The organism is Altererythrobacter chaiwopuensis (assembly GCF_054957735.1).
The window spans coordinates 870,001-925,460 of record NZ_JBTXJF010000001.1 but is presented as its reverse complement, the minus strand read 5'-3'; the positions used below and the strand labels follow the sequence as shown (position 1 = coordinate 925,460).

Annotated in this window: 53 protein-coding genes, 3 tRNA genes, 2 rRNA genes and 1 pseudogene (2 of these 59 only partly in view); 28 read left to right on the top strand and 31 right to left on the bottom strand. The window is 61.8% G+C overall.

The window, feature by feature from the left end:
* Positions 1-439, bottom strand: partial view of a chorismate synthase gene (gene aroC, locus ACX3VQ_RS04570; RefSeq protein WP_462579758.1) — the start only. 644 nt of this gene lie to the left of the window's left edge; the window shows 439 of its 1,083 coding nt (coding positions 1-439); its start codon is at positions 437-439; its stop codon lies beyond the left edge, outside the window.
* Between the two features lie 367 nt (positions 440-806).
* Between aroC and ruvA the strand changes: the two genes are divergently transcribed.
* Positions 807-1,409, top strand: coding sequence for a Holliday junction branch migration protein RuvA (ruvA, locus tag ACX3VQ_RS04565; protein WP_462579757.1), 603 nt, complete (start codon positions 807-809; stop codon positions 1,407-1,409).
* Between the two features lie 219 nt (positions 1,410-1,628).
* A complete protein-coding gene (gene ruvB / locus ACX3VQ_RS04560; protein WP_462579756.1) occupies positions 1,629-2,672 on the top strand; it encodes a Holliday junction branch migration DNA helicase RuvB in 1,044 nt (347 codons plus the stop codon).
* A gap of 385 nt (positions 2,673-3,057) precedes the next feature.
* Here the strand turns inward: ruvB and ACX3VQ_RS04555 are convergent, their stop codons facing one another.
* From ACX3VQ_RS04555 to ACX3VQ_RS04545, 3 genes are all read right to left on the bottom strand, one after another.
* Positions 3,058-3,456, bottom strand: a complete 399-nt coding sequence (locus ACX3VQ_RS04555) for a rhodanese-like domain-containing protein (protein WP_462579754.1) — start codon at positions 3,454-3,456, stop codon at positions 3,058-3,060.
* Positions 3,446-6,118 (bottom strand): aconitate hydratase AcnA, encoded by a 2,673-nt coding sequence (acnA, locus tag ACX3VQ_RS04550; RefSeq protein ID WP_462579753.1) that lies wholly within the window; start codon positions 6,116-6,118, stop codon positions 3,446-3,448. Before acnA ends, ACX3VQ_RS04555 begins: the two co-directional genes overlap by 11 nt.
* A gap of 125 nt (positions 6,119-6,243) precedes the next feature.
* A complete protein-coding gene (locus ACX3VQ_RS04545) occupies positions 6,244-7,131 on the bottom strand; it encodes a DMT family transporter (protein ID WP_462579751.1) in 888 nt (295 codons plus the stop codon).
* Positions 7,132-7,324: 193 nt separating this feature from the next.
* Between ACX3VQ_RS04545 and ACX3VQ_RS04540 the strand changes: the two genes are divergently transcribed.
* A complete protein-coding gene (locus ACX3VQ_RS04540) occupies positions 7,325-8,692 on the top strand; it encodes a L,D-transpeptidase family protein (protein WP_462579750.1) in 1,368 nt (455 codons plus the stop codon).
* Positions 8,693-8,701: 9 nt separating this feature from the next.
* Here ACX3VQ_RS04540 and ACX3VQ_RS04535 read toward each other — a convergent pair.
* Positions 8,702-9,117, bottom strand: a pseudogene (locus ACX3VQ_RS04535) (isoaspartyl peptidase/L-asparaginase); the annotation flags it as partial.
* Between the two features lie 132 nt (positions 9,118-9,249).
* On the opposite strand from ACX3VQ_RS04535, the gene ACX3VQ_RS04530 reads away from it, so the two are divergent.
* Positions 9,250-9,780, top strand: coding sequence for an N-acetyltransferase family protein (locus tag ACX3VQ_RS04530; RefSeq protein WP_462579749.1), 531 nt, complete (start codon positions 9,250-9,252; stop codon positions 9,778-9,780).
* Complete coding sequence (locus ACX3VQ_RS04525) at positions 9,777-10,727, top strand: SDR family NAD(P)-dependent oxidoreductase (protein WP_462579748.1); 951 nt, start codon at positions 9,777-9,779, stop codon at positions 10,725-10,727. Before ACX3VQ_RS04530 ends, ACX3VQ_RS04525 begins: the two co-directional genes overlap by 4 nt.
* A gap of 75 nt (positions 10,728-10,802) precedes the next feature.
* On the opposite strand, the gene ACX3VQ_RS04520 is transcribed toward ACX3VQ_RS04525, so the two are convergent.
* From ACX3VQ_RS04520 to bufA2, 3 genes are all read right to left on the bottom strand, one after another.
* The gene (locus ACX3VQ_RS04520) at positions 10,803-11,597 is read right to left on the bottom strand and encodes an HvfC/BufC family peptide modification chaperone (RefSeq protein WP_462579746.1); all 795 of its coding nucleotides are present in this window, start codon (positions 11,595-11,597) and stop codon (positions 10,803-10,805) included.
* Entirely contained in the window at positions 11,594-12,433 is an 840-nt protein-coding gene (gene bufB, locus ACX3VQ_RS04515) for an MNIO family bufferin maturase (protein ID WP_462579745.1), read from the bottom strand. The genes ACX3VQ_RS04520 and bufB overlap by 4 nt, the downstream gene beginning before the upstream one ends.
* A 101-nt stretch (positions 12,434-12,534) precedes the next feature.
* Complete coding sequence (gene bufA2, locus ACX3VQ_RS04510; RefSeq protein ID WP_462571306.1) at positions 12,535-12,822, bottom strand: BufA2 family periplasmic bufferin-type metallophore; 288 nt, start codon at positions 12,820-12,822, stop codon at positions 12,535-12,537.
* A gap of 199 nt (positions 12,823-13,021) precedes the next feature.
* Here bufA2 and ACX3VQ_RS04505 point away from each other — a divergent pair, with 199 nt between their 5' ends.
* From ACX3VQ_RS04505 to ACX3VQ_RS04475, 7 genes are all read left to right on the top strand, one after another.
* Complete coding sequence (locus ACX3VQ_RS04505; RefSeq protein WP_462579744.1) at positions 13,022-13,306, top strand: BufA1 family periplasmic bufferin-type metallophore; 285 nt, start codon at positions 13,022-13,024, stop codon at positions 13,304-13,306.
* A gap of 32 nt (positions 13,307-13,338) precedes the next feature.
* Positions 13,339-13,803, top strand: coding sequence for a DoxX family protein (locus ACX3VQ_RS04500; protein WP_462579742.1), 465 nt, complete (start codon positions 13,339-13,341; stop codon positions 13,801-13,803).
* Entirely contained in the window at positions 13,800-14,327 is a 528-nt protein-coding gene (locus tag ACX3VQ_RS04495) for a sigma-70 family RNA polymerase sigma factor (RefSeq protein ID WP_462571310.1), read from the top strand. Before ACX3VQ_RS04500 ends, ACX3VQ_RS04495 begins: the two co-directional genes overlap by 4 nt.
* Positions 14,328-14,332: 5 nt before the next feature.
* On the top strand, positions 14,333-14,974 hold the full coding sequence (locus ACX3VQ_RS04490) for an NrsF family protein (RefSeq protein WP_462579740.1): 642 nt from the start codon (positions 14,333-14,335) through the stop codon (positions 14,972-14,974).
* Between the two features lie 76 nt (positions 14,975-15,050).
* The gene (ispG, locus tag ACX3VQ_RS04485) at positions 15,051-16,199 is read left to right on the top strand and encodes a flavodoxin/ferredoxin-dependent (E)-4-hydroxy-3-methylbut-2-enyl-diphosphate synthase (RefSeq protein WP_462571312.1); all 1,149 of its coding nucleotides are present in this window, start codon (positions 15,051-15,053) and stop codon (positions 16,197-16,199) included.
* A gap of 18 nt (positions 16,200-16,217) precedes the next feature.
* A complete protein-coding gene (locus tag ACX3VQ_RS04480) occupies positions 16,218-16,760 on the top strand; it encodes a manganese efflux pump MntP (protein ID WP_462579739.1) in 543 nt (180 codons plus the stop codon).
* A 72-nt stretch (positions 16,761-16,832) separates the two neighbouring features.
* On the top strand, positions 16,833-17,534 hold the full coding sequence (locus ACX3VQ_RS04475) for a murein L,D-transpeptidase catalytic domain-containing protein (RefSeq protein WP_462571314.1): 702 nt from the start codon (positions 16,833-16,835) through the stop codon (positions 17,532-17,534).
* 8 nt (positions 17,535-17,542) lie between these two features.
* Here the strand turns inward: ACX3VQ_RS04475 and bla are convergent, their stop codons facing one another.
* From bla to ACX3VQ_RS04435, 8 genes are all read right to left on the bottom strand, one after another.
* A complete protein-coding gene (gene bla, locus ACX3VQ_RS04470; RefSeq protein WP_462579737.1) occupies positions 17,543-18,460 on the bottom strand; it encodes a class A beta-lactamase in 918 nt (305 codons plus the stop codon).
* Entirely contained in the window at positions 18,457-19,380 is a 924-nt protein-coding gene (locus ACX3VQ_RS04465; protein WP_462579735.1) for an RDD family protein, read from the bottom strand. Before ACX3VQ_RS04465 ends, bla begins: the two co-directional genes overlap by 4 nt.
* Positions 19,377-20,444, bottom strand: a complete 1,068-nt coding sequence (locus ACX3VQ_RS04460; protein ID WP_462579734.1) for a stage II sporulation protein M — start codon at positions 20,442-20,444, stop codon at positions 19,377-19,379. The genes ACX3VQ_RS04465 and ACX3VQ_RS04460 overlap by 4 nt, the downstream gene beginning before the upstream one ends.
* Positions 20,441-21,775: a DUF58 domain-containing protein gene (locus ACX3VQ_RS04455; RefSeq protein ID WP_462579733.1), complete on the bottom strand. Its 1,335-nt coding sequence runs from the start codon at positions 21,773-21,775 to the stop codon at positions 20,441-20,443. The genes ACX3VQ_RS04460 and ACX3VQ_RS04455 overlap by 4 nt, the downstream gene beginning before the upstream one ends.
* Before the next feature lie 4 nt (positions 21,776-21,779).
* A complete protein-coding gene (locus ACX3VQ_RS04450) occupies positions 21,780-22,736 on the bottom strand; it encodes an AAA family ATPase (RefSeq protein ID WP_462580687.1) in 957 nt (318 codons plus the stop codon).
* A 29-nt stretch (positions 22,737-22,765) separates the two neighbouring features.
* Positions 22,766-24,025, bottom strand: a complete 1,260-nt coding sequence (locus ACX3VQ_RS04445) for a DUF4350 domain-containing protein (RefSeq protein WP_462579732.1) — start codon at positions 24,023-24,025, stop codon at positions 22,766-22,768.
* The gene (locus ACX3VQ_RS04440) at positions 24,022-24,687 is read right to left on the bottom strand and encodes a hypothetical protein (protein WP_462579730.1); all 666 of its coding nucleotides are present in this window, start codon (positions 24,685-24,687) and stop codon (positions 24,022-24,024) included. The genes ACX3VQ_RS04445 and ACX3VQ_RS04440 overlap by 4 nt, the downstream gene beginning before the upstream one ends.
* A gap of 79 nt (positions 24,688-24,766) precedes the next feature.
* Positions 24,767-25,660, bottom strand: coding sequence for a prephenate dehydratase (locus ACX3VQ_RS04435; protein ID WP_462579729.1), 894 nt, complete (start codon positions 25,658-25,660; stop codon positions 24,767-24,769).
* Between the two features lie 151 nt (positions 25,661-25,811).
* Here ACX3VQ_RS04435 and ACX3VQ_RS04430 point away from each other — a divergent pair, with 151 nt between their 5' ends.
* Positions 25,812-26,444 (top strand): c-type cytochrome, encoded by a 633-nt coding sequence (locus ACX3VQ_RS04430; RefSeq protein ID WP_462579728.1) that lies wholly within the window; start codon positions 25,812-25,814, stop codon positions 26,442-26,444.
* Between the two features lie 78 nt (positions 26,445-26,522).
* Here the strand turns inward: ACX3VQ_RS04430 and ACX3VQ_RS04425 are convergent, their stop codons facing one another.
* Both ACX3VQ_RS04425 and ACX3VQ_RS04420 read right to left on the bottom strand, forming a co-directional pair.
* Positions 26,523-27,191: an RlmE family RNA methyltransferase gene (locus tag ACX3VQ_RS04425; RefSeq protein ID WP_462579726.1), complete on the bottom strand. Its 669-nt coding sequence runs from the start codon at positions 27,189-27,191 to the stop codon at positions 26,523-26,525.
* Entirely contained in the window at positions 27,188-28,456 is a 1,269-nt protein-coding gene (locus ACX3VQ_RS04420; protein WP_462579725.1) for a Ppx/GppA phosphatase family protein, read from the bottom strand. The genes ACX3VQ_RS04425 and ACX3VQ_RS04420 overlap by 4 nt, the downstream gene beginning before the upstream one ends.
* A 171-nt stretch (positions 28,457-28,627) precedes the next feature.
* Here ACX3VQ_RS04420 and ACX3VQ_RS04415 point away from each other — a divergent pair.
* Positions 28,628-28,701, top strand: a tRNA-Gln gene (locus tag ACX3VQ_RS04415).
* Between the two features lie 47 nt (positions 28,702-28,748).
* Here ACX3VQ_RS04415 and ACX3VQ_RS04410 read toward each other — a convergent pair.
* Together ACX3VQ_RS04410 and ACX3VQ_RS04405 are read right to left on the bottom strand one after the other, a co-directional pair.
* On the bottom strand, positions 28,749-29,840 hold the full coding sequence (locus ACX3VQ_RS04410) for a hypothetical protein (RefSeq protein ID WP_462579724.1): 1,092 nt from the start codon (positions 29,838-29,840) through the stop codon (positions 28,749-28,751).
* 4 nt (positions 29,841-29,844) lie between these two features.
* The gene (locus ACX3VQ_RS04405; protein WP_462579723.1) at positions 29,845-30,918 is read right to left on the bottom strand and encodes a phosphotransferase family protein; all 1,074 of its coding nucleotides are present in this window, start codon (positions 30,916-30,918) and stop codon (positions 29,845-29,847) included.
* 139 nt (positions 30,919-31,057) lie between these two features.
* Between ACX3VQ_RS04405 and ACX3VQ_RS04400 the strand changes: the two genes are divergently transcribed.
* Positions 31,058-31,936: an LOG family protein gene (locus ACX3VQ_RS04400; RefSeq protein WP_462579722.1), complete on the top strand. Its 879-nt coding sequence runs from the start codon at positions 31,058-31,060 to the stop codon at positions 31,934-31,936.
* A 7-nt stretch (positions 31,937-31,943) separates the two neighbouring features.
* Here ACX3VQ_RS04400 and thiD read toward each other — a convergent pair whose 3' ends face one another.
* Genes thiD through glmM form a run of 3 tightly spaced genes read right to left on the bottom strand, consistent with a single transcriptional unit; the run spans position 31,944 to position 34,311 of the window.
* Entirely contained in the window at positions 31,944-32,753 is an 810-nt protein-coding gene (gene thiD, locus ACX3VQ_RS04395; protein ID WP_462579720.1) for a bifunctional hydroxymethylpyrimidine kinase/phosphomethylpyrimidine kinase, read from the bottom strand.
* On the bottom strand, positions 32,750-32,974 hold the full coding sequence (locus tag ACX3VQ_RS04390) for a DUF1272 domain-containing protein (protein ID WP_462579719.1): 225 nt from the start codon (positions 32,972-32,974) through the stop codon (positions 32,750-32,752). The genes thiD and ACX3VQ_RS04390 overlap by 4 nt, the downstream gene beginning before the upstream one ends.
* Positions 32,974-34,311, bottom strand: a complete 1,338-nt coding sequence (glmM, locus tag ACX3VQ_RS04385) for a phosphoglucosamine mutase (protein ID WP_462579717.1) — start codon at positions 34,309-34,311, stop codon at positions 32,974-32,976. Before glmM ends, ACX3VQ_RS04390 begins: the two co-directional genes overlap by 1 nt.
* Before the next feature lie 94 nt (positions 34,312-34,405).
* Here glmM and ACX3VQ_RS04380 point away from each other — a divergent pair, with 94 nt between their 5' ends.
* Both ACX3VQ_RS04380 and ACX3VQ_RS04375 read left to right on the top strand, forming a co-directional pair.
* Complete coding sequence (locus ACX3VQ_RS04380; RefSeq protein WP_462579715.1) at positions 34,406-35,659, top strand: dicarboxylate/amino acid:cation symporter; 1,254 nt, start codon at positions 34,406-34,408, stop codon at positions 35,657-35,659.
* Positions 35,660-35,773: 114 nt separating this feature from the next.
* Positions 35,774-36,385, top strand: coding sequence for a superoxide dismutase (locus ACX3VQ_RS04375; protein ID WP_462571333.1), 612 nt, complete (start codon positions 35,774-35,776; stop codon positions 36,383-36,385).
* 47 nt (positions 36,386-36,432) lie between these two features.
* On the opposite strand, the gene ACX3VQ_RS04370 is transcribed toward ACX3VQ_RS04375, so the two are convergent.
* A complete protein-coding gene (locus tag ACX3VQ_RS04370; RefSeq protein WP_462571334.1) occupies positions 36,433-37,041 on the bottom strand; it encodes a sigma-70 family RNA polymerase sigma factor in 609 nt (202 codons plus the stop codon).
* Entirely contained in the window at positions 37,041-37,238 is a 198-nt protein-coding gene (locus tag ACX3VQ_RS04365; RefSeq protein WP_462579713.1) for a NepR family anti-sigma factor, read from the bottom strand. Before ACX3VQ_RS04365 ends, ACX3VQ_RS04370 begins: the two co-directional genes overlap by 1 nt.
* A 131-nt stretch (positions 37,239-37,369) precedes the next feature.
* Here ACX3VQ_RS04365 and ACX3VQ_RS04360 point away from each other — a divergent pair, with 131 nt between their 5' ends.
* A complete protein-coding gene (locus ACX3VQ_RS04360) occupies positions 37,370-39,052 on the top strand; it encodes a CHASE domain-containing protein (protein ID WP_462571337.1) in 1,683 nt (560 codons plus the stop codon).
* Between the two features lie 5 nt (positions 39,053-39,057).
* Here ACX3VQ_RS04360 and ACX3VQ_RS04355 read toward each other — a convergent pair whose 3' ends face one another.
* Together ACX3VQ_RS04355 and ACX3VQ_RS04350 are read right to left on the bottom strand one after the other, a co-directional pair.
* Positions 39,058-39,849 carry a response regulator gene (locus ACX3VQ_RS04355; protein WP_462579712.1) on the bottom strand — a complete coding sequence of 264 codons (792 nt, stop codon included), beginning with the start codon at positions 39,847-39,849 and terminating at the stop codon, positions 39,058-39,060.
* Positions 39,850-40,147: 298 nt separating this feature from the next.
* Positions 40,148-41,308: an N-acetyltransferase gene (locus ACX3VQ_RS04350; RefSeq protein ID WP_462579711.1), complete on the bottom strand. Its 1,161-nt coding sequence runs from the start codon at positions 41,306-41,308 to the stop codon at positions 40,148-40,150.
* Between the two features lie 160 nt (positions 41,309-41,468).
* Between ACX3VQ_RS04350 and ACX3VQ_RS04345 the strand changes: the two genes are divergently transcribed.
* Positions 41,469-42,569, top strand: a complete 1,101-nt coding sequence (locus tag ACX3VQ_RS04345; protein ID WP_462580685.1) for a fatty acid desaturase family protein — start codon at positions 41,469-41,471, stop codon at positions 42,567-42,569.
* A gap of 46 nt (positions 42,570-42,615) precedes the next feature.
* Here ACX3VQ_RS04345 and ACX3VQ_RS04340 read toward each other — a convergent pair whose 3' ends face one another.
* Both ACX3VQ_RS04340 and ACX3VQ_RS04335 read right to left on the bottom strand, forming a co-directional pair.
* Positions 42,616-43,149: a YceD family protein gene (locus tag ACX3VQ_RS04340; RefSeq protein WP_462571342.1), complete on the bottom strand. Its 534-nt coding sequence runs from the start codon at positions 43,147-43,149 to the stop codon at positions 42,616-42,618.
* Entirely contained in the window at positions 43,146-43,676 is a 531-nt protein-coding gene (locus ACX3VQ_RS04335; protein ID WP_462579709.1) for a ubiquinol-cytochrome C chaperone family protein, read from the bottom strand. Before ACX3VQ_RS04335 ends, ACX3VQ_RS04340 begins: the two co-directional genes overlap by 4 nt.
* 183 nt (positions 43,677-43,859) lie before the next feature.
* Between ACX3VQ_RS04335 and ACX3VQ_RS04330 the strand changes: the two genes are divergently transcribed.
* The 5 genes from ACX3VQ_RS04330 (at position 43,860) to ACX3VQ_RS04310 (ending at position 49,629) form a co-directional block, all read left to right on the top strand.
* Positions 43,860-44,336: an outer membrane protein assembly factor BamE gene (locus ACX3VQ_RS04330; protein ID WP_462579708.1), complete on the top strand. Its 477-nt coding sequence runs from the start codon at positions 43,860-43,862 to the stop codon at positions 44,334-44,336.
* Positions 44,337-44,385: 49 nt separating this feature from the next.
* Positions 44,386-44,958, top strand: a complete 573-nt coding sequence (gene hslV / locus ACX3VQ_RS04325) for an ATP-dependent protease subunit HslV (protein ID WP_462579707.1) — start codon at positions 44,386-44,388, stop codon at positions 44,956-44,958.
* Positions 44,959-44,972: 14 nt separating this feature from the next.
* Positions 44,973-46,274 carry an ATP-dependent protease ATPase subunit HslU gene (hslU, locus tag ACX3VQ_RS04320; RefSeq protein WP_462571346.1) on the top strand — a complete coding sequence of 434 codons (1,302 nt, stop codon included), beginning with the start codon at positions 44,973-44,975 and terminating at the stop codon, positions 46,272-46,274.
* Positions 46,271-46,678 carry an ACT domain-containing protein gene (locus ACX3VQ_RS04315; protein WP_462579706.1) on the top strand — a complete coding sequence of 136 codons (408 nt, stop codon included), beginning with the start codon at positions 46,271-46,273 and terminating at the stop codon, positions 46,676-46,678. The genes hslU and ACX3VQ_RS04315 overlap by 4 nt, the downstream gene beginning before the upstream one ends.
* 101 nt (positions 46,679-46,779) lie before the next feature.
* Positions 46,780-49,629, top strand: coding sequence for a M16 family metallopeptidase (locus tag ACX3VQ_RS04310; protein WP_462579704.1), 2,850 nt, complete (start codon positions 46,780-46,782; stop codon positions 49,627-49,629).
* A 12-nt stretch (positions 49,630-49,641) separates the two neighbouring features.
* Here the strand turns inward: ACX3VQ_RS04310 and ACX3VQ_RS04305 are convergent, their stop codons facing one another.
* Together ACX3VQ_RS04305 and ACX3VQ_RS04300 are read right to left on the bottom strand one after the other, a co-directional pair.
* On the bottom strand, positions 49,642-51,459 hold the full coding sequence (locus tag ACX3VQ_RS04305; RefSeq protein WP_462579703.1) for an ABCB family ABC transporter ATP-binding protein/permease: 1,818 nt from the start codon (positions 51,457-51,459) through the stop codon (positions 49,642-49,644).
* Positions 51,460-51,522: 63 nt separating this feature from the next.
* Entirely contained in the window at positions 51,523-52,503 is a 981-nt protein-coding gene (locus ACX3VQ_RS04300; RefSeq protein WP_462571351.1) for an aspartyl protease family protein, read from the bottom strand.
* A 775-nt stretch (positions 52,504-53,278) separates the two neighbouring features.
* On the opposite strand from ACX3VQ_RS04300, the gene ACX3VQ_RS04295 reads away from it, so the two are divergent.
* The 4 genes from ACX3VQ_RS04295 to ACX3VQ_RS04280 all read left to right on the top strand — a co-directional run.
* Positions 53,279-54,767 (top strand): 16S ribosomal RNA (locus ACX3VQ_RS04295).
* Positions 54,768-54,951: 184 nt separating this feature from the next.
* A tRNA-Ile gene (locus ACX3VQ_RS04290) sits at positions 54,952-55,028 on the top strand.
* Positions 55,029-55,045: 17 nt separating this feature from the next.
* A tRNA-Ala gene (locus ACX3VQ_RS04285) sits at positions 55,046-55,121 on the top strand.
* A 284-nt stretch (positions 55,122-55,405) separates the two neighbouring features.
* Positions 55,406-55,460, top strand: a 23S ribosomal RNA gene (locus ACX3VQ_RS04280) (it continues 2,748 nt past the right edge of the window).
* Together the 16S and 23S rRNA genes with 2 tRNA genes alongside form the textbook arrangement of a ribosomal RNA operon.

Sequence of the window (55,460 nt, the reverse complement as noted above, 5' to 3'; positions counted from 1 at the left end):
CGGGGATGATCAGCCGCGCCACCGCGCCCGCCGCCACCCTTGCGGCGGTTTCGCGTGCAGAGGAACGCCCGCCGCCGCGATAGTCGCGGATGCCGTATTTCGCGTCATAAGCATAGTCGGCATGGCCGGGACGATAGGCCTTGGCGATCTCCGAATAATCTTTCGATCGCTGGTCGGTGTTCTCGATCATCAGCGAAATCGGCGTGCCGGTGGTCTGCCCTTCGAACACGCCCGAAAGGATGCGCACCAGGTCAGCCTCTTGCCGCTGCGTGGTGAACCGATTCTGCCCCGGCCTGCGCGCATCGAGGAAGGGCTGGATGTCGGTCTCGCTCAACGCGATGCGCGGAGGGCAGCCATCCACCACAGCGCCCAGCGCCGGGCCGTGGCTCTCGCCCCAGGTTGTAAAGCGCAGCACGCGTCCGAATGTGTTCCAGCTCATGGCGCCGTTTCATAGCGATTACTCCGTTCGTGTCGAGCGGGGGACGAATTTCCTACTTCGAACCGGTGTGGCAGGATTGCGCAATGCCCCACGTCTTGCGCCCGGACTGCCCCGTGTTCCCACGGCGGATGCACCTGCCTGTTTTTTATCTATTGGACCGTGTTCCATGTGTTCCATCCTGTGGGATTTCCTCTCGTGGATTTGGTTCTCACACCTCGTCATTGCGAGCAGCCGCACGGCTGCGCGGCAATCCATCGTCCGGCCCTGGATTGCTTCACTTCATTCGCAATGACGATAACTCTACCGATCCACTGGAAATTCGCCGGTCGTTACGCCAAGAACAGAACATGATCGCAAAGCGCGCCATATGATTGCGAAACTTCGGGGCCTGCTCGATGAAACTGGCACCGACTGGGCGGTGATCGACGTGCAGGGCGTGGGCTATCTCGTCCATTGTTCTGCCAGGACGCTCAGCGCGCTTGGCGAGCAGGGAGAGGCCTGCACGGTCTATACCGATCTTCAGGTTTCCGAGAACGACATGCGCCTGCTGGGCTTTGCAGATAGCGCAGAGCGTGACTGGTTCCGCTTGCTCACCAGCGTGCAGGGAGTGGGGAGCAAGATGGCGCTCAGCGTTCTTTCGGCGCTGTCGACGGGCGAACTGCGCGATGCCTGTGCGGGCGGCGATGCGGCAATGGTCGCGCGTGCGCAAGGCGTGGGGCCGAAACTCGCTGCGCGCATCGTCAACGAATTGAAGGATCGGGCGGGCGTGCTGCCGGGCGGCGGCGGAGCGGTAGGCGCAGTCGCGGCGCCGGTTGGCGGCGCTAGCGCCGATGCGGTTTCCGCGCTGGAAAACCTGGGCTTCAAGCCCGGCGTGGCGGCGCAGGCAGTCGCGCGCGCACAGGGCGAACTGGGCGAGGATGCAAGCGAAGCCGACCTCATCCGCGTGGCATTGAAGAAGGCGGCAGGGTGATGGTCAACCACTCTCGTCATTGCGAGCGTAGCGACGCACTCCAGATTCAGACCGCTGGATTGCCGCGGGGCTTCGCCCCTCGCAATGACGGTTTGGATTTGGCGCTGAAGGGGGCGGCGGGGTGATGGAGGCGGCTTATCCTTCCCGTCATGCTGAACCCGGTTGCGAAAGCACAGCTTCGCTTCCAGCATCCATCATGCGATTTGCCTGGATTTCTCGATGACCGATCCCATTCCCCTCCATGCGGCTGACCGCCAACCCGACGATCCCGATGCGGCGCTGCGGCCCAAATCGCTCGCCGAATTCATCGGGCAGGAGGCGGCGCGCGACAATCTGCGCGTGTTCATCGAGAGCGCCCGTTCGCGGGCAGAGGCGATGGACCACACGCTGTTCTTCGGCCCGCCGGGGCTGGGCAAGACCACGCTGGCGCAGATCGTGGCGAAGGAACTGGGCGTAGGCTTTCGCGCCACCAGCGGCCCGGTGATCGCCAAGGCGGGCGACCTTGCGGCCCTCCTCACCAATCTCGAACCGCATGACGTGCTGTTCATCGACGAGATCCACCGCCTCAATCCGGTGGTGGAGGAAATTCTCTATCCGGCAATGGAGGACCGTGCGCTCGACCTTATCATCGGCGAGGGGCCATCGGCGCGCAGCGTGCGGATCGACCTGCCGCCCTTCACACTGATCGGCGCGACCACGCGGCAGGGCCTGCTGACCACGCCTTTGCGCGATCGCTTCGGCATTCCGGTGCGGCTCAATTTCTACACCCATGCCGAGCTTGAGCTGGTGGTATCGCGCGGCGCGCGCCTCTTGGGCCTCGACATCGATGCACAGGGCGCGCGCGAGATTGCGCGGCGCAGCCGCGGCACCCCGCGCGTTGCAGGGCGTCTGCTGCGCCGGGTGCGCGACTTTGCCCATGTGGCAGGTGACGGGCTGGTGACACGCGCGATCGCCGATGATGCGCTGATCCGGCTGGAAATCGACCGGCTGGGCCTAGATGCGATGGACCGGCGCTATCTCGCCATGATCGCGACGACCTATAAAGGCGGCCCGGTGGGGGTCGAGACGCTGGCGGCGGGGCTCGCCGAACCGCGCGACACCGTTGAAGACGTCATCGAACCTTACCTGATCCAGCTTGGCCTGCTTGCCCGCACCGCGCGCGGGCGAGTGCTCAACGATGCCGGGTGGGAGCATCTCGAAATGCAGCCGCCAAAAGCCGCGCCCCCGGGCTCGCAAGTCGGCCTGTTCGAGGACGAGGGTTAATGCGAATCGGTTAATCCCTGCGGTCCTGGCGGTCCCGCAGTGGGACAGGGCATGCAGACTTGGCGCATTTATGCAGGTTTCAGGGGCCGATCGGGTTCCAGACATGGTTAATTGCATTGCCGCGACTCGGGCCGCCATGGTCCAACAGGATCAACCGGTTGGCCTGGTCCAATCGCAGGGCGGCTGCGGCTCTATTTTGGGGGGCGCCGCAGCCGCCCGGTACCCTCTTGTGACTGGCCCGCTCCACTGCGACCCGTGGAGCAGGTTAAGGCAAGCCCTGTGAGGAAGCGCTTAGTCTCCAGCTTCCGACATGGGGATTAAACCTGGTCAAAGGGCGGCTCGCGCATTGCGGTGCCGCCCATTCTTTTGCCGCTTTCCTGCTCGCTCAGGGCCGGGTTATGGGAAGCGCCGCGGCTTCCCATGCGTCAATTCCGCCTTCAAGATGTTTGACCTTTTTGCCGATGCGGTTTGAAAGTTGCTGTGCCGCCCGCGCGGAGCGGCGGCCGGAATGGCAATAGAATACGACTTCGCGCCCGTCCGAAAGATCAAGCATAGCCGGATCGAACTCACCGATGGGGATATGCTCGGCCCCCGCGATCATGCCCTCGGCCACTTCGTCGGCGCGGCGTACGTCGATCAGGCGAACCTTGCCCGCATCGATCGCGTCCGCAAGCTGGGCCGCCTCCACCGCCTGAACCTTGGACGGATCGACCGGCGCGGCGCAGGCGGCAAGCGCCAGCGCCGCCAGCGCCGTCAGCAGCAGCCTTGCGGCCCTAGGCAGCAAGCTTCCTGAGCACATAATGGAGGATGCCGCCATTGCGGTAATACTCCATCTCGTTGGCGGTATCGATCCGGGATTGCGCGGTGAAGGTGAAGCTGGTGCCATCGGCGCGGGTCACCTCCACTTCGACGTCCTGTTGCGGCGTCATGCTGGCAAGGCCCTTGATGGTGAAGCTGTCATCGCCGGTCAGGCCCAGCGTCTCGCGCGTGTCGCCATTCTTGAACTGCAGCGGGAGCACGCCCATGCCAACCAGATTCGACCGGTGGATCCGCTCGAAGCTTTCGACGATCACCGCGCGAACGCCCAGCAGGATAGTGCCCTTGGCGGCCCAGTCACGGCTGGAACCGGTGCCGTACTCCTTGCCGCCGATCACCACCAGCGGGGTGCCGTCGGCCTTGTGCTTCATCGCCGCGTCGTAAATGGCCATCTGCTCGCCATTGTAGCTGGTGAAGCCGCCTTCGACGCCCGGTACCATTTCATTCTTGATACGGATATTGGCAAAGGTGCCGCGCATCATCACTTCGTGGTTGCCGCGGCGCGATCCGTAGGAGTTGAAATCCGCCTTCGAAACCTGGTTTTCCATCAGATAGCTGCCGGCCGGGCTGTCTTCCTTGATCGAACCAGCGGGGCTGATGTGATCGGTGGTTACGCTGTCACCCAGGATCGCCAGGGGCCTGGCATCGCGGATATCGGTCACCGGGGCGGGGGTCATTTCCATGCCCTCGAAATAGGGCGGGTTGGCGACATAGGTCGAACCCGGGCGCCATTGGTAAGTGTCACTGGCTTCGACCTTGATCGCCTGCCAGTGCTCGTCGCCCAAGTAGACGTCGGCATAGCGTTTCTCGAACATTTCGCGGTCGATCGAGCTGGCGCGCAGATCAGCCACCTCCAGGTTCGACGGCCAGATGTCGGCCAGCATCACGTCGTTACCGTGCTGGTCCTGCCCGATCGGGGAGGTGGTGATGTCTTCGGTCACCGTGCCCAGAAGCGCATAGGCCACCACCAGCGGCGGTGAAGCGAGGAAGTTGGCGCGCACGTCGGGCGACACGCGGCCTTCGAAATTGCGGTTGCCCGACAGCACCGAGGCGGCGACAATGTCATTGCCATTGATTGCCTTGCTGATCGGCGGGGCGAGCGGGCCGGAATTGCCGATACAGGTGGTGCAGCCATAGCCGACCAGATCGAATCCGATCGCATCGAGATGGTTCTGCAGGCCGGATTTCACGAGATAGTCAGTCACCACCTGCGATCCCGGTGCGAGGCTGGTCTTGACCCAGGGCTTGGGCTTGAGGCCGCGCTCATTGGCCTTCTTGGCAACCAGGCCGGCGGCAATCATCACATCGGGATTCGAGGTGTTGGTGCAGCTGGTGATCGCGGCGATGACAACGTCGCCATCGCCGATGTCGTGATCCTTGCCTTCGACCGGTACGCGCGCGGGCGCGGACTTGCCATAGAGTTTGGAAAGGTCAGAATTGAACAGCTCGTCCACTTCGGGAAGGATGACCTTGTCCTGCGGGCGCTTGGGCCCGGCGAGCGAGGGCACAACTGCCGACATGTCGAGCGACAGCGTGCTGGAGAAGACCGGCTCGTTGGCCGGATCGAACCACATGCCCTGCTCCTTCGAATAGGCTTCGACCAGCGCGATCTGCTCTTCGCTCCGGCCAGTGAGGCGCAGGTAATCAAGCGTCTTGTCGTCCACGCCGAAGAAGCCGCAGGTTGCGCCATATTCGGGCGCCATATTGGCGATGGTCGCGCGGTCGGCCAGGCTGAGGTTGGACACGCCCGGGCCGTAGAATTCGACGAAGCGGCCGACCACGCCATGCGCACGCAGCATCTGCACGCAGGTGAGCACGAGGTCGGTCGCGGTCACGCCTTCGCCCAGCGCACCATCCAGCCGGAAGCCAGCGACTTCGGGGATCAGCATCGATACCGGCTGCCCTAGCATGGCCGCTTCGGCTTCGATGCCGCCCACACCCCAGCCCAGCACACCCAGGCCGTTGATCATGGTGGTGTGGCTGTCAGTGCCCACGCAAGTGTCGGGATAGGCAACGAGCTCGCCATTTTCGTCTTCGCTCGACCACACGCCCTTGCCGATGTGCTCAAGGTTCACCTGGTGGCAGATGCCGGTACCAGGGGGGACAGCGGAGAAGTTCTGGAAGCTCTTCGAGCCCCATTTGAGGAAGTCGTAACGCTCGGCATTGCGGGCATATTCCAGTTCGACGTTCTTTGCGAAGGCCTTGGGGTGTCCGAATTCGTCGACCATCACCGAATGGTCGATAACCAGGTTGACTGGCACCAGCGGATTGATCTTGGCGGTGTCGCCACCCAGTTTGGCGATCGCATCGCGCATCGCGGCCAGGTCAACCACGCAAGGCACGCCGGTGAAATCCTGCAACAGCACGCGCGCCGGACGGTACTGGATCTCGCTGCCGGTGACGGGGTTCTTCTGCCAGTCGGCGATGGCCTGGATATCGTCTGTGCCCACGGTAAAGCCGCCATCCTCGAACCGCAGCATGTTTTCCAGCAGCACCTTCATCGAGATCGGCAGGCGCGAAATGTCGCCGATCGTCTCAGAAGCCTTGGCAAATGAGTAATAGGCGTATTCCTTCCCGCCTACCTTCAGGGTTGAGCGAGTTGCGAGCGTGTCCTTGCCGATCTGGGTCATGCGATCGTCCTTTCTTAGAGATTTTGATCAGCCTCGCCTGGAGAGCCGGCGGGCCGGATATTTCTGCCGCGCACCTGCTCTACACGGCGCGTTTGGTCAAGGGGGCGCCGGGAGGTAAAATCCGCTTAGACAGCGCTTTGTTCCAGGCGGGCGCGGGTCGCGATCCAGCAGCCAATCACGATCAGCAGCGCTCCAGCGACCGTGCTGGCGGTCACCCGTTCGGCGAAGAACAGCCATCCAAACAGCGCCGCCCACAGGAAGCCGGTGTATTCGATCGGCACCAGGGCCTGGGCCTCGGCGCGGCGGTATGCCCAGGTAAGGAACAGCGCTGCGCCAACCGCCAGCACTGCGCTTGCGGAAATCTCCAGCCATACGCGCTGGCTGCCCGGCCATTGCAGCAACAGCGGGGTGCCCCCAAGCAGCACCAGGCCGGCGATGCCATTCTGGAAGGTGCTTGCCTCACTGGGGCTTGCCAGCAAGGCTTGCTGGCGTTGCAGCACCAGGCTCCAGGCATAAAGCATTGCCGACAGCAGCAGCGCGACAAGCCCGGTCATGGCCTCGTCGCTCATCCGCTCGCGCCCGATGCGCCCGCCAATGATCACGATAACTCCGGCAAGGCCCAGCAGCGCGGCGATGATGGCCTTGCGCTCGATCCTCTCGCCCAGCAGAACAGAGGCAAGATAAAGCGCCAGCAACGGGGCGATAAAGGACAGCGCGATCGCTTCGGCCAGTGGGAGGCGGGTAAGCGCGAAGAAGAAGGTCCAGCCCATGAAGGCGACCACCACGCCGCGCTTGAGATGCACCTTCAGCGCGTCGCGCCGGGGCCACCGGCGTGTCTGCCACCACCATACCGGGGCGATCATGCAAAAGCCGATCACGCAGCGCAGGAAATAGGCACTGTAGGCACCTACCGCCAGCGAGGCGCTTTTCATCACTGCATCCATGGCCGAAAACAGCGCGATGCCGGCCAGACAGGCGAGAAATGGCAGGATGGAATGGCGCGGCGAGCTCACCCTTGCGCTATAGGCACCAAGCTGCGCCGCATTCAAATCCTTCCTTAACTGACGAGCCAATTCAGGCGAGTGAAAGGCGCGGTGATTGATAGACGCTCGCACGTACAGTATTGTGCCCAGCACACCGGAATCGCGCCGTTAGCGGCGCTTAGGAGCTTGAATCGAAATGACATGTCGAGTGCGCGATTGGTTGATGGCATCGGCCGTACTAGTGCTGGCGGGCGGGGCTGCTTTCGCGCAAGAAAGCACGCCTGAGGCTTTGCTGGCGCAGGCTGCGCAGGATGAAGCGGACGAGCGCGCGCCCCAAAGCATGGAAGAAGCTTTTCCGCGCATGGTCTCCGATCCGGTGGTGCAGGGCGAATACGGGGCCGAGGTGGTCCCGCTGGTCCAGCCATGGACGCCGCAACAGGCATCGGCCCTGGCCATGGTCATGCGCGGGATCGAAGCGGAAGGATTGAACCGTTCCGATTATGAACTCGAAGGCCTGTTGGCGGAGATCGGCCGCGGAGCCTCGGATGCGTTGAATGAAATTGCCAGTCGCAATTTTGTGTGGCTGGTGGAGGACTTGCGCGACGGGCGCACGCCAATGTCGGCCCGCAAGCAGTGGTTCGTGATCGATCCCGACCGTGACCTCTACCGCAGCGGCGAATTGATGCGCGCGGCGCTGGAGAGCGGTGACATCGCGGGCACGCTGATGCAGCTCAACCCGAGCCATCCCGATTATGCCCGTCTGCGGCAGGCTTTGGCGGATACGCCGCAGGATGAGGTCGAGAAGCGCAAGCTTATCCGTGCCAATATGGACCGCTGGCGCTGGCTCGCCCGCGACCTGGGCAGCCAGTATCTGATCACCAATGTGCCCGAATACCAGCTGCGCCTGACTGTGAATGACAAGATTATCAGCACCTATCGCACCATCGTGGGCAAGCCGGGCCGCACCGCGACCCCTCAGCTGGCCGAAATGGTCGAAGGGGTGGTGTTCAACCCCACGTGGACCGTGCCGCAGTCGATCGTCGTCGGTGAAGGGCTGGGCCAGAAAGTGCTCAGCAACCCGGCCTGGGCGCGCGCCAATGGCTATAAGGCAACAAAGGGCGAAGGCGGCTGGATCACTGTGGTGCAGCAGCCTGGCCCGGGCAATTCGCTCGGCCGGATGAAGCTCGAAATGCCCAATGAGCACGCGATCTTTCTGCATGACACGCCTTCGCGGCATCTCTTCGCTACCGACGATCGCGCGCTCAGCCATGGCTGCATCAGAACCGAGCGGGCGCTGGAACTGGCGATCACCATGGCGATACTGGGCAAGGGGGCGAGCAAGGAGGAGGCGGTCGAGATCGCAACCTCGGGCGAATATACGCTGGTGCCGATCGAGAAGCGCTTGCCCGTCTATATCACCTATTTCACCATGGCGAGCGACATCGATGGCGAACTGGCGACCTTCAAGGATATTTATGAGCGCGATGCGCCGTTGCTTGCCAGCCTCGACCAGCCGCGGGTTCAGAATCGCGCGCGCACCAGCGACGAGGAAGTGATCGTGATCGAAAACGACCCTCGCGCTGCGGGCTGACCCTGGGCGTTATTCCTCAGCGAAAATCGCGACTTCATTGATGCCGCTGCTGGATGCACGGCGGCGATACATGCCCGATGTGTTGAAGCTGAACAGCGCGTCGCCTTCGGGCGTGACCAGGATGACACCGCCATCGCCGCCCAGTTCAGCCACTTCACTCATTACCGCATCGGCAATTGCCTGCGCATGTTGTTCTTCTCGCGCGCGGCGTGCTTCGCGGTCGCGCTGGCCTGTCAGTGAACGCAGCACACCGCGCACGCTGCGGCTCTCGCTTTCCTTGCCAATCCTAATCCGGGTGCAAATTTCGTGGGCTACCCCAACGCGGATAAAGAATTCGCCCCACCCGGTGGCGGAAATGGCGCAGCTGCGATTGTCGGCATAGGTCCCCGCCCCGCAATGAATGGCGATTGACCAGTCCTGCGCCAGGGCAGGTGAAGCGAACAGGATAGCAAAGGCAGCGAGCAGCGGTCTGAAAATCGTCATGCTGCCCATCCATCATAGGCTTGGCTGGGCGCCAGCGCTTAACAACCGAGGTGAGGCAGGATAAGAGCCGCGCAATGATCCTGCGGCCTGCCACCCTTGAGGACGTTCCCGAACTCGCAAGGCTCGGGCGCGAGAGCTTCTGCGCCAGTTTCGCGCATCTCTATCGGCCACAGGATCTCTCCGCCTTTCTCGAGCAGGTCTATTCGCAGCATTCTGTCGCGGAGGAGGTGACCGGCGCGGAATGCCGCCACGCGCTGGCGGAGGAGGGCGGGGAACTGGTGGGCTATTGCAAGCTGCGCTATCCCAGCTGTTTTACCGCCCGTTCCGACGCGCAGAACCCGATCGAGCTGGGGCAGCTCTATACGGCGCCCGGCCAAACCGGGCGAGGCATTGGCGCGGCGTTGATGGATTGGGCGCTCGATCACGCCCTCTCGCTGGTCTGCGACGCGATCCAGCTTTCTGTCTATGCTGAAAACTTCGGCGCACAGCGGTTCTATCAACGCTATGGTTTCGCCAAGATCGCGGATATCACCTTCACTGTCGGCGATCATGTCGACCCGGAATTCCTCTACGAATTACGCCTCGAAAGGAGCACAAGACCATGAGCCAGTTCAATGCACAATCGACCACCGACGAGGTGCTGGCAGGGCATGATCTTTCCGGCAATATCGTGTTCATCACGGGTGGGGCCTCGGGCCTGGGTCTGGAAACCGCGCGGGCAATGGCCGCGAAAGGCGCGCATGTCATCCTGGCGGCGCGCGACCAGGACAAGCTCGATCAGGCCAGGGAAGAGATCGAGCGCGAGGTGGAGGGGGCAATTGTCGAGACGATCGTGGTGGATCTCGCTGCGCTCGCCAGCGTGCGGAATTGCGGCAAGGAAGCGAACCAGCGTTTCGACAGGATCGACCTGCTGATCAACAATGCCGGGGTCATGGCGTGTCCGTTCAGCCATACCGCCGATGGGTTCGAGATGCAGTTCGGCACCAATCATCTGGGGCATTTCTTGCTCACAAAATACCTTCTGCCATTGGTCGAGAAAGGCGCTGGCAAGCGGATCGTCAACCTTTCGAGCCGGGGGCACCACATGGACAAGGTGCATCTCGACGATCCCAATTTCGAGCACCGCGAATACGAAAAATGGGCCAGTTACGGCCAGTCGAAAACCGCCAATGTGCTGTTCACGGTGGCGCTGGACGAACGCCTCAAGGGCAAGGGGATCGATGTGTTTGCGGTGCATCCGGGCGGGATCGTGACCAATCTTGGCCGCCATCTGACGGAGCAGGATCGCGCCGCACTGCTCGCTAGAGTGACAGAGGCGGACCAGAACTTCGCCTGGAAAACGGTAGAGCAGGGCGCGGCGACAACTTGCTGGGCGGCAAGTGCGCCCGAGCTTGCGGGCAAGGGCGGGGTTTATTGCGAGGACTGCCATGTCGCCGAAGTCGATGACACTTCCAGCGAACGCGGGGTACGCAGCTATGCACTCGATCCCGCCACGGCCGAACGGCTGTGGAGCCTGAGCGAGCGATTGGTGGGTGAAGACTTCGAGATCTAACGCCTGGTTGCAAACCCTGGCCCGCCGCGAAATCGCCCTCCGGCGCGGCGAGATTACAGACCGGTCATGATGCCATCAGGTTCTGAGCGCAGCAATCAGGCCTTCGTTGAGCCAGCGCCCGAGCAATGCGCCCGCGCGCATCGCTGCCTGCTGCGCCTCATCGGCCGTCGCCTCCTCGCCTGCCAGCATCATGCACATCTCGCCATAGGGCATGCCGCCCTGGAGCGCGGCAAAGGCACGTGCTTCCTCAACGCTTCCCATCATGAATGTCGCGCGTTCGCCTTCGCGCCAGACCAGCACCGATTGCGGTTCGGCCAGCGCAGTTGCCACATGCACCAGCTCGTCTTCGCCAAGCGCGTTCCAGATCGCCCGCATATTGTGCGAGACTTGGCGCGATGCGGCCCCCGGCAGGAATTCGAGCCGTAGATTGGTCCATTCCTCTTCCCCGAAGCCGCCCGTCTGCCAGGTAAACCCGTCAGCATCGAGCGATGCGACATCGGCCGAAGTGAATGCCTGAAACATGGCCCATTCCAGCCAGGCAAGCTCTGCCACTTCGGGGTCGTTGCGGAACAGCTCGGCGCAGGTTGCGTCAAACCCTGCGCCCGCATCGTCAAGCGTCCAGCTGGTTGGCGGATTGGTGATCACATGATGCGCGGCGGCGCGGCGAAAGGCATCCTCACCAACCCAGCGCTCGGTCTTTTCATAAGTGCTTTTGAGCGCCTCGATGAGCGAAGATCGATAGTTGCCGCGATAAACCTCGATCCCCGCTGCGTGGCGATCATTCCAGCCCTGCGGCAGCGGGGCCTCATCAAACAGCACTTGTGCCATGAAGGCGGCCTGCCGCTCGGCAAGGGATGGTGTATCGTTCATGCCGCAACACTCGGCCGGGCCGAGGCGGCAAGCTTGCGCGCCTGATCCAGCTCGTCAAGCAGCTCGCCCAGCGGCGGGATCTTGTCGTCGCGCTCGATCATGGTGGCGACCGGCTGCTCGATCTTCGCCATCGCACGGGCATAGAGCGCCCAGACTTCGTCACACACTTCGCGGTCATGCGTGTCGATGATGATCTGGCCAGGGGTATGCCCGGCAAGGTGAATTTGGCGCACGCGCTCCATCGGCAGACCGGCAATATAATCACCCGCGCTGAACCCGTGGTTGCGCGCGCTGACATAGATATTGTTGACGTCCAGCAGCAGGTAGCAACCTGTGCGGCGCGCCATCTCGCTGATGAATTCCCATTCGGTGAACTCGTCTTCGGGAAATGTCAGGTAACTTGAGGGATTTTCGAACAGCATCGCGCGCCCGAGATGATCCTGCGCGCGCTCGATATTGGCGCAGACCACGCCCAACGCTTCCTCGGTCAGCGGGAGCGGCAATAAATCGTGGCTGTTATGCGCGCTGGTGCGGGTCCAGCACAAATGGTCCGATACCCACAGCGGATTGATGCGGCGTTCGAGCCGCTTGAGCTTGTCGAGATATTGGCGATCGAGCCCGCTGGCAGAACCGATTGACATCGACACGCCGTGAATGATCACGGGATGTTTTTCGCGCACCTGTTCGAGAATTCGCAGCGGACGGCCGCCATCAAGCATGTAATTCTCGCTGATAACCTCGACGAAATCGACTGCCACGTCGCTATCAAGGAAATCGGCGTAATGCGTGCGGCGCAGGCCAAGCCCGAATCCGCCGAATGGTTCGATCTGATTCATATCCATTCAAGATACATCAAAAAGTGATGGCCCGGCACCCTACAGGGATTCAGGGGTTGGGATTGCGGGCGCCGGGCCATCTAGCCGGAGAGGCTAGCTGATCAGCCTAGATCGCCGATCGTGCCGCCCTTCGTCAGGCATTCGCCTGCCTTCATCTCCGTGAAGCCGTGGCCCTTGCATTCGTTCTGGCCCTTGCAGGCATTTTCGCTGGTAGCGCAGTCAGCCTGGCCCTTGCACGCATGCACACCATAACAATGCACCGCATCATCGGCGTTTAGCGCGCCGCCGCTGCTGCCAGCGGGGGGCTCTGCAGCGAAAGCGGCGACCGAGGAAAGCGCCATCGCGCCGGCAAGGGCTGCAAATGCGGTTTTGCGGGTTTCAATCTTCATCAAGCACTCCATTTCCCACCATGACCGGAACGGGGGTGTCCGTGTGTGGATACAAGTGAGTTCGTTTATTGAAGGCGGGAGGTTACTTGGGGGTTGGATTTTTTTGCTGTAACCAGATGCGAATAATCGCCGAACCAGCCGATAGTTGCGGCCTCAACAGCAGGTTCGCTTGCAACACTCGCATATCTGGAGAAGAATTATGACGACCAAATCAATCACCAATTTCGTAGGTTTCGCGATTGCCGCCGGCGTTGCCGCAGGCCTGGCCGCTACTCCGGCAGTGGCCCAGAAGCAGCCGATGGAAAAATGCTATGGCGTTGCCAAGGCTGGCAAGAATGATTGCGCCGCCGGGCCGGGCACGAGCTGCGCCGGAACTTCGACCCGCGATTACCAGGGCAATGCCTGGAAGATGGTGCCCAAGGGCAGCTGCACCGGCATTGAGACTCCCAAGGGCAAGGGTTCCTTGTCGCCTGTCGAACGTTGATTAAGCCGGTATCCGAACAGGAGAGTTGAAGTATGAGCAGCCTGGTCTCAATCTACGAACGCCTTGTGAAAATCGCTTCCGGTACGTTTGTCGAGGGGCTGGCGCTGCTCTTCACTCGTGTTGCGCTCGCCGGGATTTTCTGGCGATCCTACCAGACCAAGGTGGAAGAAGGCACCTGGCTCCAGACCAAAGATGTACAATACATGATCTTTGAGATGGAGTTTTCGGGCCTTCCTCTGCCGACCGATCTGGCCGTGCCAATGGCAACCTATGCGGAATTTGCTTTCCCCATATTGCTGGTTGCCGGCCTCGCCACGCGTTTTTCGGCGCTGGCGCTGATGATTATGGCGCTGGTCATCCAGGTGTTCGTTTTCCCCACCTCGGAGCACTTCTTTGGTTGGGCCATCGGCGTAATAGCCTTGGCAGCTATCCTGATCGTGCGCGGTGGCGGGGTGTTCTCTGCTGACGCCCTGATCGCCAAAGCGCGCGGAAAATGATAGCTGACGAAGCCACACTCGCCCGCCTCATGGCGGCGGCACAAAAAGGCGACAAGCCTGCCTATAATGTGCTGCTGTCAGAGGCGGGAATGTGGTTGGAGCGTTATTTCCGTCGGCGCGTTCCTCCCCACCAGCTCGACGATCTGGTGCAGGACGTGCTGATGGCGCTGCACGCAAAGCGCAACACTTATGATAGGTCGCGTCCCTTTCTGCCGTGGCTGGCCGCGATCGCCCGCTATCGCTGGGTCGATCATCTGCGCAAGGTCTACAAGCATGAAAGCGATCTGCTGGAAGACAATGACGCCTATGTCGACAGTGACGAGGACGTGATCGAAGCGCGGGTCAGCCTGGAGCGGCTGTTCGTGCACTTGCCTTCCAGCCAGGCCGAGGCAATCGAGCTGGTCAAGATCGAAGGACTTTCGATCCACGAAGCCTCCCAAAAGACTGGCCAGAGCGAAAGCCTGGTCAAAGTCAATATCCATCGCGGACTCAAGAAATTGTCCGCACTCGTTGAGAAAGCATAAGAGCGATGAACAAGTATCGCGATAATCTGATTTCCGGACTGACCAAGGAATTGGCGCCGGTTCGCACATTTGCGATGCGTGACGGGGCCGCACTGGTAGCGGCGGCTTCGGTGGTTACGCTGGCCGCAGTCATGCTGGTCGAAGGCTTGGGCGCGCGAGTGTTCCAGGGCCAGGCTGCGCCTTTCTTCTGGATCACCAATGGATTGCTCCTGCTGCTGGGGCTTGCAAGCGCCGGTGCCGCCATCGCGCTGGCTTCGCCAGGCGTGGGCAGTCGTCACGATGCGCCCAAATGGGCGGCTGCGATGCTTGGCGTGCTGCCGCTCGCGGCACTGATCAGTGTGTTTTCGCGCGTCGGCACAGGCGAGATAGTGTTCGATCTTTCGGCGCTTCACTGCTTTGTCGCATCGCTGGCATCGGCATTGTTTACCGGCGGCGCTCTGATCCTTTGGCTCAGGCGCGGGGCACCAGTATCACTGGAAACGGCTGGCTGGTTTACCGGGATCGCCGCAGGGGCATTGGGCACGTTGATCTATGGCCTTTCCTGCCCGATCGACAGCCTGACCCATATGGGCATCTGGCACGTCGCGCCGGTTGCCGTAGCGGCGCTGATCGGGCGTCTGGCCGTGCCCAGCCTCATCCGCTGGTAGATATCGGCAGGGGCTGCTCCGTGAAAGGGAGCAGCCCGTCATTGCTCCTTCATCGGCGCATGGCTATATCCCCGCCATGTCCTCAGTCAGACCTTGGCGCGACATCATGCGTCGCAAAAGCCGCCAGATCATGGTCGGCAATGTTCCTGTAGGCGGCGATGCGCCGATTACGGTGCAGACCATGACCAATACCCCCACCGAAGATGCCGTGGCGACGATCGACCAGATCCGCCGGTGCGAGGAGGCGGGCGCGGACATAATTCGCGTTTCCTGCCCCACCGAAGAGGCAACCGCAGCTTTCAGCAAGATCACCAGGGCGGCGCGGGTACCGATCGTCGCGGACATCCATTTCCATTACAAGCGCGCGCTTGAGGCGGCAGACGCAGGCGCGGCATGCCTCAGGATCAACCCGGGCAACATAGGTTCGTCGCAGCGCGTTGCCGAAGTCGTCCGCGCGGCCAAGGCCAATGGCTGCGCCATCCGCATCGGCGTCAATGCCGGCAGTCTCGAGAAGGATCTGCTCGAGAAATATGGCGAGCCCTGCCCCGAAGCGCTGATCGAAAGCGCGCTCGATCACATTAAGCTGCTGCAGGACCATGACTTCCACGAATATAAGGTGGCGGTGAAGGCCAGTGACGTTTTCCTGGCCGTGGCGGCCTATCATGGCCTGGCTGAGACGGTCGACTGTCCGTTGCACCTGGGTATTACCGAAGCGGGCGGGCTGATCGGCGGCACGGTGAAAAGCTCGATCGGGATCGGATCGCTGCTTTGGGCCGGGATCGGAGATACAATCCGGGTCAGCCTTTCGGCGGAGCCGGAGCAGGAAGTGAAGGTCGGTTTCGAAATTCTCAAATCGCTCGGGCTGCGGACCCGCGGCGTTCGGGTGGTCTCTTGCCCCAGCTGTTCGCGCCAGGGTTTCGATGTGATCCGCACAGTGGAAGCGCTGGAAAAGCGGCTCGAACACATCAAAACGCCGATGAGCCTTTCGGTGCTCGGCTGCGTGGTCAACGGCCCCGGAGAAGCGCGCGAAACCGATATCGGCCTTACCGGGGGCGGCAAGGGCAAGCACATGGTCTATCTGCGCGGAGTTACCGACCACCATGTTGCGAGCGAGGACATGCTCGACCATATCGTGTCGCTGGTGGAAGCCAAGGCGGCAGAGATCGAAGCGGGAGAAGCGGCGGCATTCGATCCTCATGCCGCGCATGCAGTCGCCGCCGAATAGCCAGGCAAGAAGGCAGCAATGATCGCCGCCCTGATCCTGGCGCTTGCGCTGGCCATGGATGCTTTCGCTGTGGCGCTGACACAAGGCGCACGATTTCGCCCCCATGCACTTGGCGCGGTGCAAATCGCACTTGCATTCGGCGTAGCGCAGGGCGTGATGCCGCTGATCGGCTGGGTGATCGGCGCCTTTGCCTTGCAGTTTGTTGCGGCTTGGGATCACTGGATCGCCTTTGCCCTGCTCGCCTTTCTCGGCCTGCGCATGATCTTTGCAGGCGAGCATCAGGACGAAGCCTTGAAGCTTTCCGGCGCGGCGTTGTTCATGGCCTCCATTGCGACCAGCGTGGACGCGCTGGCGGCGGGCATTACCTTGCCCACGCTGGATATCGCGCCGCTGCCCGCCGCCGCGCTGATCGCAGCTGTGACCTTCGCGCTTTCGCTGGTCGGCGTCGTCCTGGGTCGCCGCGCGGGTGACCGCTTCGGGCGTACTGCCGAGATTGCGGGCGGCGTGATCCTGATTGCGCTGGGGTGCAAGATCCTGGTTGAGCACACCGGAATCGTGTGAAAATGCGTGCTCTCACCCGCGCAAAAATTGTCTGTTCACCAGATAGCCAGAATTGCGCTATAGTGTGATGCGATGAACAGGCGCGATCTCGTCAAGTCTGGACTTGCTGCGGGTGCGGCACTTGCCGTCCCTGCGCGCGCTTTTGCCATGCCGCAAAAGGGATCAGCCCGCGATCGTGAACTGTTCGAATTGGCCAAGCGCGAGCTTGACCGCGCTGGCGATGCGATCTGGAAACGCGACATTGTGGGTATTGCCGATTTCGGCCTCCATTCGGCCGAGCGCCGGTTCCACTTCGTCAATCTCGAGCGCGAGGAAGTGCAAAGCTACCATGTCAGCCACGGCACTGGCTCCGACCCCGAGCATGACGGTTTCCTGAAGCGTTATTCCAATACTGAAGGTTCGAACGCGACCAGCCGCGGCGCCTATGTCACCTGGGAATGGTATGTCGGGCGCTATGGCACTTCAGTCCGGCTGGGCGGGATCGATCCGACCAATGAAGCAGCCTTTCGCCGTGCGATCGTGATGCACCGCGCCAATTATGCCGAGCCGGAACATATTGATCGCTGGGGACGGTTGGGCCGTTCCAACGGCTGCTTCGCCATGGGCGAGGAACAGTTCCGCATCGCGCTCATGAATCTTTCGGGCGGGCGGTTGCTGTTCGCTGACAGCCTGGGCCTTGCCAATGAAGGCGAAAGGCTTGCTGTCAATGAAATAGAATTGCTGCAACCCGTCCGTCCACTTGCAAGCCAGCGCTACAATCCGGCGATCTATTGAGCCGCTGGCTACTGAGCGCGGGATAGGGCAAATTCGGCCAGCACACCGCCGACCTGCGCCAGCACTGCCTCAGCAGCAGGGTCCATCTCGTTATGTGTTCGTGCTGCACGGTAGTACGTAGCAAAAGTGTAGCGCGCGCCGCCCGGCACATGGGCAAAGCCGATGTCGACGTAGATCGCGTCCGCGCCGGGCCAAATCGACGTGCCGGTCTTGTCGCCGCTTTGCCAATCCTGCGGCAAGCTTGCCCGCACGCGGCGCGCTCCGGTGCGGGTTTCGCTCATCCACTGCATCAACAAGGCGGCGTTTGCGGGGTTCAACACGTCGCCATGCAGGATTTGTTCCAGCGTACGCGCCATCGCCAGCGGGCTGGTGGTGTCGCGCACTTCACCGGGGGGGACTTGGTTCAGATCAGGCTCGTAGCGGTCAAGCCGGCTGACCGGATCGCCCAGCGTGCGCCAGAATTCGGTCAAGGCCTGGGGTCCGCCCAGCCGCTTGAGCAGGATATTGGCCGCGGCGTTGTCGCCCAAGGTCTGGGTCGCCCTGGCAAGCTCGAGCAGCGTGGCCCCTTCTTCCAGCCTGCGTTTGGTGAAGGGCGAAACGGACATCAGCTCCTGCGCGGACCAGCGCACATGCTCGCCCGCCTCGATCTTGCCAGCTTCGTCGTGATGGAGCAGCATGGCCGCGAGCGATAGCTTGAATGATGAGCAGTGTGCGAACAGCTCATCTCCGCGATGGGCCAGCGTTCGCCCGCTGCCGCTCTCATACAGCGCCACACCCAGCGTGCCGCCAGCCGCTGCCTCGATGATCCGTAAGCGGGCCGCCAGTCTGCCGCTCGGCGAGGTATCGATCGGCACGCAGGCCGCCGCACCGAGCGAGGCAAGCCCAGCCAGCGCACTACGCCGGGAAATCGGGAAAAGCCGGGTCATGAGTATTTATCCCTTTTGCGTTTGCCAAAGCGCATATCGCCTTCCAGCTTGGCCCTGAGTTGGGCGTAGAATGCCGTAAGGAAAGCGCGTTCGTCACCCGACCCTGGCTCCCAGCCGATTTTGCGGCAAATCGCGGCATGGACTGCAGCGAGAGCATTTTCCTCGCCACCGCGCAAGACGCGCTCGAGCGTCTGCAATTCCTCCTCGCCATAGACCGAAAGCTCGGCCTCGCCGAAGCTGTAGCGTGCGCCGGTCACCTGGCTGGTGCCATCCGCAGCACTCTGGGTCGAAAGCGTTTGCGCGAGATTCGCACGCGGGGTTTCCACTACCCAGGTTCCCGCAATAATATCGCCCGCGCGCATGGCGTCACGGTTGAAGAAGGGGAAACCCATGAAGATAAGGAACCATATCATGCCCGCGATCCCCGCGCTGCCCATGGCGCCAGTGGGGGCGACCTGCAGGAACACCAGCGGCAGGAACAGCTCGATGTCGCGCAGCAGGTTGCGCGCGATCACCGCTTCTGCTCTCAGCTGCCCGCCATCGCGTGCGGCAACCCTGATCCCTACGATCCGCTTGCCCGGCGTCGCCCCGCGCGGACCCAGTTCAAAGCCGAGGAAATAGCCATAGCGCGCCAGGAAGCTGAACAGGATCAGGATCACGCCGATCAGTTCCGCCGCGCCGCCGATCTCATCTTCGATACCAGCCATGAGCTGTTCGATCAGGTCGCCCAGTGTCCAGAACAGCACCAGGGTAATGGCCAGCATCCCGGCTGCGATAATCACGAAATCGAGCACCAGCGCACCCACCCGCGCTCCGCGCGAAGCAATCGTGAGCGGCAAGGCAATGCCTTCGGGCGTCAGCATGTAACGCTGCCGCTTGGCCAGCGTGGCCGGTACAAAGCCGGTGCGATGACTGTTCATGCTTCGCTCTGTCCCGTGCCGCGCGGGCGATAAGCGAAGAAATAGGCCAGCCACAGTGCCAGCATTGTGGCGCCGATGAGCAAGCGGTCCGTGCTCGCTGCGAGGAGCTGCCGCGGGAAGGCTTCGAGGAAGGCAGCGACAACCATCATCAGCACGACGCCGACCATCACCACTGCGGCGCGGCGCCCGCTTTCCTGCGCGGCAACAAGCACTGAACGCTCACCCGGAAAGGCCATCGACCGACCGATGTGCAGGCCGGCGGCTCCCGCCAGCAGGATCGCGAACAGCTCGGTCGTGCCGTGCACGCTCAGCCAGGCGAGGAAGTTGAAAGTCAGGTCCTGGCTCGCGAATACCCACAGCATTGCGCCCATCAGGGCCATGTTGTGCAGCAGCAGCATCAGAGAGGGGATACCAAAGGCAAAACCCAATGCGAAGGCCAGGATCGCCACGCCCGCATTGTTGCTGAATAGCGAGGCGGCAAAAATCGAAAGCCCGTCGGCGCCGTTTTCGGTGGCCAAAGTATCGAGCAATTGCTCGCGGCTGGCCCCTGGCACGCGCCCGCCCGCCATTGCGCCCGGTACCAGCGCGTAGAACCACTCGCTATCGCGCGCGACCAGCAGCCAACCGACCACGCCGCCCGCTACCATCACCGCCAGCGCAATACACAGGTCGAGCCAGATTTCGCGCACCGCGCGGCTCCACCCGCCCTTCAGGAACCCGCGCAGCCAGCCCCACAACCCGGTTTGCGGGCCATAGACCTGGAACCAGGCGCGTTGCACCAGCGCCTTGAGATAACCCAGAGTTGCCGCGTCGAGAGAAGTCTCGCGCGCCACGGCCAGGCTTGAGGCGGCGGTGCGATAGAGAGTCGGCAGAGCCAGCAAGTCGGCATCGTTCACCCGCCGGATCGAGCCCTTCTCCATCCGCGCAACGATTTCTTCGAGTCGCCGCCAATCGGTTTCGCGCTCGAGCCGGAAGCGGTCCGAACGCAGCGCTGCGCTGGCCGCGTCGGGCGGTGCCTCGATTTCGCCTGGAGCGAACCATTTGGCGATACCTGGCGGCTTCATCCGATCGCCTCGTGCCGTTTCACTTCGAAATAACGATCGATCAGTTGCGGGCCGATCTTGCGCCACGGCGCTTCGATCACGTCAATGCCGAGCTGCCGCAAGCGTTCGAGCACCAGCGCGCGCTGGCGCGCCAGCGTGTCGGCGGTAACGCTGCGAGCCAACGTGGTGAGATCGGTAGGCGCAGCCTCGACGAATGCCTCGATCTCGCTATCGGCGATGGTCACGAACAGCACCAGATGGTGACGCACCAGCCGCCCCAGGCTCTCCACCATCAGCTCGGCAGCGGTGGGATCGGTGAAGTCGGAGAACAGCACGATCATCGAACGACGTTTGAGCTTGCCGGTCAGATGCGCCATGGCCAGCGTGAAATTGGGCTCTGCGGAATGGTAATCGAGACTGGCAGCGGCGCGCTGCAAGCGCGGGAACGCGCGGGTCTCCGCGATGAAGGGGGTCATCGGACCCGGCCGCTGGGCAAAGCCGAACAGCGCCACCCGGTCACCGCCCTTGAGCGCGACATAAGCGCAGGTGAGCGCGGCTGAAACCGCCCGATCGATGCGCGGTAGGCCGTCAACCGGCTCGCACATTGCCTGGCCGCAATCGAAGGCGAAGACGATCTGGTTGTTGCGTTCAGCTTCGTTTTCGCGGGCATAGAGCCTGGTGTGCCGGGCGCTCGCCTTCCAGTCGATCCAGCGCCGATCCATGCCGGGTTGGTATTCGCTCAGCGCTTCGAACTGGCTGCCTTCGCCGCGCAGGCGGCGGGCGATCAGGCCATGCTGGGCATTGCGCAGGAAAGTTTGCAGGTCGCGGCTGCGCACCGGACTGAGATCGGGCCAGATGCGCACTTCCTGGTCGAGTTCGCGCTGCGTCTGGCGTGCGCCAAGGCCGAGCGGCCCGACCCAGCGTATCCAGCCCCGGAACAGCCTGCCGGTGCCGCGCCGCACCGGCACCGCGGAATGGGCCCCGGCAAAACTCCCCGTTTCATCTCCGGGTCCAAGGCGCACCTCGGCGCGCCCGCCGTCCCCGAGCCGGGGATCGAACGCCAGCGCGGCCTCGATCCGCTGCGGCATGGCGGCGCTGGCAAAACTTCCCGAGATAATCATCTCGAGCGGCTCGCCCACTTCGGTATCGGCGGGCACTGTAATATCCCAATCCACAAGGCGGCCCGCCATCCAGCCGTCGAGCAATACCAGGACCAGCAATGCCCCTGCCGCAATCGGCGCAACCACCCAGGCACCGGGCGTGCTCGCTGCTATCACCAGTGCCACAGGCGCCAGCGCGGCGGCCAGCCAGGCCGCGCGCTCGGTGGGCACAAAGGGGAGCACCAGCGGCATCGGATCAGCGCGGAGCCTCGGTCGCCTCGACCAGTTCGGCCACCAGCGCTTCGACTTCGCGTCCTTCGATTTCGGCTGCAGGGCTAAGGCTCAACCGGTGGCGCAGCGTCGCCACGGCCAGCGCCTTTACGTCATCGGGGATGACATAATCGCGCCCTTCCAGCGCAGCCCGCGCCCGTGCTGCATTGGCCAGCAGCACCGCCGCGCGCGGGCTTGCACCCACTGCCAGTTCGGCATGCTCGCGCGTCGCGCGCACCAGCCGCACGACATAATCGATCACCTCCTGCGCCGCGGTTACCCGCTTGATCACCCCGGCAACCCGGGCGAGCTGGCTGGCATCGGCTACCGCGCTCACCCCCAGATCGGCAGGGCGCGGCGGCCCCTGATGCTGGCCAAAGCGCGCCACGATCGCGGCTTCCTCTTCCGCTTCGGGATAGGGCACCAGCAGTTTGAACAGGAACCGGTCAAGCTGGGCTTCGGGCAAGGGATAGACACCCTGGTTCTCGATCGGGTTCTGCGTTGCGATCACCATGAAGTGATCGGTCAGCGCATGGGTTTCGCCGTCCAGCGTCACGCGCCGTTCCTGCATCGCTTCGAGCAAGGCAGCCTGGGTTTTGGGCGGGGTGCGGTTGATCTCGTCAGCTAGCAACAGGTCACAGAAGATCGGCCCGCGGGTAAGGGTGAACTGGCTGGTCTGGAAGTTGAACAGGTTGGAGCCCAGAATATCGCCCGGCAGCAGGTCAGGGGTGAACTGGATGCGCCCGAAATCGAGCCCCAATGTCGCGGCAAAGCTTTGTGCCAGCAGCGTTTTGGCAGTGCCCGGTGGCCCCTCAAGCAGTACGTGTCCCTGGCTGACCATGGCGATCAGCAAGTGATCGATCAGACCACTCTGGCCGATAATCACCTTGCTCACTTCGCGCCTGATCGAATTCGCAAGATCGCGCAGTTCCTCAGGCTGCATCGGGCCAAGCCGGGTCCGGGATGCATCGCTCATCTGGTCAATTTCCTTTCAAGCTCGTGCAAATGCTCGGCCGCACCGAGAATTTCAGATGGTTTGCGCGCGTGCCGCAGGGCCTCAGCACGCGATGAAAACGGTTCCTCTTCCGGCAGGGTGCGCTTCAGCGCCACATCGATTGCCTCAGGGGTCGCATGCATCAATCCCAGGCGGCGTGCCAGCCGCCTCGCTGTCAGGTCGGCATAGGGCGCGGTCAGCAGCCTCAGGCGCCGCGCGCGCAGCACCAGCCGTGCGCCGCTGGTGACCAGGCGGCTCTTGCCGAAAGCATCGGCCAGCGCTTCGGCCCGCGCCGGCCCGAAGCGCTGAAAAGCGCGCCAGCCAACTACGAACAAAGCCACGATCAGGCACAGTGTCGCGGCCAGGAAAGGCGGGCGGAAAGCGAGCGTCAGCAGGTTTTGCGCCGATCCCAGCCCGTTGAGCGTGAGATCGAAGGTGACAGACATATCATCATCATATCCGGCCTCGCGCACCAGCGCGAGCGCCAGCGCCGCGCGCCGGGGATCGGCCAGCCCGTAATTGTTCATCAAATCGGGCTCGGTCACGAAGACGACCCATTGCGCCTCGGCGTAATAGTCGCTGTCCTGTTCGCCCAGCACAAGATGCGCAAGCGAATGGCCGGCATCATCAGCTACCCAGGCCTCGTGTAGTTTGCTGGGTTGGGCATAGATCACCGCGCTTGCAGGCAGGCTGCCGGTGAGGTCGAAACCGCTCCAACCTGCTCGCTTGCCGCCATCGAGTTGTTCCTCCTTCAATTCCACCGCGAAGGGCGCGGGCAAATCTCCGGCCCATTCTGGCGCGCTGGAAAACACCAGCCGCACCCAGCCATCCCTGATCTTGCCTTCCAGCTGCTCGCGCAGCCTGCCCCTGAAACCTGTCACGCCCCATTTGGGCAGGATCACAATCGTTGGTCCCAGATCGCGCCGCTGATCCAGGATCTGGCCGATTTCCTCGGCATCGGCGTTCATCGGCGGCGTCAGCACGAGCAAGTCATAGGTTTCGAAGGCAGCCGGGCTGCGCGACTGCGTTACTGCATAGCCTTGCGCCTCGAGCAGCTGCACCAGCCCGGCATAGCCGTTGAGTCCCTTGGACGCGGCGTGCGCGCCGCCATCGCCATTCCGGTTGCCCGTATCGCCCGCGCCGATGAAATAGACCAGAGCGAGGAACGACAGCGCACCGGTAAGCACGATAGCCAGCACCGCGCGCGGCGAAAAGGGTGAGGTGCCCGGCTGGCTCATGCGGTGATGCCTTCAAGCCGGACATGCGCGAACTCGGCATAGGCTTCTCGGGCGGCGTCCCAGTCTTCCTGTTCGAGCGAGCGCAGCGCAAACAGGCTGCGCTCGACCCGTTCCGAAATGGTCTGGAAAGCGTGCCGCGCAGCATCGGGCAGCGTCGGCAGGTGCGCCAGTTCGCGCGCGGTCGAGGATGGTGGAACCCAGTCGGGCCGAGCAGTGGCGATCTGGTTCACGCTGCGCAGCAGCAACAAGTGGGTCGCCTCGTCATAGCGGCCTTCCGATGCCAACCGATCGGCATCTTCCAGCAAGGCGATAGCCGCACTCTGGTCAGGGCGCCATTCTGATTCTGCCGCATCCTGAGAGGAGACACGTTTGCGGCGGGCAAGCGGATCGAAAATACGCCAGAGGACAAACAACAGTGCCGCGATCATGATCGCCAGCAGAGCCCAGCGCAGCATTGGCCAGACATTGCCCAGCGCGCCGCCCAGCGAATCCCCGATCAGATTGCCCAGCCATTCGAAAAAACGCTGCAACATGCCGGGTTCGCGCGGTGCCTGTTCGGGCAGGTTGACCGGTTCGAACTGGATCGCAGGGTCGGCGCGCAATTCTTCCCAGCCTGCGAGCGCTGCGCCACCCGTTGAAACCTGATTTGCTGCAACCGCCATGAACTCCATTGGTGGCACGCAGGCGGGCGCGGCGCAAGCGGCTCCCTGAAAAGCTGTTTAAGTGTTATCAGGCATGGGCTTAACCCCGCTTGCGCGCCTGACGGTAAGTCCCCAGAATGGTCAGCTCCTTGCTGTGGAAAGCGAGCTCTTCCAGCGCGCGGTCAACGGCTGGATCGCCAGGGGCACCGATGATGTCAGCATAGAACATGGTGGCTGAGAAACTGGTGCCGGTCTGATAGCTTTCCAGCTTGGTCATGTTGACGCCATTGGTAGCGAAACCGCCCATCGCCTTATACAGCGCGGCAGGGATGTTCTTCACTTCGAACACGAAGGTGGTGATCGTATCTTCGCCGCTAAGCGTGGCGGGATCGAGCGCCTCGCGCGCGCAGATCACGAAGCGCGTCATATTGTCTGGCGAATCCTGCACATGCTGTTCGGCGATTTCCAGCCCGTAAAGCTCGGCAGCTATCGGTGGCGAAATCGCTGCCAGCGAAGGATCTCCCTTTTCGGCAACAAAGGCAGCGGCGCCTGCCGTATCGGCATAGCTCATCGGCACGATCCCGCGCTCACGCAGGAACTTGCGCGATTGGCCCAGCGCCTGCGGGTGACTGTAGGCGGCGGTGAACGGCCCTTTGCCCAAGCCCATCAGCGCGTGATCGATCGGCATGAAATATTCACCCACGATCTTCAGCCCGCTTTCGGGCAGCAGGAAGTGGATATCAGCCACGCGCCCATGCTGCGAATTCTCGATCGGGATGATCGCGCAGCCCGCCTTGCCCGCTTTCACTGTGTCGAGCGCGTCCTCGAAACTGAAACAGGGCAGCGGCAGATATTCCGGACAAGCCTCTTTCGCGGCGCGGTGCGAATTGGCCCCGGGCGAGCCCTGGAACGCGATTGCGCGCTCTGGCGCGGCCTGCGCCGATTCGCGCATCGTCTGGACCATCGCAAGGGCCGGGGCAGGAAAACTGTGCATGGCCAAGGCGACTATCGCCCGTAAACCCCTGCTGCAAGCCAATTGCGCGGCTTGCAACAGATAGTGCCTTGATCGGTCTTGCTAAGCCGTGCGCTGCCGACTAGAGCGGCGGGCGAATTCACCAGGGATATTTCGCGGATCTGCTTTCATCATGGACGATCGTTTCAACACTGCCGCCGGCTGGGTGCTTTTCGCCGGTATCATCGCGCTGGGCCTGTCGGTCCTCAGTGGCAAGTATTTCCACGCGGACAAGCCTGAGCGGCCTGAAAAAATTGGCTACCAGATCGAAGGCGTTGAGGCAGAAGGCGCGGGCGCAGAGGCAGCGCCGGATCTTGGCACGCTGATTGCAGCTGCGACGCCTGAAGCCGGGGCCAAGGTCTTTGCCAAATGCGCAGCCTGCCACACGATCGAGCAGGGCGGGGCGAACGGTATCGGCCCCAACCTCTGGGGTGTGATGGGAACCGGGATCGGCCAGCATGTCGCCGGTTTCGCCTACAGCCCGGCGCTCTCCGGCCATGGTGGCAACTGGACCTGGGAAAACATGGATGCCTGGCTCACCAACCCGCGTGGTTTCGCAGACGGAACCAAGATGAGCTTCGCCGGCCTGCCCAAGCCCGAAGATCGCGCCGCGGTCATGGTCTATATGGAAAGCATGGGCGGTGCCCCCGCAAGGCCCGAACCTGTCGTAGCGGAAGAGGCGCCTGCCGAGGAGGCTGCTGCCGAGGGAGAAGGCGAAGCAGCGGCTGAAGAAGCCCCCGCAGAGGGAACGGAAGCCGAAGCCTGAGCTGTCGCCAGCGCATGCAACATGAATTTCGGGGCTGTGCGATCTGATCGCGCGGCCCCTTTTTATTGCAGCAGGCCGCTAGTCGCGGTGGCCCTTGAAGCTCTGTGCCACCACATACCATTCGGATGAGCCCTTGCGGCTTGCGGGCGGCTTGGCATGCTTCACCGATTTGAAGTGTGATTTGAGCAGCCTCAGCAGCTCGTCATCGGTGCCTCCGGCCAGCACCTTCGCCACGAAGGCGCCGCCTTGGGCAAGATTCTCGACTGCAAACCAGGCGCCTGCCTCGACCAGCCCCATGGTGCGCAAATGATCGGTCTGCTTGTGGCCAACGGTGTTCGCCGCCATGTCCGACAGGATCAGATCGGCCTTGCCGCCAAGCGCCTCTTCCAGCGCGGCAGGGGCGCCATCGTCCATGAAATCCATCTCGAAGATGGTCACGCCTTCGATCGGTTCGGTCGGCAGCAGGTCGATCCCCACCACCGTGGCTTTCGGAGCTAGCTTGCGCACCACCTGGCTCCAGCCGCCTGGCGCAATGCCCAGGTCGACAATGCGCTTGGCGCCGCGGATCAGGCTGAATTTCTCGTCCAGCTCGATCAGCTTGTAGGCTGCGCGACTGCGATAGCCTTCTGCCTTGGCCTGTTTGACATAAGGATCGTTGAGCTGGCGCTCAAGCCAGCGGGTCGATGATGCGGTGCGCCCGCGGGCGCTCTTGACCCGCTTGTCAGGATTGCGACCGGAGCGGCTCATTTGGCACGATTCAGCGAAGGATCGCGTGCGGGCCATGCCGGACGGTTCTCATGCAGTGGATGCGGGTGAGCCAGTTCACGCGCCATCAGGCTGCGCAATATGCCTTCGCGGATTCCGCGATCGGCCACGCCCAGGCGGGTAGCGGGCCAGATGTCGAGGATCGAATCCAGGATGGCGCAACCAGCCACCACCAGTTCGGCACGGTCGCGCCCGATGCAGGGAACTTCGCTGCGTTCCTGCGGAGAGAGCGCGGACAGTTGGGCTGTAATTCCGCGCATGGATTGAGCGGGCACGATCAACCCATCAACCGCATTGCGATCGTATTGCGGCAGCTTGAGATGCAGGCTGGCCAGTGTGGTCACCGTTCCGCTGGTGCCCAGCAGGCGCAGCTTTTTCGCCTTTGCAGCAGGCGCGATACGCTCGGCAAAATCGGCAAAGCTGTCGCGCACAACGCGGCGCATTTCGGCATAGCGTGCGGCGCGTTCATGCGGATCGCCCTCGACCTTGCCAACGGTGTCGGTAAGCGAAACCACGCCCCATGGCACGCTCAGCCAATCACGCATTTCGGGCACACCGCCGCCCTGTTCGAGCAGCACCAGTTCGGTCGAGCCCCCGCCGATGTCGAATATGATTGCAGGCCCGGTGCCAGGTTCGAGCAGGATCTGGCAGCCGAGCACCGCCAGGCGCGCTTCCTCTTCTGCGCTGATGATGTCTAGCGCGATGCCGGTTTCCTCGCGCACGCGGGCGATAAAATCGGCTCCGTTGGCGGCGCGGCGGCAGGCTTCAGTGGCGACCGAGCGTGCCAGATGGACATTGCGGCGGCGCAGCTTCTCAGCACACACGGTGAGTGCCTGCAAGGTGCGGTCCATCGCTGCATCGCTGAGCTTGCCGGCTTTGGCCAAACCTTCACCCAGCTTCACCACACGGCTGAAGGCGTCGATTACGGTAAAGCCGTCTCCCGAAGGACGGGCGATCAGCAGGCGGCAGTTGTTGGTGCCAAGGTCGATTGCCGCATAGGCCTGCCCCGGGCGCGGGCCTGATATGTTGAACGGCTTCTTGGGCTGGCCTCGATTCGCACGATTTTCAGCGAGATCGCTATTCGCAGGCTTCGCTGCTACCATGCCGCGCGCATTGGCCCCGCGCGGGGGGCGTTTATCCTTGGGCTTGGCGGGGCGCTTGTAGCGAAAATCGGCTACCTTGCCGGACTTACCGCCCCTTTTTGGGCCTGCCCTGTTTTTTCCGTCCGGCGGAGAAGAATCCGCCATATTAAATACTTTCTTTCCTCCCGCCGCATGTAGCGCACGGGGACCTGCCCCTTAGCTAGCGTGTGGACGCGCGCTGGGCAAGCGCGCACACAGGCTGGGCCTTGACCTGAGCGCTGGCGGAAACTAGATGCCCTGCGCTCTCAACCGGTCAATTCGGGCCGGAGGGGCGATTGCCCCGTCGTCTAATGGTAAGACTACGGACTCTGACTCCGTCAATTGAGGTTCGAATCCTCACGGGGCATCCAAACCTTTCGATCCGGCTGTGCATTGATGGGCGGGCCGTTTTGCCCGCCTAGTCCGGTTGCGCGTCGTTAACGCCTTTGAGCCCCAGCGGGCTGAATGGGCCGATGATCAGCTGTTCGAATACGCCGATCCCCTGGTCATCAGGCGTGTTCGCCCTGGTTAAGATCTGCACATGCAGGTTTTCAGGAGCGAGCGGATCGAGCCCGGCAAGATCGATATCCTCACGTTCGACCCTCAGCGGGCCGTGATGCATGCCGTGACCCCATTCGGGGTGGGTATAGCCCAGCCCCTTCATCTGGAAGCGTGTGAGCGGTTCGAACGTAATCTGTTCGGGCGCCCCCCTGACCGCCAGCGACAGGGTGCCGCCACCCGGCCAGCGCGTGCCGGGCGCGAGCCGGGTGCGCATCGACCCGACCCCTTCGGCAATCTCGCCCGCGCTCGCACCATCGCCCGCCCAGGCTGCGCGAGTATTCCAGGCTTCGCCATGTGCGTCATTATTGACGTGGAAGAACAGGCTGCCACCTGCAAAATTGATTGGCGTCCATTGCCAGAAGAAGCTGGGGATCGGGGCGCCGGGCATGGGTTGCATGTCGCGCGCGCCCACCGGCCTTATGCCCCAACTGCGGTCGCGCGTGCCCATTGTGCCGGGCGCCATGTCCTCGCGCGCACCGTCGAGCGAAATCCATCCCTCGTAATGCCCGTTCTGCGTCATGCGGGTATAGTCCATGAAAGCGCGTGGGCCGATGCGGTGGGTGAAACGCGGCTCCTCAATCGGGAAAGCTCGCCCGGTGAAGGTGAACTCGCCCGCGATCCCATGGGTTTCGTCAATCGTCACCTTGAGGCGTTGCAGCGGCTCGATCACCTCGATCGCGATCGGGCCAACGCGCATTGACATGCGCTCCACGCCAAGTTCACAGCTGGCGTGAAGGCAATATTGGGTGCCGCCGCGGACGAAGCTGAAGTGCGCGTCTGCCACATCGAGGTGGGGATAGACGCCAAATGCCAGCGCGAAGAAGCCGCTGCCATCGGGGGTGTAGCCATTGAAGAAATAACGGTCGTAGAAATTGCGATCCGTTCCCGAATAGGCGACCGGTTCCGGGGTCTGGTGCAACGGAAAGTCATCACCTTTGCTCAGCGCCATTGTCTTATCCTTCCTCAAGCAGCCGCATGCTGTCATGTTCGAGCGCCAATGCACAGGCACCGCGCGCCATCGACAGGAAATTGGCATCACCGCGCTCGGTGCGTTCGACAAATGCGGCACTGAACACCGCCGTCGATACACCATGCAGAGCGCCAATCACATAGTCGCGCCAGATATCCTCGCGTGTCAGCTTCACCCCGCGACGGGTCATCTCGGCACAATAGAGATCGAGCAACTCACACTCGTGCTTCCGGCGCAATTCGTCGCCGATTCCGCAGCCGAGGAAATAGCCGATGTCGGTCAGCGGATTGCCGATGCCAACTGTCTGCCAGTCAAGCACGGCGATCGGCTCAGCGCCTGCGCCAATCCCGAACAGCATGTTGTCGAGCCGGAAATCTCCGTGCACCAGGCCAATGCGCGTATGTTCGCGCGATAGCCAGGCGTCGCTGGCAGCGAGCGCTTCGCACAGCGCCATGAACTCGGGTTCCAGCGTATCGGCATAACGCTCGGCAAACAAAGCCTGTGCCTGCGGATATAGCGTGCGAACCTGGGCAGTGGCATTCGGATCCGGTTGCAGCCAGCCCAGCTCAAGGATTGCCGGATTGTTCCACGATGGCGCATGGATGCCGGCCGCCTGCATGATCGCATGGCGGGCATCCTCCACGCTGCATCCGGCAAGCTGGTTGCCCCCGCGCTGCGGCGCCAGGTCTTCGAACAGGAGGATGAAGGCTCCTCCATCCTCGCTTACTTCGGCGCAATAGGTGGCCGGCACGCGCACATCGAGCTGCGGCGCGACTTCGCGGTAAAAGCGTACTTCCCTGGTATAAAGGCCCAGCATGGCCGCCGTGCCGCGGCTGGTGGGGTTTTCGGCTGGAAATTTGCCTGCAACGCTGGCCGGCCCGCTTGCTGAGCCATCGTAGCTGAGGTGGAAGCGCGCACTGTCTCCCACTTGCCCGGTGCCGATCGGCTCCCAGCGAAGCCCCGTTACCGCACCGCCTGAAACCACTCCGGCATCGCGCAATTGTGCGGTCAGCCATTCGGTTGTCACCTCACCGGGATGCGACGGGAATCCCACCATGCTCATTCTCCCTCGGCCCCGACCTTATGTAGCGTCATTGGGGTGAGCAACGCTACTTTTTGAGGTTTTCGCAATAGGTTGCAGGCCGCCTGCCGATCTTCGCTTGCGGACATGGGTGGCACGCCTTAGGCCAATAAGCATGGACAAGAAAAACAAAGAACACGAGCTGGTGGACCATAAGTTCTACCATGCAGAACAGGAAGCCCCCTTCCGCGATCACACAGAAGATCCCGGCACGCCGCAAACCCGCCATCCAACCTACCGGCTGGCATTTGCCGATGGCGAGTTCCTGCTGCGCGATGAATTGCGCCCGGTACGTTTCCAGCTTGAGCTGCTCAAGCCGGAGATGTTGCTGGAAGAGGCCGGTGTCGGTTCAACCCTGGTGATGTATGGTTCGGCGCGCATACCTTCGCCCGAGGAAGCCGATAGGCTGGTTGAAGAGGCGGATGAAGTGCGCAAGCCGATCGCGCAGAAGCTGGCCGACAAGGCGAAATACTACACCGAAGCCTACAAGCTGGCGCGGCAGGTGAGCGAGCTGGCGATTATCGAGAATGGCAAGCGGCAATTCGTGATCTGCTCAGGCGGTGGCCCTTCAATCATGGAGGCCGCAAATCGCGGGGCCAGCGAAGCAGGGGCCGAATCGATCGGGCTCAATATTTCGCTGCCGCACGAACAATATCCCAATACCTATGTCACACCCAGCCTCAGCTTCCAGTTCCACTATTTCGCGCTGCGCAAGATGCACTTCCTGCTGCGAGCGCGCGCGGTGGCGGTGTTTCCCGGCGGATTTGGAACGCTCGATGAATTCCTCGAGCTGCTTACACTGATTCAAACTGGCAAGATGAAGCCGATTCCTGTGCTGCTGTTCGGCAAGGAGTTCTGGAGCCGGGTGATCAATTTCGACGCTCTGGTAGAGGAAGGCACGATCAACCGCGAAGACCTGGACCTGTTTCATTGGTGCGAGAGCGCAGATGAGGCCTGGTGCCACATTTCCGAATTCTACGATCTGGAATGTTGATTCGGGGCTAGCTGCCGCGCACTGCCTGGTGCCCCAGCGGCCCGTTGCCCTCACCGAATCCTGGCGCAGCTTCGATCGCGCGGTAGACGAAATTGCGCGCCAGCGTGATCGCGTGCTCCAGCGGTTGCCCATGGCCCAGAAAGGTCGCGATCGCGGCCGAGAGCGTGCAGCCGGTGCCATGCGTATGGCGTGTCTCAATTCGTCTGTGGCTGTATTGCAGCGCCTTGCCATCGGGCGCGACCAGCATGTCGATCACCTGGCTCGTATCGGTATGCCCCCCCTTGGCCAGCACATGCGCGCCATAGGCCTGGGCAAGCTGGGCTGCGGCGCTTTCCATCAACCCCGTGTCGCGCAGTTCGCGTTCGGCCATATGCTCAAGTTCGGGCAAATTCGGAGTGATCAGCGTGGCCCGGCTGAACAGCATGTCTTCGATTGCGGCCATGGCATCGGGTGCGATCAGCGGTGAACCGGAAGTTGCGATCATCACTGGGTCGAGCACAATGGGGACTTCGCTCGGCAGCGCATCCAGCGCTGCCGCAACATGTTTGATAATGTCACGATCGTGCAGCATCCCGATCTTGACCGCATCGACACCGATATCCTCAACACATGACGCGATTTGCTGCGCTACGAAGGCGCCGCTCATGGGCACGATCGCCTGAACGCCCACGGTGTTTTGCGCAGTGGCGGCGGTGATCGCCGTCATCGCATAGCCGCCCAGCATGGTAATGGTCTTGATATCGGCCTGGATCCCCGCACCGCCAGACGAATCCGAACCGGCGATGCTGAGGATGCGGGGAGGGGGGCTGGTAGTCATCCCTTGAATTTGCGCTCAGTCGAAGGCGGGAACTTCTGGTGCAGCTTCTTGGCGCGGGTGGGCCGGTCCATCAATTCGCCGCCGCAATTGGGGCAGGTATCGTCCAGCGTCTCGGCACAGGTGGCACAGAAAGTGCACTCAAAGCTACAGATGAAGGCACCCGGCACCTCGGCCGGCAGGTCGCCGCCGCAACGCTCGCAATCGGGCCGCATCTCAAGCATCACCCAGCCTCCTGCACTGCGGCGCAAATGCGTTCGACGATGGTCTTGACCTGAGCTGCGTCGTCGCCCTCGGCCATCACGCGGATAACCGGTTCGGTGCCTGAAGGCCGGATGACGAGCCGTCCCTTGCCCTCCAGCTCTGCCTCGGCCGCTGCAATCACCGCCTTGACCGAAGCGTGCTCTAGCGGCGCGCCGCCACTGAAGCGTACATTCTGGAGCAACTGCGGTACCGGATCGAACAGGTGCAGCAGCTCACTGGCCGGTTTGCCCGAGCGCACCAGTCCTGCCAGCACGCGCAGAGCCGCAACCGTGCCGTCACCGGTGGTCGCATGATCCAGCAGGATCATGTGGCCCGATTGCTCGCCGCCAAGGTTGAAGCCGCCTTCCTTCATTCGTTCGAGCACATAGCGATCCCCTACCTTGGTCCGCTCAAGCGTGAGCCCCAGCCCGGCAAGGTAACGCTCGAGCCCGAGGTTCGACATTACCGTGGCAACCACCCCGCCGCCCGTGAGCGTGCCCTTTTCAAGCATGCGGGTGGCGATCAGCGCCATCAGCTGGTCGCCATCAACCTTGGCGCCTTTCTCATCGACCACGATCAGCCGGTCGGCATCGCCATCGAGCGCAATGCCGACATCCGCGCCTTCTTCAAGCACCCTGGCCTGCAGGGCCTCGATCGCGGTCGAGCCGACCCCGGCGTTGATATTGAGCCCGTTGGGGCTGACGCCGATTGCGACAACATCGGCGCCCAGCTCCCAGATCGCGGTGGGGGCAACCTGGTACGCCGCGCCATGCGCGCAATCGATCACCACCTTCAGGCCATCGAAGCGGATGTCGGACGCGACCGATTGCTTGACCGCGTGGATATAGCGCCCCTGCGCATCGTCGACCCGGCGCGCGCGCCCGATCCGCGCCGGCTCGGCCAGCCTGGGCTCGGCCTCGATCAACGCCTCGATCGCCATTTCGTCTGTATCGGACAGCTTGAACCCGTCAGGCCCGAACAGCTTGATGCCGTTGTCCTCATAGGGATTATGGCTGGCGGAAATCATCACGCCCATGTCGGCGCGCATTTCGCGCGTCAGCATGGCAATGGCAGGCGTGGGCAGCGGGCCGGTGAGTATCACATCCATCCCTACGCTGGTGAACCCGGCCACCAATGCATTTTCCATCATATAGCCCGACAGGCGCGTGTCCTTGCCGATCACCACACGGTGCCTGTGGTCACCGCGTGCGAAATGGGCACCGGCGGCCTGACCCACGCGCATCGCCATGGCGGCGGTCATCACCCCTTCGTTGGTGCGCCCCCTGATCCCGTCTGTACCGAAGAACTTGCGTCCCATCTCTCGTGCTGTCTCCGCCTGGTTTGCGCGCTGCAGATTGCCAGCCGCTTGTGGCGCGGTTATCGCGCGAAGGGAAGGGCATGAAAGGCAGAAATTGACCGCGACACAGACAGGCCGCTTCGAACTGGCGACGATCCACCTGCCGGTGGGATGGACCTTTGCCGGGCTTGTTGCCGGCTTGCTTGCCGGAATGGCCCTGTCTGAAGGGTCGCTTATCGGCCCATTGCTCGAATGGACCAGCCCGGTCGGTAGCCTTTGGCTGCGCGCGCTCCAGATGACGATCATCCCGCTCGTGGCCGCCTTGCTGGTGCTGGGGATTGCGCAGCTGGTGTCGGCGGCGAGCGCGGGTGCGGCAGCGCGGCGCATGTTGCTGCTGGTATTCGGCGTGCTCATCGCAAGCGGGGCGATTGCGGCAATCATGATGCCGCTGCTGCTGGAAATTGCGCCGATCCCGGCTTCGGCCACTGCCTTTCTCGCCGAAACGCCGCAACAGGCGCAGTCTGTGCCCGAGCTGGCCGATTTTGTCGCGTCGCTGATCGCGCCCAATGTCATCGCCGCTGCAGCGGAAACGGCCATGCTGCCGCTGACGATATTCTTTGCCCTGTTCGCGGTTGCGATCACCCGGCTTCCGGCGGAGCAATCAGCGACCTTGCTGGGATTTTTTCATGCGCTTGCCAATGCCATGCTGATGATCATCGGCTGGGTGCTGTGGCTGGCACCTGCGGGCGTATTCGCGTTGGCGCTGGGCGTGGCGGCGCGCGCAGGGGGCGGGGCCTTTGCGGCGCTGGGCCATTACATTTTGGTTGTGAGCGCGATGGGCGGCTTCGTGCTGGTCGGTGGATATCTGGTGGCCTGGCTGCTTGGCGGGATCAGCCCGTGGAGGTTTGCCCGCGCCATCCTGCCTTCGCAGGCGGTGGCTGTTTCCACCCAGAGCTCGCTTGCCAGCCTTCCCGCCATGCTCGACAGCTCGGCGCGGTTGGGGCTGCGCCAGAGCATTGCCGAATTCGTATTGCCGCTGGCGGTGGCGATCTTTCGCGCCACCAGCCCGGCAATGAATATGGCAGTGGCGATCTATGTCGCGCAGCTGGCTGGAATTGCCTTGACGCCAACCTTGCTGATCGCGGGGATCGGGGTGGCGCTGATCATCAGCATTGGTTCAGTCAGCCTGCCCGGATCGATAAGCTTCGTCGTTTCGATCGGCCCGATCGCCATCGCCATGGGCGTGCCGATCGAGCCGCTGGCGTTGCTGGTCGCGGTTGAGATGTTGCCTGACATCATGCGCACTCTCGCCAATGTCACGATGAACGTCGCCGTGGCGAGCGTGGTGGATCGTGTGAAACACGATTGAGCCAAGGCAGTTCACGGTCGGTTGCAATCTTTGCAAGTTAAAACGTGCAACCCTGCTCTCATCTGTGCGTTCATTAGGTGAACTCTTTCAAATTTCGCCAGAAACGGAGCAACTATGTCTTTCAAGCTTATCCCCCTACCGTTTGATTCAAGCGCGCTTGAACCGGCCATTTCGGCCGAGACCCTGTCCTACCATTATGACAAGCACCACAAAGCCTATGTCGACAAGACCAATGCCGCGATCGAAGGCACGATGCATATGGGCAAGCCGCTGGAAGAGATCATCGCTGCGGCGCGCGGTTCCGAAGAAGGCCTGTTCAACAACGCCGCGCAAAGCTGGAATCACGCCTTTTACTGGCATTCGCTCAGCCCGGATGGCGGTGAGCCATCCAAAGAGTTGATTGCAAAGATCGATGAGGCGTTTGGTTCGCTCGATGGCCTGAAAGAGCAGTTGAAAACGCGCGGTGCAGGACATTTCGGCAGCGGCTGGATCTGGCTGGCGGAGAAGGATGGCCGGCTCTCGATCAAGGAAACCCATGATGGCGACACGCTGGCGGACGGTGACTTCAACCCACTGCTGACGATCGACGTGTGGGAGCACGCCTATTATCTCGATCACCAGAACAAGCGCCCGGCCTATCTTGACGCGGTGATCGACGGGAAGCTCAACTGGATCTTTGCGTCGGAAAATCTCTCGCGCGGTTCGATCTGGACCTATCCCGAATAGGCGCGGGCCAAATCAATATACTGCGACCGCCAGGAATTGGCCTGGCGCTAGTTTTCGGCGATTGCTTTCTGCCGGGCGGCGAGTTCATCAAGTTCCTCAAGGATCGCGCGATGCGCGCCTGTATCCTTGCTTGACCTGTGCGGGATAGAACCATCTTCCATCATCGCATTGAGCGTGGCGCGCGCGCGCCCAACGCGGCTCTTGATGGTTCCAATCGCACAATCACAAATATTGGCGGCCTCTTCGTAAGAGAATCCGCCCGCACCCACGAGCAGCAGCGCCTCGCGACGTTCGGGAGGCAGGGTTTGCAGCGCACGGTGCAAATCGGCCAGATGAATCGGATCTTCCTGCCCGGCGGGGGCAGTGAGAATGCGTTCGGCCACCGTTTCGTCATAATCGCCGCGGAATCGGTTTCGGCGCATGTCGGTGAGGTAGGCGTTGCGCAGGATCACGAATGTCCATGCGCGCATTGACGTGCCGGGTTCAAAGCGCTCTTGCGCGGCCCATGCTTTCAGCATGGTTTCCTGAACCAGGTCGTCGGCCATATCGGGCCGCCCGCATAATCCGCGCGCAAAAGCGCGAAGATGCGGGATGACCGCCGTCAGCTCACGCTTGAAATCCGCTATCTCTGTGGCACTGCGCTGGTCCCTTGCCATCAGGATGATCCGTTCGCGGATGGGTCATCAAGCCTGTTCAGCAAATCCTTGAAGCTATCTGGCAAAGGTTCATCGACGACCGAATCGTAAAGCGCGCGCAGCCCGTCAGCCCAATCGGGTCTGCGATGCTTGCAGGCAGCGCCACGCGCGCCACCCTTGGGCGGCGTCTTTTCCGGATTGTGCTTGTCTGCTGCCATCGCGTGCCTGTGCTCTGTTGCCTTTGCCCCATTGGCTCGCACCCCTATGTGTCGGTAGTGCGGCACTGGAAGGGGAACGAGAGTCGCTCTCTATGGTTCCCTTCCTGATCGGAGGATAATGCAAATTTGTGATGCGTGATAGCGATGAGACAGCAACGGAACGGCTGCGGCGCGCGCGCGCCATGCGCTGGCTGGCGCGCTATCCGCGTGCTGCTCCGCTTGCTATCTTCTTTGCAATTGCCATGATCACCGGCTTCAGCGTGGTCGCCATCGAGGCGGGCGAGGACCAGCGTGACCGTGCGATCATGCGCGAGGTTGCGCTGTCGGTTGCTTCTGCGCTTGACCGCCGCGGAAGCGTGGCGGTGGCTTATCTGCGCGCCGGTTCGGCCTTGTTCTCGACCAAGGATGAAGTGCCGCTGTCATTGTTTCGCCGATTTGCTGGCGAACTCAGGCTGCATGCTGACGATCGCGGATCGGAAGGGATCGGCTGGGCTGAAGTTGTACCGCTTGAACGGCTTGCGGCTTTCGAAGCCGAAGCCAGCGCAGAGCTTGGCGCGCCATTCAGGGTACGGCGGGCACCGGGCGCGACTGGCGACATTGTGGTGCCGGTTACCTTTCTAAAGCCTGATACGCCGCGCAGCCGACAGGCAATCGGCTTTGACCTTTATTCCGAACCGGTACGCCGCGCCGCAATGGATGAAGCAGCGCGCCTTGTTCGCCCGACTGCCACCGGTAAACTGGTGCTGGCACAAGAGAGAGATGATGAAGCAGCCGGTTTCCTGATCTTTATGCCGGTGTTCGAAACAACCCCGCAAGGCCGACGGCTAAAGGGCTTCATCTATAGCCCTTTTGATGCGCAGTATTTCCTTAGTTCGGCGATGGACATTTCGGCTCACCGCCACATGGGAGTGCGCCTGTATGACGGACCTGCGGAACCTGCCAACCTCCTTGCCAATCATGCCCCGCAGGTGACATCCGGCAAGGTGATGGTCCAGCAGGTCAGCATCGGGAATCATCCGTTACTGATCGAGATCGAATCCGCCCGCACGGGCAGCCTTTCGCCGCTTTCCATGGCGACGCTGCTGTTCGGGCTTGCGGTTGCCAGTCTGCTCATGATGCTCGCACGCTTGCTTACCCGGCAAGCGCTGGAAGACGAAGCCTCGTTGGCTTTTTTCGAGGAGCAGAACTCGATCCGAAACTCGCTGACGCGCGAACTCAACCACCGGGTCAAGAACACGCTGGCAAGCATTTTGTCGATCATCTCGCTGACACGGCGGCGGACCGATGATCTCGATGAATTCGTCGACGGACTCGAGGGCCGGGTGCGGGCGCTTTCCGCCACACACGATCTGCTTACCCAGTCCGATTGGGGCACCACCCCTGTCCGCTCCGTGATCGAAGCTGAGATAGCTCCCTATGCCGGGGCAGATGCCAATATCAGGCTGGAGGGCCCCGAAATTGAACTCGCCCCCAATGACGCGCTGTCGCTGGGGCTTGCGGTACACGAATTGACCACCAATGCGGCGAAATATGGCGCGCTCAGCGAACCTGGGGGACGTGTTACTATAGACTGGCAACGCGAGCGCGATGATCTGGTGCTGGTGCGTTGGCAGGAGCGTGGCGGCCCGCCTGTCGATCAGGATCGCAAGCGAGGTTTCGGAACCGATCTGATCGAGAAGATTGTCGCACACGAACTGCGCCAGCCGGTCGATTTGCAGTTCGAACCTGAGGGGGTAACTTGCACCCTGCGCGTGCCCGTGCGGGTTCGCAGCGCCTTCCAGATCCGCGAGCGACTGGCCCGGCTGATTGACTGAGAACCTCAGGCAGCCGGTGTGTTTTCCCTGAAGAACAGAGCCTGGCTGATCGTGGTGCGGATGCTGCGTTCCTGGAACGGCTTGGTGACAAGATAGGTCGGCTCCGGCCTGTCGCCGGTCAACAACCGCTCCGGATACGCAGTGATGAAGATCACCGGCACGTTAGCAATGGCAAGGATGTCGTCTACCGCATCAAGCCCTGAGGAGCCGTCGGCAAGCTGGATGTCGGCCAGCACCAGGCCGGGCATGGCTTCGGCCACAGCATCGCGTGCCTGAGTGCGGGTGGCTGCGGTCGCGAATACATCGTGGCCGAGCGATTTGACGAGGCCTTCAAGCTGCATTGAGATCAGCGGTTCGTCCTCGATAATCAGCACGCTGGTTACGGATTCGCGGTCGATCTCTGCCACCGCTTCGTCTACCAGATGTTCTACCTCTGCGGTGGGAATACCCAGAATCTCGCCTGCCTGCGAAGGGCTGAACTCTTCCAGCGTAGTCAGCAACAATGCCTGACGGTTGAGCGGGGTGACAGCCCCGAGCATGGCCTGCGCAGCGCCTTCGCGCCCGACCGCACTCCCCGATGTTGCAGCACCTCCGGCAATTGAGGACCACAATTTCGTGAACGCGCGGTAGAGCGGGACGCGGCCCCCAGCCAGGCTAGCCTTGAGTTCATCGTCGGCCAGGGCCGCTTGCAGCGTAGCGCGAACGAAATTGTCCCCGCTCTCCTGCGAGCCGCACAGTGCGCGGGCATAGCGGCGCAAATAGGGGAGATTTGCGGCAATCTGAGTGCTCAACGACATTGTGTCCCTTCCCGAACGGTGCATCGCATCCAACGAATTTGGCGGAAGTATGTTCCTTGACCGAAGCTGGATAGTTTGCGGCCAAGGCTTATCCAATGTTCTCCGGCCGGTTCCAACAGGCGCCAAGCAGGTAGGCACAAAAAATTTTTTCAAAGCCGGGGAACCGAGCTGGATTTGCGTCATTTCTTCAATATCACCGCCGCGACCCCCTCCCGTCCAAGCGTCGGTGATGCAATCCCGAAGGCCTCCGTCCCTCATGACGGAGGCCTTTTTCGTGAACTGTTCATTCGTCGGCGCGTCAACCGAGCGTTTTCTCGAATACAACATATTCACGGTTGATCTTGCTGTCGATCGAATCGGCGATTGCCACCATTCCCCGGTTGTCATCCAGGATCCAGCCGATCTCGCCACGTTTCGAGCCATAGATGGCCGCGGCATTGCGGCGGATCTGGCTGATCATCATGAAGGCAAGCTGGCTCGCGACGCGACTATTGTGCAATTCCTTCCTCACACCCATCAGCGGGACGCGCATTCCTGCATCCTTGGGATGGCGAAGCCAGCGCAGCAAATGGAACCAACCCAGCGGAAAGAGCTTCCCATCGATGCGTTTGAGCACCTGATTGATGTCAGGGAAAGTCAGCATGAAGGCCACCGGTTTGCCGTCCAGTTCCGCGATCATGTTGAGTGGCTCGAAGATGATCGGGCGCAATTTCTTGCCTGCATAGGCAACCTCTTCCGGCGTGAACGGCACGAAACCCCAATTGCTCGACCAGGCATCGTTGAGGATGTCGAGCACAACCGCGGCTTCCTCGTCCCAGCGCTTCTTTTCGACCGGACGCACGCGAATGCGCTCGTTGCGTTCGCCCGATTTGACGATCCTTTGGATCAGCGGCGGAAATTCCCTTGTTACGTCGAGATCGTAGGTGAGCAGCGATTTGGCATGTTCAAAGCCATAGCTTTCGATCCAGCCGCGATACTGCGCCGGATGATGCCCCATCATGATCATCGGCGCGTGATCCTGCCCCCGCACCAGCAAGCCGGGTTCTTCCCAGACTGACAGCGAAATGGGGCCGAGCACGCGGATCATGCCTTCACCGCGCAGCCATGCTTCGGCTGCTGCGAGCAGCGCATGGGCAGCGGCTTCGTCCTCGGCATCGAAATAGCCGAACATCCCGGTGCCCGGACCAAAACCCTGCTCCGGCGGCATTTGCAGGGCGAGCTCGTCAATATGCGCGGAGATCCGCCCCACCTGCTTGCCGCCGCGACTAGCAATGAAAAACTCGGCGCGCCCATGCCCGAAGAAAGGGTTGCGGCCTGGATCGATCAGTTCGATTTGTTCGCTGCGCAATTGCGGTACGCTATGCGGTTCCCGTGTGGCAAAGCTGCGCCCAAGATCAACAAACGCCGCGCGCCCGCGCTTGCCGCTCACCGGCTCTACTACTATATCGCTCGCGTTCACATGCATGTCCCGTTCAGATTGCCCAATCCATTTTGCGGTGCGTCAATGTGTGGTGAGAGAATGTCGCTTAAGCAAGCCATTCGATCACTCTTGCCAACAAGTCGCGTTTGTCCTCGCCCGCCGTTTTGCTGTAAGGCGCAGGCGAAACAGAGAATTGATGATGGAACAGACATTCGATCCCGGCGCAGTGTCCGACACCTCAAGAGTGCCAGCCACGCGTGCGCAGTTCATAAGCAGCGATGACAAGGATATGCTGCGTGTAGCGCGAGACCTGACCAGGGATCTGGGGCAGGCGCGTGGTGCGTGGTACTGGCCCGATATGCTGCTGTCCGCAGGCTTGGGCTATGGCGCGCTGGCCGGGGCCATTCTGGTGCAGAACACCGCGATCGCGGTGGCGCTTGGGATCGTGTCCGCACTGGCGCTTTATCGCGCGCTGATGTTCATCCACGAACTGACCCATATCCACCGCGATGCGCTGCCTGGTTTCCGCACTGCATGGAACCTGCTGGTCGGAATCCCGATGCTGGTGCCCAGCTTCATGTATGAAGGGGTCCACACCCTGCATCACAAGCGTACGCAATATGGCACGGTCGAGGATCCCGAATATCTTCCGCTAGCGTTGATGAAGCCGTGGAGCCTGCCAAGCTTTGTGCTGATTGCATTGCTCGCGCCGATCGGCCTGCTGCTGCGCTTTGCCATACTGGTACCGCTGGGGGCGATAATCCCCCCGCTGCGCAAGATGTTTTGGGAGCGGGCCTCGGCGTTGATGATCAATCCTGATTTCCGTCGCAAGCCGCCAGAAGGCGCCTTTGCAAATCGTGTATTCTGGCTGGAACTGGGCGGTTTCGTGTGGGCATGGGTATTGATCGGCAGCACGCAGTTTATCGGCTGGCGTCCGCTGCTGATCGCGCTGGCGATCGTTTCGCTTACCGCGGTGCTCAACCAATTGCGCACACTGGTTGCGCATCTGTGGGAGAATGACGGCAAACCGATGACGGTGACCGCGCAATTCCTCGACAGCGTGAACGTGCCGCCACCTGGCCTGGCCGCAGAGATATGGGCGCCGGTGGGCCTGCGCTATCACGCTCTGCACCACCTGATGCCTTCAATGCCTTATCATGCGCTGCCCGAGGCACACCGGCGGCTGAAGGCAGAACTGGGCCTGAATTCGACCTATGACGGGGCGAATCACAGCGGCATGATCGAACTGGTAGGGCGGATCGCGCGCAGTACCATGGGCGCAAGGCCATCAAGGCCGTAATGCGGTCAGCCCATGCGGTTACCTCAGCGCTCCTGCATTATAGTGATCAGTTCCGCTTCAATCCCTTAAGCGCTTCAGCCAGCGGCCCCGAAGGCGCATCGTCGCTGCTGATACCGGCTTCCTGCCGCACGCGTTCGGCATTGGGGCCTTCGGCATAGGGGTCGATCGCCAAGCCCAGCGATTGGGCCACCGCTTCACCCAGGTCGAAACTGTCACCCGCATACTCGATCTCGTCGAGATCGTCGGCAGCGAGCTCGATCTCGATTTCGTCATCGCGCAGCAGAGCGGGGTCCACTCTGCCTTCTTCAACGAAGCGCAGCGCCAGCGGTTCGGTAATCGCGGTGCGAAATTCCTCGCCTGAAATGGCGCAGGTCTGGACGATCCTGGCTTCGAGCCGACCGGTGGCATGCACCGCCTTGCCATGCTGCTCCAGATCGACACTGGCTGTAAGTGCATCGATCCGGGGCAGGCCAAACCGGTTCGCCAGCGCAGCGCGTTCTGCTTCACTCGCCTCGATCACCAGCGGGGCCGCCGGCAGTGGACGCAGTTTGACGGTGCGCGAGAATTCGCTCGCGCTCATGGTATTGCATCCTCAAGCCCGAACTCGCCCGCAACCACCGCTTCCGCCGGGAGCGCAGCGAGCTGGCCGTGAAATCGCTGCAACCGCTTGGCCACGCAGGCGGGTGATCCGCCTTCGGTAAAGCTGACATTGCGTTCAATCGATGCTTCGAGCCTGGCCGTATCTCCGGCAGCCAGCGCCGGGCGGTAGGCGCCCAGCCTTCCGCCGAGCACGCTCATCAGCCGGCCGATATGCTTGCCGACCACAACATCGTTGATGCCGAACTCGCGCAATTGCCCATCCATGTCCTCGACAAAGAATTCGCACAATAGCGCGCCTTCGCTGTGTTGACCGGTTGTTTCTAGCCGCACCACAACCGTACTAAGTATGGCCGTGATCATGTCGAAGCGTCCGCCAACGGTATCGGCCACCTTGCAACCGGCATACCACTGCGGATCGCGTGCCAGCTCCACCACCTTGTGCCACAATGGGCGCATCGTTTCGCGCGGGTCCGGGGCGGTGCCGAACAGTCTGGCAAGGAAGGACATGGACTGAAAAGCTCCGTGGTGGCGGCGTTCAGCCGCAATTCAATTCGCTATGCCCAATGGCGGCAACACGCGGCGTTGCAAGCTGCGCGCCATCGCCGTAAGGCTTATGGCCGAACATATAGGATGGGTTGCGGCGCGGGCAATGCGTGTCGGCGCCCGAAGCAAAGAAGGTTTGCGTTTCGGATGGATAGGACGACGGCGTTCAAGATTGCCTTGGTGGCGGCACTGGGGATTGGCATCGCGGGCTGCACGTCAATTCGCGAATCACGCGGCTATGTGGTTGACGCGCTGCTGGTTGATGCCATCCAGCCGGGGATCGACAACCAGCGCTCGGTCGAAATGGCGCTGGGACGGCCCAGCTTCACAAGCGAATATGGTCAACCGATCTGGTATTACGTCTCAAGCGTTACCGGGCGGCGACCGTTCGTGCGCCCGCAGATAAAGTCGCATTCTGTGCTGGCAGTGCAGTTTGACGAGGCGGGCAATGTCATTTCTGCCGAACGCAGCGGGATTGAGCAGGTGGCCTTCTTTACGCCCGATGGTGACAAGACCCCGACACTGGGCCGCGAGCGCGGCTTTCTGGAGGATTTGTTCGGCAATATTGGCCAGGTCGGCGCACCGGGTGCCGGCGGCGCCCCAGGCGGCCCCGGCGGCCCTTGAGCTCGCCGCATTGCTTGACCGGAGCTTGGCGCTCCCCATATCGCTCGGCATGAGCAATCAAAACGAAAGCCACGGCCTCGTCCAGTGGCATGGCACCACCATCATTGGCGTGAAGCGCGGCAAGCGCACCGTGATCGCGGGCGATGGCCAGGTTTCAATGGGCAATACGGTGATGAAGCCCAATGCGCGCAAGGTCCGGCGCCTTGGTGAAGGCGGCCCCGAAAAAGGCAAGGTGATCGCCGGTTTCGCGGGCGCGACCGCCGATGCCTTCACCCTGTTCGAGCGGCTGGAAAAGAAGCTCGAGCAATATTCCGGGCAGTTGCTGCGCGCCGCAGTGGAGCTGGCCAAGGACTGGCGTACCGACAAATATTTGCGCAACCTCGAAGCATTGATGATCGTGGCGGACAAGGATGTACTGCTGGTGCTGACCGGAAATGGCGACGTGCTCGAACCCGAGGGCGGAATCGCTGCGATCGGATCGGGCGGCAATTTTGCGCTCGCCGCCGCCCGCGCGCTGGCCGATTATGAAGACGATCCGGAAGTGATTGCGCGCAAGGCGATGCAGGTTGCGGCCGATATCTGTGTCTTCACCAATGGCAATGTGACCCTCGAAGAAATCTGAGACTGTCCAGCAAAATGACCGATTCCCTAACCCCCAAGGCGATCGTCGCCGCGCTTGACGAGCATATCATCGGACAAAAGGATGCCAAGCGCGCGGTCGCCGTCGCGCTGCGCAACCGCTGGCGGCGCCAGCGGCTCTCGCCCGAATTGCGCGACGAGGTGACGCCCAAGAACATCCTGATGATCGGCCCTACGGGCTGCGGCAAGACCGAGATCAGCCGCCGCCTGGCGAAGCTTGCCAATGCGCCTTTCGTCAAAGTCGAGGCGACCAAGTTCACCGAGGTCGGCTATGTCGGGCGCGATGTCGAACAGATCGCGCGCGACCTGGCCGAGGAGGCGATCCGGCTGGAAAAAGAGCGCCGCCGCGAGGCGGTGCGCGAGGCTGCCAGCAAGGCGGCGATGGACCGGCTGCTCAACGCGCTGGTGGGCGAGAACGCTTCGGAAGCGACGCGTGAGGCCTTTCGCGAGCGGATCGTGCAGAATGCAATGAACGATGTCGAAGTTGAAATCGACGTTGAAGAAGCGCCGCAAATGCCCTTCGACATGGGCAATATGGGCGGCAATGTCGGCATGATCGACTTGTCGGACATGTTCGGCAAGGCGATGGGCCGCAAGCCGACCAAGCGGCGCAAATTAAAGGTGCCCGATGCGTGGGATCGGCTGGTCGACGAAGAGGCCGACAAGCGGCTTGACCAGGACGATGTGGCGCAGGCCGCGCTGCGCAACGCAGAAGCCAATGGTATCGTGTTCCTGGACGAGATTGACAAGATCGCTGTTTCGGATGTGCGGGGTGGCAGCGTCAGCCGCGAGGGCGTGCAGCGCGATCTGCTGCCACTGATCGAAGGCACCACGGTGGCCACCAAATACGGCCCGATGAAAACCGACCACGTGCTGTTTATCGCCTCGGGCGCGTTTCATGTTGCCAAGCCATCCGACATGCTGCCCGAACTCCAGGGCCGCCTGCCGATCCGGGTCGAGTTGCGTGCGCTGACGGAAGAGGATTTCGTGCGTATCCTGTCCGAAACCCGAGCCAACCTGGTGCAGCAATATTGCGCGCTGCTGGGCACTGAAGAAGTCACGCTCGACATCACCGAGGATGCAATCTCGGAAGTGGCGAAGATTGCCGCGCAGGTGAACGAAAGCGTCGAGAACATCGGCGCGCGGCGCTTGCAGACGGTGATGGAGCGGCTGCTCGAGGAAATCAGCTTCGAGGCTGAAGAGCACGCGGGCGAGACGGTGAAGGTCGATGCCGCCTATGTCCGCGAGCGGCTGGCCGAGCTTGCCGGCAACAGCGACCTCAGCAAGTATATCCTTTGACCGAGCCAGTCTCCAATCGGCGCGACATGCTGGCGCAGATGGGGCCGCGTCTCGACGAGCGCGCCTATTGTTTCATGCTGGTCGATCCCTCCAGCGCGCCGCAGGCGCTGGGCGCGGCAATCGGTACATTCCGCGAAGATGAAGGCGTTACTGCGATCGTGCCGGAAACGGTGGCGCGCGAGCTTGGCGAGCAAAGCCCGGCATTCGCGCGGATTACCTTGATGGTGCATTCCTCGCTCACCGGCTTCGGGCTAACGGCGTCAGTGACCGGCACACTGGCCGAACATGGCATCGCCTGCAATGTTATTGCGGCCTGGCACCACGATCACCTGTTCGTGCCGGTGGCTCAGGGCGAGCACGCACTGCGCCTGCTCCAACGGTTGAGCGAAGACGCGCGTCGATAGGATTCTGCCGTTCGCAGACATTCCGCGCAAAGCGGTTGATCTGGAACCGCTTCCCCGTCCAGACGATTATCGAAGAGAACTTTCGCAATGGGGACTGACCGATGATCCGAAGCACGATGATGGCCAGCGCTGCTGCAATAGCGCTGGCCCTGGGCGCACCACTTGTGGCGCAGGATAACGCGAGCGAGGAAGCGCCAGCGCTGTCTGCACCGAAGATCGAGTACACCCGCTGGGTGCTTGGCAACGGGCTACAGGTAATTGCGATCCCCGACAATTCGACTGCGAATGTCACCACTTCGCTGTGGTACGAGGTCGGCTCGAAGCACGATCCGCAAGGCCGTTCGGGCTTTGCGCATCTGTTCGAGCATATCCTCAGCCGCCAGACGCTGAACATGCCCTACAACATGATCAACAAGCTGACCGAGGATGTCGGCGGGAACCGCAATGCATCGACCTGGGTCGACCGCACCAATTACTTTGAAACTGTGCCTGCCGAATATCTCGAGACCATGCTGTGGACGCACCGCGAACGCATGGCCTATCCGGTGGTTGACAGTCTGGTGTTCGAGCGGGAGCGCAGCGTGGTGAAGGAAGAGCTGCGCCAGCGCGTGCTTGCGCCGCCCTATGGCAGGTTGCAGCGCTTCGTGATTTCGGAGAATGCGTTTGACGTGCTGCCGATGCGGCGGCCCGGCATCGGCTCTATCGAGGATCTCGATTCAACCACGCTCGAAGATGCGCGGGCATTCCATCAGGCCTATTATGGGCCTGACACTGCGACGCTGATCGTGGCGGGCAATTTCGATCTTGATCGGCTGCGTAGTTTGGTCGATCAGTATTTCGCCGATATCCCGCGGCGGGCAAATCCGGTGAGCCTTGAGATTGAAGGTCAGGAACCCGTCCGCACCGTGCCGCGCACGGTCAACGCCACCGCGCCTAATGTGCCGCTGCCGGTGGTGGGCGGATTGTGGAAGGCGCCAGCGGCCACTCATCCTGATGCCGCGGCGATCGAGCTGCTTTCGGCGATCCTTGCGCGCGGAGACAATAGCCGCCTGCACCGCGCGTTGGTGCGCAGCGGCAAGGCCGTCGAGGCCGCGCATTTTGACCAGATGAGCGAGGATGGCGGGTTCATTGCGTCCTACATTGTGCTCAGCCCCGCAACCGACGTGGGCGAAGCCCGCGCGATACTCGACGTCGAGATCGAGCGGGTGCGCAGCGAACCGGTGAGCGAGGCGGAACTGCGCGAGGCAAAGAACGAGATCTTTGCGTCCGCGCTGTCGCAGCGCCAGACCGCACAGGGCCGGGCCTTTGAACTGGGCGAGGCGCTGGTTTCGACCGGAGACCCCGATGCCGCAGACAAAAGGCTAAAGGAGATCGCTACGGTCAGCGCCGCTGACGTGCAGCGAGTGGCGGTGCAGTGGCTGCGGCCAGAGGGCAAGGTCTCGATCACCTATACGGCGGGCGAAGATGACCCGTCGAGTTATGCCAATCCCAACCCGATGCCTCAATTCGGATCTGTCCCGCCAGCCACGGGCCAGCCGCTGGCGGTACGGCCCGAGGGCGAGCGCGCGGCGCCGCCACCGCCGATCGCCGCACCCGAAATGGTGCGCGCGCAGTTTGACGAGACGACGCTCGACAATGGCATCGCGCTGGTCTCTGCGCAGACCACCGACGTGCCGATCGCGACGATTACCGTCGTGCTGCCGGGCGGGGACGCGAGTGATCCGGCGGCCAAGGCTGGCCTTGCCGGGCTCGCGGCGAGCGTGGCGGACAAGGGTACCGCGAACCGCAGTGCCACTGAGATTGCTGCTGCGCTCGAATCGCTTGGCGCCAGCCTGGGCTTCAGCACAAACGCCGATGGCAGCTTCGTAAGCCTGACCGCGCCGACCGTGAACCTCGCGCAGGCCGGGGCGGTGATGGTCGACATCCTTCAGAATGCGAGCTTCCCGCAAGAGGAGTTCGAACGCGAGCGCAAGCGGGCGCTGGACGGATTGGTGGCGACGCTAACCGATCCGGGCGCGCTTGCCGGCATGGTCACGACGCGGGTGATGTATGGCGATGCGCCATATGGCCGGGTAGCCAGCCCCAACTCTCTGCCCGCGATCACGCGCGAGGACTTGGTCGCCCACCGCGAGACCTATTGGCATCCCGGCGCGGCCCGGATCGTGATCAGCGGCGGCCTTGCGGCCGGGGAAGCGCATGTGCTGGCCAATGAACTTTTCGGCAGTTGGACCTCGGATCGCCCGATCCCGCAGCCGGTGGCCGACCCTGCAGGTAGCGCGCCCGCACCGCGCACGCTGGTGATCGACATGCCGGATGCGGGCCAGGCAGCGGTGCTCGCGAGCGTGCGCGCATTGCCGCGCGACCATCCAGATTTCTACAAGCTGTGGCTGGCCAATACGGTGCTCGGCTCGGGCAGCAATGGCCGGTTGTTCGAGGAGGTGCGGACCAAGCGTGCGCTCAGCTATGGCGCCTATAGCTCGCTTGACACGCGTGCTGACGAAGCGACGCTGACCGCGCAGGCACAAACCAAGAATACCACCCCTGACGAAGTCGCCACGGTGTTTTTCGACCAGTTTACGCTGCTGGGCAGCGAGATGCTTGATGAGGATGCGCTGCAGAAACGGCGGCTATTCCTGGGCGGGGCACTGGCGCGCAGCCTTGAGACCAGCGGCGGCTTCAACGGCACCGTGGCCAGCCTAATGCTGCGCGGGATCGAACCGCAAGAGGCATTTCGCGTGGCAGATCGGCTAGCCAGCGTCAGCACTGCCGATGTCGCGCAGATGGCAGGCGAATTTCTCGCTCCAGCACGCGCCTCCTTGGTGGTCGTGGGCGACGCGCAATATTTCCTCGACGATCTGAAGGCACTGCGCGGCAATGTCGAAGTGATCCCCTTTGACGCGCTCGACCTGTCGAGCGCGGATTTGCGCAAGCCGACGGACGAAGCGGAGTAGGGTGCAGGCGGATTACTCGGCCGCTTCGGGCTGCGTCTCGCTCTCGGCGGCCTGGCGCGCCCACATGTCGGCATAAAGTCCGTCCGCAGCCAGCAGGTCAGAGTGCCGCCCGGCCTCGGCCAGCTTGCCGCGATCGAGCACCAGGATGCGATCGGCATCGGCGATGGTCGAAAGGCGGTGCGCGATGGCAATGGTGGTGCGGCCCCGTGAAATACGGCGCAGTGTCCGCAGGATATCCTGTTCGGTGCGGCTGTCGAGCGCGCTGGTCGCCTCATCCAGAAGCAGGATCGGCGGATTCTTCACTAGCGTCCGCGCGATCGCAACGCGCTGTTTCTCGCCGCCCGACAGCTTGAGCCCACGCTCGCCAACTTCGGTGGCAAAGCCCTGCGGCAATTGCTCGATGAAAGGCAGGATTGCGGCATCGCGTGCTGCGGCGAACACATCCTCTTCGCGCGCATCGCCGCTGCCATAGGCGATGTTGTAGCCGATGCTGTCGTTGAACAGCACGCTGTCCTGCGGGACGATGCCAATGTGGGCCCGCAAGCTTTCCTGCGTCACCGAGGCAATATCCTGTCCGTCGATAAGGATGCGCCCGCCCTGCGGATCGTAGAAGCGGAACAGCAGCCGTGCGATCGTGCTCTTGCCCGCACCCGAAGGGCCGACGATGGCCACGCTCGCCCCGGCGGGAACTTCGAAGCTGAGATTGTTCAGAATTGTGCGGTCAGGTTCATAGCCGAAGGCGACATGGTCAAAGGTGATGTGCGGGCGGCGGACCACCAGAGCCGGCGCGCCGGGGCGATCCTGGACCTCGACATCGGTATCCATCAGCTTGAACATTTCGCCCATATCGACCAACCCTTGGCGGATGGAACGGTACACGAATCCCAGCATGTCGAGCGGGCGGAACAGCTGCAGCAGGTAAGTGTTGACGAACACCAGATCGCCCACGGTCAGCTGCCCCTGGCTCCAGCCCCATACTGTATAGGCCATTGCGCCCGCCATCAGCAGGTTGGTAATCAGCGCTTGCGCGATGTTGAGCAGGCCGAGCGAGTTCTCGCTCTTGATCGCGGCTTCGGCATAGGCGCTCGCAGCCTGGCCATAGCGGGCCTGCTCGCGAGCTTCGGCGCCAAAATATTTCACTGTCTCGTAATTGAGCAGCGAATCGACCGCGCGGTGCAATGCCCTGCCGTCGAGTTCGTTCATCTCGCGGCGCAGCTTGGTGCGCCATTCGGTGATCCAGCGGGTTGTCAGGATATAGGATACAACCGCGAGGCCGGTCGCCGCGACCAGTTCCCACCCGAAATTGATGTAGAAAATCACACCCACTGCAATCAGTTCGATCGCGGTTGGCGCGATGTTGAAAAGCAGGAAGTAGAGCATCGTGTCGATGCTTTTGGTACCGCGCTCGATCACCTTGGTCACTTCGCCGGTGCGCCGGTCCAGGTGAAACCGCAGAGACAAACGGTGGAGGCGGCGGAACACATCCTGCGCCAGGTGTAATGTGGCGATCTGCCCGACCCGTTCAAAGGCGATATTGCGCAGATTGTCGAAAGCGACAGCAGTAAATCGCCCCAGCCCGTATGCCAGCACCAGGGCCAGTGCGACCATCGCGCTCTCGCTGGTGGGCGTGGCCATCGCATCGACGGCATATTTATAGGCGAAGGGAAGGGCCAGCGTAACGCCCTTGGCTGCCAGCACGAATGCCATCGCGGCAATGATGCGGCGTTTCAGTGTGGGATTGTCGCGCGGCCACAAATAGGGAAGGAATCGCCGCAAGGTGTGCCAGCCATCGGCCTCGAGCGGGCGGTTATCCTCGGTGTCGGGTGGCATCGCTTGTCCCATGTGGGGGCAAGCGTCCGGCTAGGCAAGCATGGGTTTTGCCAAGGTGTGCGGTCAGATGCGCGAGGACGTGCGATTGCGGAGCTGTGCCTCGCGCGGCAGGTCAAACAGGATTTGCCGCTTGGCGAAATCGATTGCGATCCTGTCGAACAGCTGGAGATGCCGCATCCCCAGCGAAAGCACCGGCCGGTCGGTCAAGCCCAGAGCTTCAAAGGCTGGCGTATCGGCATAGGTGATCGGGACATTGGCCAATTCGAAACCGTTGATCTTGAGCGATCGTACATAGCTCAGCTCGCTGAGCAGTGCCACGCCATTGACATCGGTCGTTTCGATCATTTCGGCAGCCCGCCGTGAACGGATGCGTTCGCGCAGCGCCAGATTGCCCAGGCTCGTTTGTGCCCCGGTATCGATGATCACGGTGGCATGGACTCCCTCGATTATCGCATCGGTTATAAGCAACTGCCCTAGCTTGTTGCGCGCCCTCACGATGATTTCAAAGCCACGGTCGCTCGATTTCTCATGCGCATCCGAGACCGAAATCGTCTCGTTTCGAAAATCGATCACGACCCGGAAATCCTGCAAGGTATCGAGGCCGATAATGCCATCGGCACCAACATGCTGGCGCTGCAGCACCGGAGCCGCGATCCCGCCGATGGTACGTTTACCGACTTCAAGTTGGTCGAGCTCGACCAGTTCGACTGTACGCCGACTGGCCATCCCGACTACGGTTGCCGGTCCAAGCGACGGCAGCAAAATCTGGCGTGTCACCCGTTCTGTAACCGCAGTCGCCTGCGAGCCTGTATCGATCATGAAATTGTAAGGCCCGATCCCGTCGATTGTGACCGGTATCGTATAGCGCTGGAACCGGTCTTCCTCGAGGTCGAGAATTTCAATCGCCTGACCGGTCAGGGCGGGAAATAGAGGAGCAGTGGGAATCTGCTCGCGCGCTTGCGACAGCGCCAGAGCGCCACCGGTCGTGACTTGTGCTGAAGCCAGACCGAATGCGATTGCTGCGGGCAGGACCAAATGAGGCATCCCTATCTCTCCTGGGACAATATGCCGCATCAGCATTGCCATTGCGTGCGCATGTCATGGGGCTCTGTATACCAGACAATGAAGCAAGGCCCAAACCGGAGCCCGCCGAGCGGCCAAAACCACTCTATGAACTGCTTGGCGCGCTTCCATCAGAACGATTCGGTGCCACATTTTCTGATCCTCTGGATGAATCGCAGGATGAATCGGAGGTTTGCGCTGCCACCCGGCGATGAATCGCCGGGATGCAAGGGGGGGCACGCCGCCGCCGATACCGGAAAACCGGATCACCCCAGACCAGGAGAGGGTTTTCTGGGGCCAAAAATGGCGGAAATCTGCGGTTCTCTCGCAGTCGCGAAATAAAATTGCAAAAAGGCGTTGACCCGACTCAACGCCCCACATATATGGCCCTCACCGACGCGGCGCTGACGGTTTTCAGCCGCTCCACCGGGTTGGTCGCCAGACACAGACGGATAGCCGGTCCCCCGGTGAAAATCGGGGCTCCATTGCTGTCCGCTTGTTAACGTCTGGTTGGCTCTTTGACATTGTTGGTTTTTGATGAAGGGACATGTGGGCGACGGCGCCCGGTCCGGGGATTTTTAGGCTCCGGATACCGGTTAATTTATGCCGATTGCCACATCCTGATCGCCTCCACGGCGGTCTGTGATGATGCATGTTCATTCGTATCCATTACGTTTGATGTGCAGGTATCGGCTCCTAGAAGCTCATGCCAAGCAGGCTGGCGGGGTTTTCCCCGTGCTTGATTGGTGTGTGACATAAACTTGAGAGTTTGATCCTGGCTCAGAACGAACGCTGGCGGCATGCCTAACACATGCAAGTCGAACGAACCCTTCGGGGTGAGTGGCGCACGGGTGCGTAACGCGTGGGAACCTGCCCTTAGGTTCGGAATAACTCAGAGAAATTTGAGCTAATACCGGATAATGTCTTCGGACCAAAGATTTATCGCCTTTGGATGGGCCCGCGTTGGATTAGCTAGTTGGTGGGGTAAAGGCCTACCAAGGCGACGATCCATAGCTGGTCTGAGAGGATGATCAGCCACACTGGGACTGAGACACGGCCCAGACTCCTACGGGAGGCAGCAGTGGGGAATATTGGACAATGGGCGAAAGCCTGATCCAGCAATGCCGCGTGAGTGATGAAGGCCTTAGGGTTGTAAAGCTCTTTTACTGGGGATGATAATGACAGTACCCAGAGAATAAGCTCCGGCTAACTCCGTGCCAGCAGCCGCGGTAATACGGAGGGAGCTAGCGTTGTTCGGAATTACTGGGCGTAAAGCGCACGTAGGCGGCTTTTTAAGTCAGGGGTGAAATCCCGGGGCTCAACCCCGGAACTGCCTTTGAAACTGGAAAGCTAGAATCCTGGAGAGGTGAGTGGAATTCCGAGTGTAGAGGTGAAATTCGTAGATATTCGGAAGAACACCAGTGGCGAAGGCGACTCACTGGACAGGTATTGACGCTGAGGTGCGAAAGCGTGGGGAGCAAACAGGATTAGATACCCTGGTAGTCCACGCCGTAAACGATGATAACTAGCTGTCCGGGCTCATAGAGCTTGGGTGGCGCAGCTAACGCATTAAGTTATCCGCCTGGGGAGTACGGTCGCAAGATTAAAACTCAAAGGAATTGACGGGGGCCTGCACAAGCGGTGGAGCATGTGGTTTAATTCGAAGCAACGCGCAGAACCTTACCAGCCTTTGACATCCCGATCGCGATAAGCAGAGATGCTTTTCTTCAGTTCGGCTGGATCGGTGACAGGTGCTGCATGGCTGTCGTCAGCTCGTGTCGTGAGATGTTGGGTTAAGTCCCGCAACGAGCGCAACCCTCGTCCTTAGTTGCCATCATTAAGTTGGGCACTTTAAGGAAACTGCCGGTGATAAGCCGGAGGAAGGTGGGGATGACGTCAAGTCCTCATGGCCCTTACAGGCTGGGCTACACACGTGCTACAATGGCGTTGACAGTGGGCAGCTAGACCGCAAGGTCATGCTAATCTCTAAAAGACGTCTCAGTTCGGATTGTTCTCTGCAACTCGAGAGCATGAAGGCGGAATCGCTAGTAATCGCGGATCAGCATGCCGCGGTGAATACGTTCCCAGGCCTTGTACACACCGCCCGTCACACCATGGGAGTTGGATTCACTCGAAGGCGTTGAGCTAACCCGTAAGGGAGGCAGGCGACCACAGTGGGTTTAGCGACTGGGGTGAAGTCGTAACAAGGTAGCCGTAGGGGAACCTGCGGCTGGATCACCTCCTTTCTAAGGATATTCACGAAAGCGTCGGCGCTAGTCGCCGAAAGTGCTTCGTGATCTCCAAAGAACATTGCCGTCGTCCTCATGTCCTTTCATCACTGGAGATTGCGCCAACCGCGCTTGCGGCTGGCTGCAAAAGCCTGAGCCGGCTCACGCCCCTCGCGGCCATAAGGCCGCTGATGGCGCATGTGGGCCTGTAGCTCAGTTGGTTAGAGCGCACCCCTGATAAGGGTGAGGTCAGAGGTTCAAATCCTCTCAGGCCCACCATACTTGTCTGGCTTTACGGGGCCTTAGCTCAGCTGGGAGAGCACCTGCTTTGCAAGCAGGGGGTCATCGGTTCGATCCCGATAGGCTCCACCAGACATAACGCGCTGTGACTTGTTGCATGTGCGGTACAGAAATTCTCCAGGATGAAATGAAAGCAGATCCGGCATTTGGCCGGTAGGCGGATTTCCGCCGTTCTTTGACATTGTGAATGGGTTTTTAAATCGATGCCGTGGCGGTGTCGTGATCACAGCTTTCGGGCTGTTTGAGCGATACCATCACAAATCAATCAAAATTGATTATCTGGCTGAGATAATTCCTCCGCATCATCGTTGGACGCATAGGCTTTATGCAGGCCTGTCGTTGATGGTGTGGATTCTCAAGCGTGAGGTAAGAGCATTTGGTGGATGCCTTGGCATGTACAGGCGAAGAAGG

Coding starts and splice junctions, on each gene's coding strand:
- ACX3VQ_RS04505 (WP_462579744.1), top strand. CDS start 13,022: ATGACGACCAAATCAATCACCAATTTCGTAGGTTTCGCGATTGCCGCC.
- ACX3VQ_RS04330 (WP_462579708.1), top strand. CDS start 43,860: ATGGATAGGACGACGGCGTTCAAGATTGCCTTGGTGGCGGCACTGGGG.
- glmM (WP_462579717.1), bottom strand. CDS start 34,311: ATGGGACGCAAGTTCTTCGGTACAGACGGGATCAGGGGGCGCACCAAC.
- ispG (WP_462571312.1), top strand. CDS start 15,051: ATGTCCTCAGTCAGACCTTGGCGCGACATCATGCGTCGCAAAAGCCGC.
- ACX3VQ_RS04335 (WP_462579709.1), bottom strand. CDS start 43,676: ATGTCCTTCCTTGCCAGACTGTTCGGCACCGCCCCGGACCCGCGCGAA.
- ruvA (WP_462579757.1), top strand. CDS start 807: ATGATTGCGAAACTTCGGGGCCTGCTCGATGAAACTGGCACCGACTGG.
- ACX3VQ_RS04300 (WP_462571351.1), bottom strand. CDS start 52,503: ATGCCTCATTTGGTCCTGCCCGCAGCAATCGCATTCGGTCTGGCTTCA.
- ACX3VQ_RS04450 (WP_462580687.1), bottom strand. CDS start 22,736: ATGCAGCCTGAGGAACTGCGCGATCTTGCGAATTCGATCAGGCGCGAA.
- ACX3VQ_RS04530 (WP_462579749.1), top strand. CDS start 9,250: ATGATCCTGCGGCCTGCCACCCTTGAGGACGTTCCCGAACTCGCAAGG.
- ACX3VQ_RS04500 (WP_462579742.1), top strand. CDS start 13,339: ATGAGCAGCCTGGTCTCAATCTACGAACGCCTTGTGAAAATCGCTTCC.
- hslU (WP_462571346.1), top strand. CDS start 44,973: ATGACCGATTCCCTAACCCCCAAGGCGATCGTCGCCGCGCTTGACGAG.
- ACX3VQ_RS04375 (WP_462571333.1), top strand. CDS start 35,774: ATGTCTTTCAAGCTTATCCCCCTACCGTTTGATTCAAGCGCGCTTGAA.
- ACX3VQ_RS04430 (WP_462579728.1), top strand. CDS start 25,812: ATGGACGATCGTTTCAACACTGCCGCCGGCTGGGTGCTTTTCGCCGGT.
- ACX3VQ_RS04525 (WP_462579748.1), top strand. CDS start 9,777: ATGAGCCAGTTCAATGCACAATCGACCACCGACGAGGTGCTGGCAGGG.
- bufB (WP_462579745.1), bottom strand. CDS start 12,433: ATGAATCAGATCGAACCATTCGGCGGATTCGGGCTTGGCCTGCGCCGC.
- ACX3VQ_RS04420 (WP_462579725.1), bottom strand. CDS start 28,456: ATGGCGGATTCTTCTCCGCCGGACGGAAAAAACAGGGCAGGCCCAAAA.
- ACX3VQ_RS04425 (WP_462579726.1), bottom strand. CDS start 27,191: ATGAGCCGCTCCGGTCGCAATCCTGACAAGCGGGTCAAGAGCGCCCGC.
- ACX3VQ_RS04365 (WP_462579713.1), bottom strand. CDS start 37,238: ATGGCAGCAGACAAGCACAATCCGGAAAAGACGCCGCCCAAGGGTGGC.
- ACX3VQ_RS04490 (WP_462579740.1), top strand. CDS start 14,333: ATGAACAAGTATCGCGATAATCTGATTTCCGGACTGACCAAGGAATTG.
- ACX3VQ_RS04355 (WP_462579712.1), bottom strand. CDS start 39,849: ATGTCGTTGAGCACTCAGATTGCCGCAAATCTCCCCTATTTGCGCCGC.
- thiD (WP_462579720.1), bottom strand. CDS start 32,753: ATGACTACCAGCCCCCCTCCCCGCATCCTCAGCATCGCCGGTTCGGAT.
- bufA2 (WP_462571306.1), bottom strand. CDS start 12,822: ATGAAGATTGAAACCCGCAAAACCGCATTTGCAGCCCTTGCCGGCGCG.
- ACX3VQ_RS04520 (WP_462579746.1), bottom strand. CDS start 11,597: ATGAACGATACACCATCCCTTGCCGAGCGGCAGGCCGCCTTCATGGCA.
- ACX3VQ_RS04370 (WP_462571334.1), bottom strand. CDS start 37,041: ATGGCAAGGGACCAGCGCAGTGCCACAGAGATAGCGGATTTCAAGCGT.
- ACX3VQ_RS04310 (WP_462579704.1), top strand. CDS start 46,780: ATGATCCGAAGCACGATGATGGCCAGCGCTGCTGCAATAGCGCTGGCC.
- ACX3VQ_RS04400 (WP_462579722.1), top strand. CDS start 31,058: ATGGACAAGAAAAACAAAGAACACGAGCTGGTGGACCATAAGTTCTAC.
- ACX3VQ_RS04465 (WP_462579735.1), bottom strand. CDS start 19,380: ATGAACAGTCATCGCACCGGCTTTGTACCGGCCACGCTGGCCAAGCGG.
- ACX3VQ_RS04445 (WP_462579732.1), bottom strand. CDS start 24,025: ATGAGCCAGCCGGGCACCTCACCCTTTTCGCCGCGCGCGGTGCTGGCT.
- ACX3VQ_RS04305 (WP_462579703.1), bottom strand. CDS start 51,459: ATGCCACCCGACACCGAGGATAACCGCCCGCTCGAGGCCGATGGCTGG.
- ACX3VQ_RS04345 (WP_462580685.1), top strand. CDS start 41,469: ATGGAACAGACATTCGATCCCGGCGCAGTGTCCGACACCTCAAGAGTG.
- ACX3VQ_RS04440 (WP_462579730.1), bottom strand. CDS start 24,687: ATGGCGGTTGCAGCAAATCAGGTTTCAACGGGTGGCGCAGCGCTCGCA.
- ACX3VQ_RS04480 (WP_462579739.1), top strand. CDS start 16,218: ATGATCGCCGCCCTGATCCTGGCGCTTGCGCTGGCCATGGATGCTTTC.
- bla (WP_462579737.1), bottom strand. CDS start 18,460: ATGACCCGGCTTTTCCCGATTTCCCGGCGTAGTGCGCTGGCTGGGCTT.
- ACX3VQ_RS04410 (WP_462579724.1), bottom strand. CDS start 29,840: ATGGCGCTGAGCAAAGGTGATGACTTTCCGTTGCACCAGACCCCGGAA.
- hslV (WP_462579707.1), top strand. CDS start 44,386: ATGAGCAATCAAAACGAAAGCCACGGCCTCGTCCAGTGGCATGGCACC.
- ACX3VQ_RS04405 (WP_462579723.1), bottom strand. CDS start 30,918: ATGGTGGGATTCCCGTCGCATCCCGGTGAGGTGACAACCGAATGGCTG.
- ACX3VQ_RS04540 (WP_462579750.1), top strand. CDS start 7,325: ATGGCATCGGCCGTACTAGTGCTGGCGGGCGGGGCTGCTTTCGCGCAA.
- ACX3VQ_RS04475 (WP_462571314.1), top strand. CDS start 16,833: ATGAACAGGCGCGATCTCGTCAAGTCTGGACTTGCTGCGGGTGCGGCA.
- ruvB (WP_462579756.1), top strand. CDS start 1,629: ATGACCGATCCCATTCCCCTCCATGCGGCTGACCGCCAACCCGACGAT.
- ACX3VQ_RS04340 (WP_462571342.1), bottom strand. CDS start 43,149: ATGAGCGCGAGCGAATTCTCGCGCACCGTCAAACTGCGTCCACTGCCG.
- acnA (WP_462579753.1), bottom strand. CDS start 6,118: ATGACCCAGATCGGCAAGGACACGCTCGCAACTCGCTCAACCCTGAAG.
- ACX3VQ_RS04455 (WP_462579733.1), bottom strand. CDS start 21,775: ATGCCGCTGGTGCTCCCCTTTGTGCCCACCGAGCGCGCGGCCTGGCTG.
- ACX3VQ_RS04495 (WP_462571310.1), top strand. CDS start 13,800: ATGATAGCTGACGAAGCCACACTCGCCCGCCTCATGGCGGCGGCACAA.
- ACX3VQ_RS04360 (WP_462571337.1), top strand. CDS start 37,370: ATGCGTGATAGCGATGAGACAGCAACGGAACGGCTGCGGCGCGCGCGC.
- ACX3VQ_RS04390 (WP_462579719.1), bottom strand. CDS start 32,974: ATGCTTGAGATGCGGCCCGATTGCGAGCGTTGCGGCGGCGACCTGCCG.
- ACX3VQ_RS04435 (WP_462579729.1), bottom strand. CDS start 25,660: ATGCACAGTTTTCCTGCCCCGGCCCTTGCGATGGTCCAGACGATGCGC.
- ACX3VQ_RS04460 (WP_462579734.1), bottom strand. CDS start 20,444: ATGAAGCCGCCAGGTATCGCCAAATGGTTCGCTCCAGGCGAAATCGAG.